The 55,608-nt window shown below is 63.5% G+C and carries 56 protein-coding genes (2 of these 56 running past the window's edge); 16 read left to right on the top strand and 40 right to left on the bottom strand.

What is annotated here, in order from left to right; all coding sequences use genetic code 11:
- Positions 1 to 759 carry the 5' portion of an efflux RND transporter periplasmic adaptor subunit gene (locus DM807_RS01660; protein ID WP_012270811.1) on the bottom strand. 342 nt of this gene lie to the left of the window's left edge, so 759 of the gene's 1,101 nt are visible here — the first part of the coding sequence; it begins with the start codon at positions 757 to 759; the stop codon falls past the left edge of the window.
- A gap of 283 nt (positions 760 to 1,042) precedes the next feature.
- Here DM807_RS01660 and DM807_RS01655 point away from each other — a divergent pair, with 283 nt between their 5' ends.
- A complete protein-coding gene (locus DM807_RS01655) occupies positions 1,043 to 2,284 on the top strand; it encodes an acyl-CoA dehydrogenase family protein (RefSeq protein ID WP_179026987.1) in 1,242 nt (413 codons plus the stop codon).
- Positions 2,285 to 2,320: 36 nt separating this feature from the next.
- Here the strand turns inward: DM807_RS01655 and DM807_RS01650 are convergent, their stop codons facing one another.
- Positions 2,321 to 3,706, bottom strand: coding sequence for an LLM class flavin-dependent oxidoreductase (locus DM807_RS01650; RefSeq protein ID WP_012270809.1), 1,386 nt, complete (start codon positions 3,704 to 3,706; stop codon positions 2,321 to 2,323).
- 238 nt (positions 3,707 to 3,944) lie between these two features.
- On the opposite strand from DM807_RS01650, the gene DM807_RS01645 reads away from it, so the two are divergent.
- Positions 3,945 to 4,586: a TetR/AcrR family transcriptional regulator gene (locus DM807_RS01645; RefSeq protein WP_060492678.1), complete on the top strand. Its 642-nt coding sequence runs from the start codon at positions 3,945 to 3,947 to the stop codon at positions 4,584 to 4,586.
- A gap of 232 nt (positions 4,587 to 4,818) precedes the next feature.
- Here DM807_RS01645 and DM807_RS01640 read toward each other — a convergent pair whose 3' ends face one another.
- Positions 4,819 to 5,595, bottom strand: coding sequence for a class I SAM-dependent methyltransferase (locus DM807_RS01640; RefSeq protein ID WP_069942191.1), 777 nt, complete (start codon positions 5,593 to 5,595; stop codon positions 4,819 to 4,821).
- A 103-nt stretch (positions 5,596 to 5,698) separates the two neighbouring features.
- Between DM807_RS01640 and DM807_RS01635 the strand changes: the two genes are divergently transcribed.
- On the top strand, positions 5,699 to 6,319 hold the full coding sequence (locus tag DM807_RS01635) for a hypothetical protein (RefSeq protein ID WP_060492679.1): 621 nt from the start codon (positions 5,699 to 5,701) through the stop codon (positions 6,317 to 6,319).
- Positions 6,320 to 6,321: 2 nt separating this feature from the next.
- On the opposite strand, the gene DM807_RS01630 is transcribed toward DM807_RS01635, so the two are convergent.
- The 7 genes from DM807_RS01630 to ppc all read right to left on the bottom strand — a co-directional run bounded on the left by DM807_RS01630 (position 6,322) and on the right by ppc (position 13,466).
- On the bottom strand, positions 6,322 to 7,011 hold the full coding sequence (locus DM807_RS01630) for an extensin-like domain-containing protein (RefSeq protein ID WP_179026986.1): 690 nt from the start codon (positions 7,009 to 7,011) through the stop codon (positions 6,322 to 6,324).
- Entirely contained in the window at positions 7,011 to 7,841 is an 831-nt protein-coding gene (locus DM807_RS01625; protein WP_179026985.1) for an isocitrate lyase/PEP mutase family protein, read from the bottom strand. The genes DM807_RS01630 and DM807_RS01625 overlap by 1 nt, the downstream gene beginning before the upstream one ends.
- Before the next feature lie 28 nt (positions 7,842 to 7,869).
- Positions 7,870 to 8,739 carry a DUF72 domain-containing protein gene (locus DM807_RS01620; protein WP_012270803.1) on the bottom strand — a complete coding sequence of 290 codons (870 nt, stop codon included), beginning with the start codon at positions 8,737 to 8,739 and terminating at the stop codon, positions 7,870 to 7,872.
- Between the two features lie 3 nt (positions 8,740 to 8,742).
- Positions 8,743 to 9,033, bottom strand: coding sequence for a hypothetical protein (locus tag DM807_RS01615; protein ID WP_012270802.1), 291 nt, complete (start codon positions 9,031 to 9,033; stop codon positions 8,743 to 8,745).
- 131 nt (positions 9,034 to 9,164) lie between these two features.
- Positions 9,165 to 9,839 (bottom strand): tRNA (adenosine(37)-N6)-threonylcarbamoyltransferase complex dimerization subunit type 1 TsaB, encoded by a 675-nt coding sequence (gene tsaB / locus DM807_RS01610; RefSeq protein ID WP_179026984.1) that lies wholly within the window; start codon positions 9,837 to 9,839, stop codon positions 9,165 to 9,167.
- A 91-nt stretch (positions 9,840 to 9,930) separates the two neighbouring features.
- Complete coding sequence (gene adk, locus DM807_RS01605; protein ID WP_179026983.1) at positions 9,931 to 10,581, bottom strand: adenylate kinase; 651 nt, start codon at positions 10,579 to 10,581, stop codon at positions 9,931 to 9,933.
- Positions 10,582 to 10,838: 257 nt separating this feature from the next.
- A complete protein-coding gene (ppc, locus tag DM807_RS01600; protein WP_179026982.1) occupies positions 10,839 to 13,466 on the bottom strand; it encodes a phosphoenolpyruvate carboxylase in 2,628 nt (875 codons plus the stop codon).
- A gap of 165 nt (positions 13,467 to 13,631) precedes the next feature.
- Here ppc and DM807_RS01595 point away from each other — a divergent pair, with 165 nt between their 5' ends.
- The 3 genes from DM807_RS01595 (at position 13,632) to lptF (ending at position 15,503) form a co-directional block, all read left to right on the top strand.
- A complete protein-coding gene (locus tag DM807_RS01595; RefSeq protein WP_012270798.1) occupies positions 13,632 to 13,976 on the top strand; it encodes a hypothetical protein in 345 nt (114 codons plus the stop codon).
- 274 nt (positions 13,977 to 14,250) lie between these two features.
- Complete coding sequence (locus tag DM807_RS01590; RefSeq protein WP_012270797.1) at positions 14,251 to 14,664, top strand: DUF4398 domain-containing protein; 414 nt, start codon at positions 14,251 to 14,253, stop codon at positions 14,662 to 14,664.
- A 50-nt stretch (positions 14,665 to 14,714) separates the two neighbouring features.
- Entirely contained in the window at positions 14,715 to 15,503 is a 789-nt protein-coding gene (gene lptF / locus DM807_RS01585) for a lipotoxin F family OmpA-related lipoprotein LptF (protein WP_069942193.1), read from the top strand.
- Between the two features lie 282 nt (positions 15,504 to 15,785).
- On the opposite strand, the gene DM807_RS01580 is transcribed toward lptF, so the two are convergent.
- The 15 genes from DM807_RS01580 to DM807_RS01510 form a co-directional block, all read right to left on the bottom strand.
- Complete coding sequence (locus DM807_RS01580; RefSeq protein ID WP_179026981.1) at positions 15,786 to 16,112, bottom strand: PA3694 family proteiin; 327 nt, start codon at positions 16,110 to 16,112, stop codon at positions 15,786 to 15,788.
- Positions 16,109 to 17,032, bottom strand: coding sequence for an alpha/beta hydrolase (locus DM807_RS01575; RefSeq protein WP_179026980.1), 924 nt, complete (start codon positions 17,030 to 17,032; stop codon positions 16,109 to 16,111). Before DM807_RS01575 ends, DM807_RS01580 begins: the two co-directional genes overlap by 4 nt.
- On the bottom strand, positions 17,004 to 18,281 hold the full coding sequence (locus DM807_RS01570; RefSeq protein ID WP_012270793.1) for a flavohemoglobin expression-modulating QEGLA motif protein: 1,278 nt from the start codon (positions 18,279 to 18,281) through the stop codon (positions 17,004 to 17,006). The genes DM807_RS01575 and DM807_RS01570 overlap by 29 nt, the downstream gene beginning before the upstream one ends.
- 51 nt (positions 18,282 to 18,332) lie before the next feature.
- Complete coding sequence (locus tag DM807_RS01565) at positions 18,333 to 18,881, bottom strand: hypothetical protein (RefSeq protein WP_056796298.1); 549 nt, start codon at positions 18,879 to 18,881, stop codon at positions 18,333 to 18,335.
- A 29-nt stretch (positions 18,882 to 18,910) separates the two neighbouring features.
- Positions 18,911 to 19,615: a TetR/AcrR family transcriptional regulator gene (locus DM807_RS01560; protein WP_012270791.1), complete on the bottom strand. Its 705-nt coding sequence runs from the start codon at positions 19,613 to 19,615 to the stop codon at positions 18,911 to 18,913.
- Between the two features lie 144 nt (positions 19,616 to 19,759).
- On the bottom strand, positions 19,760 to 21,262 hold the full coding sequence (gene lysS, locus DM807_RS01555) for a lysine--tRNA ligase (protein WP_012270790.1): 1,503 nt from the start codon (positions 21,260 to 21,262) through the stop codon (positions 19,760 to 19,762).
- A gap of 93 nt (positions 21,263 to 21,355) precedes the next feature.
- Positions 21,356 to 22,451 (bottom strand): peptide chain release factor 2 gene (prfB, locus tag DM807_RS01550; RefSeq protein WP_123109230.1). Its coding sequence is split into 2 segments (ribosomal slippage): positions 21,356 to 22,378 and positions 22,380 to 22,451, totalling 1,095 coding nucleotides; the frame shifts between segments, so codons are not numbered across the junction.
- Between the two features lie 131 nt (positions 22,452 to 22,582).
- Positions 22,583 to 23,587 (bottom strand): Wsp signal transduction system regulator diguanylate cyclase WspR, encoded by a 1,005-nt coding sequence (gene wspR, locus DM807_RS01545; protein WP_012270788.1) that lies wholly within the window; start codon positions 23,585 to 23,587, stop codon positions 22,583 to 22,585.
- Between the two features lie 51 nt (positions 23,588 to 23,638).
- On the bottom strand, positions 23,639 to 24,652 hold the full coding sequence (gene wspF, locus DM807_RS01540; protein WP_012270787.1) for a Wsp signal transduction system protein-glutamate methylesterase WspF: 1,014 nt from the start codon (positions 24,650 to 24,652) through the stop codon (positions 23,639 to 23,641).
- Positions 24,649 to 26,952, bottom strand: coding sequence for a hybrid sensor histidine kinase/response regulator (locus DM807_RS01535; RefSeq protein ID WP_012270786.1), 2,304 nt, complete (start codon positions 26,950 to 26,952; stop codon positions 24,649 to 24,651). Before DM807_RS01535 ends, wspF begins: the two co-directional genes overlap by 4 nt.
- Positions 26,949 to 27,614 carry a chemotaxis protein CheW gene (locus DM807_RS01530; protein ID WP_060492686.1) on the bottom strand — a complete coding sequence of 222 codons (666 nt, stop codon included), beginning with the start codon at positions 27,612 to 27,614 and terminating at the stop codon, positions 26,949 to 26,951. Before DM807_RS01530 ends, DM807_RS01535 begins: the two co-directional genes overlap by 4 nt.
- Positions 27,611 to 28,885, bottom strand: coding sequence for a CheR family methyltransferase (locus tag DM807_RS01525; protein WP_012270784.1), 1,275 nt, complete (start codon positions 28,883 to 28,885; stop codon positions 27,611 to 27,613). The genes DM807_RS01530 and DM807_RS01525 overlap by 4 nt, the downstream gene beginning before the upstream one ends.
- Entirely contained in the window at positions 28,882 to 29,388 is a 507-nt protein-coding gene (locus DM807_RS01520; protein ID WP_012270783.1) for a chemotaxis protein CheW, read from the bottom strand. Before DM807_RS01520 ends, DM807_RS01525 begins: the two co-directional genes overlap by 4 nt.
- Positions 29,389 to 29,393: 5 nt before the next feature.
- Positions 29,394 to 31,016 carry a methyl-accepting chemotaxis protein gene (locus DM807_RS01515; RefSeq protein WP_012270782.1) on the bottom strand — a complete coding sequence of 541 codons (1,623 nt, stop codon included), beginning with the start codon at positions 31,014 to 31,016 and terminating at the stop codon, positions 29,394 to 29,396.
- Between the two features lie 159 nt (positions 31,017 to 31,175).
- Positions 31,176 to 31,856 (bottom strand): tellurite resistance TerB family protein, encoded by a 681-nt coding sequence (locus DM807_RS01510; protein WP_012270781.1) that lies wholly within the window; start codon positions 31,854 to 31,856, stop codon positions 31,176 to 31,178.
- 217 nt (positions 31,857 to 32,073) lie between these two features.
- On the opposite strand from DM807_RS01510, the gene ydcS reads away from it, so the two are divergent.
- The 5 genes from ydcS (at position 32,074) to DM807_RS01485 (ending at position 37,496) form a co-directional block, all read left to right on the top strand.
- Positions 32,074 to 33,225: a putative ABC transporter substrate-binding protein YdcS gene (gene ydcS / locus DM807_RS01505; RefSeq protein ID WP_012270780.1), complete on the top strand. Its 1,152-nt coding sequence runs from the start codon at positions 32,074 to 32,076 to the stop codon at positions 33,223 to 33,225.
- An 88-nt stretch (positions 33,226 to 33,313) separates the two neighbouring features.
- Entirely contained in the window at positions 33,314 to 34,345 is a 1,032-nt protein-coding gene (locus DM807_RS01500) for an ABC transporter ATP-binding protein (protein ID WP_041166392.1), read from the top strand.
- Position 34,346: 1 nt separating this feature from the next.
- Positions 34,347 to 35,258: an ABC transporter permease gene (locus DM807_RS01495; protein ID WP_179026979.1), complete on the top strand. Its 912-nt coding sequence runs from the start codon at positions 34,347 to 34,349 to the stop codon at positions 35,256 to 35,258.
- Positions 35,248 to 36,054 (top strand): ABC transporter permease, encoded by an 807-nt coding sequence (locus DM807_RS01490; RefSeq protein ID WP_012270777.1) that lies wholly within the window; start codon positions 35,248 to 35,250, stop codon positions 36,052 to 36,054. The genes DM807_RS01495 and DM807_RS01490 overlap by 11 nt, the downstream gene beginning before the upstream one ends.
- A gap of 17 nt (positions 36,055 to 36,071) precedes the next feature.
- A complete protein-coding gene (locus DM807_RS01485) occupies positions 36,072 to 37,496 on the top strand; it encodes a gamma-aminobutyraldehyde dehydrogenase (RefSeq protein ID WP_060514829.1) in 1,425 nt (474 codons plus the stop codon).
- Between the two features lie 69 nt (positions 37,497 to 37,565).
- Here DM807_RS01485 and DM807_RS01480 read toward each other — a convergent pair whose 3' ends face one another.
- On the bottom strand, positions 37,566 to 38,672 hold the full coding sequence (locus DM807_RS01480; protein WP_060492690.1) for an NADH:flavin oxidoreductase/NADH oxidase: 1,107 nt from the start codon (positions 38,670 to 38,672) through the stop codon (positions 37,566 to 37,568).
- Positions 38,673 to 38,781: 109 nt separating this feature from the next.
- On the opposite strand from DM807_RS01480, the gene DM807_RS01475 reads away from it, so the two are divergent.
- Positions 38,782 to 39,027: a hypothetical protein gene (locus DM807_RS01475; RefSeq protein ID WP_179026978.1), complete on the top strand. Its 246-nt coding sequence runs from the start codon at positions 38,782 to 38,784 to the stop codon at positions 39,025 to 39,027.
- 149 nt (positions 39,028 to 39,176) lie between these two features.
- Here the strand turns inward: DM807_RS01475 and recJ are convergent, their stop codons facing one another.
- Complete coding sequence (gene recJ, locus DM807_RS01470) at positions 39,177 to 40,886, bottom strand: single-stranded-DNA-specific exonuclease RecJ (protein WP_012270771.1); 1,710 nt, start codon at positions 40,884 to 40,886, stop codon at positions 39,177 to 39,179.
- A gap of 8 nt (positions 40,887 to 40,894) precedes the next feature.
- On the bottom strand, positions 40,895 to 41,437 hold the full coding sequence (locus DM807_RS01465; RefSeq protein WP_003252169.1) for a YaeQ family protein: 543 nt from the start codon (positions 41,435 to 41,437) through the stop codon (positions 40,895 to 40,897).
- A 131-nt stretch (positions 41,438 to 41,568) separates the two neighbouring features.
- Here DM807_RS01465 and DM807_RS01460 point away from each other — a divergent pair, with 131 nt between their 5' ends.
- Complete coding sequence (locus DM807_RS01460; RefSeq protein WP_012270770.1) at positions 41,569 to 42,768, top strand: CaiB/BaiF CoA transferase family protein; 1,200 nt, start codon at positions 41,569 to 41,571, stop codon at positions 42,766 to 42,768.
- A 20-nt stretch (positions 42,769 to 42,788) separates the two neighbouring features.
- Positions 42,789 to 43,664 (top strand): TIGR02285 family protein, encoded by an 876-nt coding sequence (locus DM807_RS01455; RefSeq protein ID WP_012270769.1) that lies wholly within the window; start codon positions 42,789 to 42,791, stop codon positions 43,662 to 43,664.
- Between the two features lie 184 nt (positions 43,665 to 43,848).
- Here the strand turns inward: DM807_RS01455 and DM807_RS01450 are convergent, their stop codons facing one another.
- From DM807_RS01450 to xerD, 6 genes are all read right to left on the bottom strand, one after another.
- Positions 43,849 to 44,130: a DUF3509 domain-containing protein gene (locus tag DM807_RS01450; RefSeq protein WP_012270768.1), complete on the bottom strand. Its 282-nt coding sequence runs from the start codon at positions 44,128 to 44,130 to the stop codon at positions 43,849 to 43,851.
- 79 nt (positions 44,131 to 44,209) lie between these two features.
- Positions 44,210 to 44,629 carry an ANTAR domain-containing protein gene (locus tag DM807_RS01445; RefSeq protein ID WP_179026977.1) on the bottom strand — a complete coding sequence of 140 codons (420 nt, stop codon included), beginning with the start codon at positions 44,627 to 44,629 and terminating at the stop codon, positions 44,210 to 44,212.
- A gap of 131 nt (positions 44,630 to 44,760) precedes the next feature.
- The gene (gene thrC, locus DM807_RS01440) at positions 44,761 to 46,170 is read right to left on the bottom strand and encodes a threonine synthase (protein ID WP_179026976.1); all 1,410 of its coding nucleotides are present in this window, start codon (positions 46,168 to 46,170) and stop codon (positions 44,761 to 44,763) included.
- Between the two features lie 61 nt (positions 46,171 to 46,231).
- Positions 46,232 to 47,536: a homoserine dehydrogenase gene (locus DM807_RS01435; RefSeq protein ID WP_012270765.1), complete on the bottom strand. Its 1,305-nt coding sequence runs from the start codon at positions 47,534 to 47,536 to the stop codon at positions 46,232 to 46,234.
- An 83-nt stretch (positions 47,537 to 47,619) separates the two neighbouring features.
- Positions 47,620 to 48,363 (bottom strand): thioredoxin fold domain-containing protein, encoded by a 744-nt coding sequence (locus tag DM807_RS01430; protein WP_012270764.1) that lies wholly within the window; start codon positions 48,361 to 48,363, stop codon positions 47,620 to 47,622.
- A 153-nt stretch (positions 48,364 to 48,516) separates the two neighbouring features.
- Complete coding sequence (gene xerD / locus DM807_RS01425) at positions 48,517 to 49,413, bottom strand: site-specific tyrosine recombinase XerD (protein ID WP_012270763.1); 897 nt, start codon at positions 49,411 to 49,413, stop codon at positions 48,517 to 48,519.
- Positions 49,414 to 49,481: 68 nt separating this feature from the next.
- Here xerD and DM807_RS01420 point away from each other — a divergent pair, with 68 nt between their 5' ends.
- Positions 49,482 to 51,287, top strand: coding sequence for a cation:proton antiporter (locus DM807_RS01420; RefSeq protein ID WP_060514831.1), 1,806 nt, complete (start codon positions 49,482 to 49,484; stop codon positions 51,285 to 51,287).
- Between the two features lie 3 nt (positions 51,288 to 51,290).
- Here DM807_RS01420 and DM807_RS01415 read toward each other — a convergent pair whose 3' ends face one another.
- The 6 genes from DM807_RS01415 to ffh all read right to left on the bottom strand — a co-directional run bounded on the left by DM807_RS01415 (position 51,291) and on the right by ffh (position 55,369).
- A complete protein-coding gene (locus DM807_RS01415; protein ID WP_012270761.1) occupies positions 51,291 to 51,698 on the bottom strand; it encodes an acyl-CoA thioesterase in 408 nt (135 codons plus the stop codon).
- A 94-nt stretch (positions 51,699 to 51,792) separates the two neighbouring features.
- On the bottom strand, positions 51,793 to 52,143 hold the full coding sequence (gene rplS / locus DM807_RS01410) for a 50S ribosomal protein L19 (RefSeq protein WP_003252148.1): 351 nt from the start codon (positions 52,141 to 52,143) through the stop codon (positions 51,793 to 51,795).
- Positions 52,144 to 52,185: 42 nt separating this feature from the next.
- Positions 52,186 to 52,938, bottom strand: a complete 753-nt coding sequence (trmD, locus tag DM807_RS01405; RefSeq protein WP_003252146.1) for a tRNA (guanosine(37)-N1)-methyltransferase TrmD — start codon at positions 52,936 to 52,938, stop codon at positions 52,186 to 52,188.
- 3 nt (positions 52,939 to 52,941) lie between these two features.
- Positions 52,942 to 53,478: a ribosome maturation factor RimM gene (gene rimM, locus DM807_RS01400; RefSeq protein ID WP_012270759.1), complete on the bottom strand. Its 537-nt coding sequence runs from the start codon at positions 53,476 to 53,478 to the stop codon at positions 52,942 to 52,944.
- A gap of 5 nt (positions 53,479 to 53,483) precedes the next feature.
- Positions 53,484 to 53,735, bottom strand: a complete 252-nt coding sequence (rpsP, locus tag DM807_RS01395) for a 30S ribosomal protein S16 (RefSeq protein ID WP_003252142.1) — start codon at positions 53,733 to 53,735, stop codon at positions 53,484 to 53,486.
- A gap of 257 nt (positions 53,736 to 53,992) precedes the next feature.
- A complete protein-coding gene (gene ffh / locus DM807_RS01390; RefSeq protein ID WP_012270758.1) occupies positions 53,993 to 55,369 on the bottom strand; it encodes a signal recognition particle protein in 1,377 nt (458 codons plus the stop codon).
- Positions 55,370 to 55,599: 230 nt separating this feature from the next.
- Between ffh and DM807_RS01385 the strand changes: the two genes are divergently transcribed.
- Positions 55,600 to 55,608: the start of a cytochrome C assembly family protein gene (locus DM807_RS01385; protein WP_012270757.1), read on the top strand. It continues 801 nt past the right edge of the window; the window shows 9 of its 810 coding nt (coding positions 1-9); its start codon is at positions 55,600 to 55,602; its stop codon lies beyond the right edge, outside the window.

Raw genomic sequence — 55,608 nt, 5'->3', positions numbered from 1 at the left:
GAAGGTGCGCGAGCGCGGGTCGGCAGCCGGTGACAGCTCGCGAATGCGCCCCTGGAAACGCTCCTGCGGGTGCGACCACAGCTCCACGCTTACCGGTTGGCCCACGGCAAAGCGGGCGAACTGCTGCTCCGGCAGGCCGATGGCCACTTCCCGCTCGCCATCGGCGGCGAGGGTGAACACGGTCTGCCCGGCGGCGACCACCTGGCCCACTTCAACCTGGCGCTTGGCAATCACCCCGGCCTGTGGTGCACGCAGCACGGCGTACTCGGCCTGGTTGCCGGCCACGTCGAACTCGGCCTTGGCCTGCTTCAAGCGGGCAAGGCCTGCACGGTAGAGGTTTTCGGCATTGTCGTACTGCGAGTGGCTGACCATCTGCCGCTCCAGCAGCTTCTGGTAGCGGTCGCGCTCGGCACGCACCAGCGACAGGTTGGCCTCGGCGGCCGCCATCTGGGCGCGGTTGGCTTCCAATTGCAAGCGCACGTCTTGCGGGTCCAGTTCGGCCAGCGGCTGGTCGGCCTTGACCCGCTGGCCCTCTTCGACCAAGCGCTTGCTGACCTTGCCGCCAATGCGGAAAGCCAGCTCCGGCTCGAAGCGCGCACGCACTTCACCGGGGTAACTGTCGGCAGCGGCTGCGGCCGGCTGCGGCTGCACCACCAGCGCCGGGCGGGGCGCGGCAGGTGGGGCGGCTTCCTGGCCGCACGCCGCCAGAAACAGCACGGCGGCGGCGGGCAAGGCGATGGACAAGGCATGGCGCAACATGATGAATCCTTTCGCGGTGGGCACTTCGAATATTTGTACTGGCGGGTATATTAAGTCAGCCGAGCGATGGCGTGAAGCCAGCGTTACAAAGAAATCCTGGCGCTTTTCCAACCGCTACCCGCTGTTGTTCGGCCCACAGCCAATCAACAACTTGCCCTGTCCCGCCACAGCCCGCAAACCGCGAAACACGCCGCAAACCCCGGCCCCCGTGCGTTTCAGCGCTCGGCACGACCTGTGCAATCACCGGGTACATACCCCTCCTTCATGTACCTGGAGTATTCCGATGACTGCCCTCGAACAACACCTGCCCGTCCCCGCCAACGGCACCGACTACGCCACGCTTGCCGCACGCTTCAGGCCCATCTTCACCCGCATTGCCGATAGCAGCGTGGAGCGCGAGCGCAACCGTACCTTGCCCCATGCACCTATCCAGTGGCTGAAGGAGGCCGGCTTTGGCGCCGTGCGCGTGCCGATCGAGCATGGCGGTGGCGGGGCATCCTTGCCGCAGTTGTTCCAGTTGCTGATCGAGCTGGCCGAAGCCGACTCCAACGTGCCCCAGGCCCTGCGCGGCCATTTCGCCTTCGTCGAAGACCGCCTCAATGCCCACGCCAGCGCACCGCAGGATGTCTGGTTCCAGCGTTTTGTCGCCGGTGATCTGGTGGGTTGTGCCTGGACCGAGATCGGCGCAGTGAAGATTGGCGATGTCATCACCCGCGTTTCGCGCCTGGGTGAGCAGTGGGTAGTCAACGGCACCAAGTACTACAGCACTGGCAGCCTGTTCTCCGACTGGATCGACCTGTTCGCCCGGCGCGAGGACACCGGCGCCGATGTAATCGCTGCCATCCGCACTCAGCAGCCCGGTATCCACCAGAACGATGATTGGGACGGCTTCGGCCAGCGCACCACCGGCAGCGGTACTTCGGTGTTTGAAAATGCCGTGGTCGAGGAAGAGAACATCATCGATTTCGCCACCCGTTTCAAATACCAGACCGCGTTCTACCAACTGGTGCTGCTGGCGGTGATCACCGGCTCCGGGCGTGCAGCCGTGCGCGACTTCGGCCAGGAAACCAGCAAGCGCACACGGGTATTCAGCCATGGCAACGGTGCTGCCGTCAGCCAGGACCCACAGGTGCTGCAAGTGATCGGCAAGGCCTCGGGCCAGGTGTATGCCGCCGAAGCTGCGACCCTGCGTGCCGCCGAGGCCATCCAGCAGGCCTACCTGGCACGCTTCGCCAATGATTCGGCCGCTGAGCAGCAGGCCAATGTGGTTGCCGAGCTGGAATCGGCCCAGGCGCAAGTGGCCACCATCGATCTGGTACTGCGCGCCACCAGCGACCTGTTCAATGCCTTGGGCGCTTCCACCACCAGCACCAGCCGCCAGCTCGACCGCCACTGGCGCAACGCCCGCACGGCGGCTTCGCACAACCCGGTGATCTACAAGGAGCGGATTATCGGCGATTGGCAGGTGAACGGTACCGAACCACCGTATGTATGGCAGATTGGTGGGGGTGCCAAGCAGTCCTGAGTCATCAACTGGGGCTGCTGCGCAGCCCCGGGTATTTCAGACAGGTTCGGCTTGACGGGCAAGGTCGCGGTAGCCAGCGGCCGGGTGGCTGGCCGGCAGCCGTGGGCCGTCGCCGAACAGTTTCTCGCGCAGGGTACCGGGGCGGTACTCGGTCTTGTAGGCGCCACGTTGCTGCAGCTCGGGCACCAGCAGCTCGACCACATCGCGGAAGGTTTCGTGGGCCAGGGCATAGGTCAGGTTGAAGCCATCGACATCGGTTTCTTCGACCCAGGCCTGCAGTTCATCCGCCACAGTTTGCGCACTGCCGACGATCAGCGGGCCAAAGCCGCCAATGCCGACCCAGTCGGCCAGTTCCTGCACCGTCCACTGCTTGTTCGGGTCGGCGGTGGAAAACGCCTCCACAGCCGATTGGATGGCATTGGTGTGGATATGCTCCAGCACCTGATCGGGCTGGTACTCGCTGAAGTCGATGCCAGTCCAGCCAGAGATCAGCGCCAGGGCGCCTTCGTAGCTGGCGTAGCTTTTCAACTCCTGCCATTTGGCTTGGGCCTTGGCGTCGGTTTCGTCGACTATCACCGTCTGCATGTTGAAGATCAGCACCTTGCGCGGATCGCGCCCTGCCTCGGCGGCCCGGCGACGAATGTCGGCCACGGTCTTTTTCAGGATGACCTTGGAGGGCGCGGCGACGAACACGCACTCGGCGTGGCCCGCGGCGAAGTTTTTACCACGGCTGGACGCCCCTGCCTGATACAGCACGGGAGTGCGTTGCGGGGACGGTTCGCACAGGTGTATGCCCGGAACCTGGAAGTGCTTGCCCTGATGACGGATCTCGTGGACTTTGCGCGGGTCGGTGAACAGGCCGGTCTCGCGGTCGCGCACCACCGCACCGTCCTCCCAGCTGCCCTCGAACAGCTTGTACAGCACCTCCAGGTACTCGTCGGCGTAGTCGTAGCGAGCATCATGGTCGCTCAGCGCCTTCTGTCCCAGGTTGCGTGCACCGCTGTCGAGGTAAGACGTGACGATGTTCCAGCCGATGCGGCCCTTGGTCAGGTGATCCAGGGTCGATAACCGACGGGCGAACGGGTACGGGTGCTCGAAGGTGAGCGAGGCGGTCAGGCCGAAACCAAGGTGCTCGGTCACCAGTGCCATCGGGGTGATCAGGGCCAAGGGGTCGTTCACCGGCACCTGGGCCGCCTGACGGATGGCCGCGTCGCCATTGCCGCCCAGCACATCGTAGATGCCGATCACGTCGGCGATAAACACACCGTCGAACTTGCCGCGTTCCAGCAGCTTGGCCAGGTCGGTCCAGTAGTCCAGGTCCTTGTATTGCCAAGCGCGGTCCTTGGGGTGGCGCCACAGGCCGGGCGACTGGTGGCCGACACAGTTCATCTCGAAGGCGTTCAAACGAATTTCACGTGGCATGGGGACTCCTGTTCAATAGGCTCGGCACCCTTGTCAGGCACCCTTGATGCTCTATCAACACGATTCATGCCAACAAAATAATACTTATAAATCAGTAGGTTATTTAAAAAATACAACAACCAGGTGCCTGAACGACGACATCACTGTCGATCAACTGTCGGCTGGCGGACAGCAGGCAATGTGACCGGGTTTTAGCCGGATCGCGCTTGACCCGTTAAGATGGTGATTCTTCAACCAGATGCAGACCACAATGTCCAACGACGCACCCATCGGCCCGGGCCGGCCCAAGGACCTGGCCAAGCGCGAGGCGATTCTCGAAGCGGCCAAGACGCTGTTCCTCAGCCTTGGCTACGCCAACACCAGCATGGATGCGGTCGCTGCGGCGGCAGGTGTTTCAAAACTTACCGTGTACAGCCACTTCACCGACAAGCAGACCCTGTTCTGCTCGGCGGTCATGGCCACCTGCCAGATCCAGCTGCCAGACCTGCTGTTCGAGTACCCCGAGGGGGCACCGGTGGACGAGGTGCTGCTGACCATTGCCCGTGGCTTCCAGGCGCTGATCAGCAGTGACGAGGCGGTCAAGCTCAGCCGCCTGATCATGGCCCAGGGCAGCCTGGACCCGAGTTTTGGCGAGTACTTCTACGAAGCCGGACCCAAGCGTGTGCTGGCCGGGATGGAAGCGCTGCTGCGCGGCGCACATGAACGCGGGCTGCTGCGCGTCGACAACCCGTTGCGAGCGGCGGAGCACTTTTTCTGCCTGGTCAAGGGTGCCCCGGATTACCGCTTGCTACTGGGGTGTGCAGGGCCGCTGGAAGGGGATGAAGCCGAGGCGCATGTGCGCGAGGTGGTAGGGGTGTTCTTGCGGGCATTCAAACCCTGAGGCAGCAGGCTGACTGTACTGAGCCTATCGCTGGCAAGCCGGCCCCCACAGGTAGAACGTAAAGCTGTCAGGCGATGCAATCACTGTAGGAGCGGCCTTGTGTCGCGAAAGGGCCGCAAAGCGGCCCCGGCAATTTTCGCGTGAGCGCCAAAATCCTGGGGCTGCGTTGCAGCCCTTTCGCGACACAAGGCCGCTCCTACAACGACCGCGCTTGCCGGTCAGATTTCAGGAATCAGGCTTTCAGCGCTTTCTTCGGGTAAATGTCATACCGGCTCGACTTGCCTTCCAGGCTATGACTGGGCTTCGGCCCGTCGATGATCGGTGCCTTGCGCGGCCGCTTCACCACCACCCGGTGGCTGGCCAGCGCCAAGGCTGCTTCGAGCAGGGCCGGGGCATCCAGGTCATCACCCACCAACGGCCGGAATACGCGCATTTCTTTTTTCACCAGCGCACTCTTGTCCCGGTGCGGGAACATCGGGTCGAGGTAGATCACCTGTGGTGGCTCGCCTTCCCAGGCGCGCATGCGCTCGATGGCGTTGCCGGTCAGCAGGCGCATGCGCCCGACGATCGCCCCCACTTCTTCATCCGCGCGAGCCCGTGCCAGGCCATCCTCCAGCAGCGCGGCAATCAGCGGCTGGCGTTCGATCAGGGTCATCTGGCAGCCCAGGCTGGCCAGTACGAACGCGTCCTTGCCCAGCCCCGCCGTGGCGTCCAGCACTTGTGGCCGCACGCCTTGGGCAATGCCCACGGCCTTGGCGATCATTTGCCCATTGCCACCGCCAAACTGGCGCCGGTGCGCGGCCTGGCCTTCAACGAAGTCCACCCGCACCGGCCCAGGCGCCTGCGGCCCCAACTGTTGAATCTGCAAGCCATCAGCGCCAACCTGCACGGCGAAATCAGCGGCCTCGTCGTGCAGCGGCAGCGCGAGGCGCTCAGCCCACGCAGCGGCTTGCGCCGCAAATTCAGCCGACAACGCCTCGACCCGGATACCTGTGCCCTGCTCTTCCATCACATACACCTGAAAATTGAACCCCGCCATTAATGTATCGGCCGTCACAGCCGATACAGGCAATATCCCGCTATTCTGCCAGAGCACAACGCGCGCGACTGCCATGTCAGATACTCTTCCCATCGGCTTGACCTATTTGTCGCCAGTCGGCAACTACAGTCAGCACAACACCCAGGCACTCGGGGGCGTCAGCCACCTGTGGCAGGATTTTTTTGCCCGGGCCATGGCCGAGCAACAGGAAGAGCCGGTAGACAGCGTCAGCCAGTCGTTCGCGCAATACGACCAGGACAGCGGCGAACCCGTCGGCGGTGCGCGTGCGCTGGCCATGATCGACGCCCAGCGCGCCTGCCCGGTGCAAGACACCGTGGTGGCACCACCCGAACCGCTGTTCCTGCCCAAGGCAGAGCTTGAAGCCAAGTTGCTGCCACCGGCCCCCGAGCCGTTCAGCGCCATCGAGCTGATCGAGCAGCAACGCCAGCTGGACATCAACAACAGCTGGCTGCGCCCCGTCGTGATGAACCAGGGCCAACCGCTTGCCGAGCCCGGCCCAGGCCCTGCTCCGCGCTCGCTGTTCCTGCCCATCGCCGAGTTCGAGACCAACCTGCTGGACCCAGCACCCGAGCCGTTCGACCATGCCACCCTGGCCAAGCAGCAGAACGACCTGGAGTTCGACATGCACTGGGCGCGCCCGGTGGTGCTGAACAACGTGCGCGTTCACGCCTGAGGCTAACGGCAGATCTGCCAGCGCCCCATGTCCATGTGATAGTGATTACGGTGCGCGGCGTTGTAGTCCGGGCCAAGCACCGTGCTGAAACTCTTGCAAGCCGCCTGCTGCACCTGACGCAAGAACTCCGCCTTCTGCCCACCCGCCTGCCAGTCACGCGCCAGCACGATGCGCTGACCGTCCTGCAAGCGGAAACCGCTTATATCCAGCGCATTGGCCGTCGCGTGCTGGCTCAAGCGGCCTTGCTTGCGGTGGTAGACATTGCGGCAGGCAAAGCTGCCCAGGTGATCGACTTGCGCCACGGGTTGGCCCAGTAACCGCTGCGCCACCGGTTGCAACCCATGCTTCTCGAACAGCGCATAGGCCACCGCCAACGGGCAACTGGCCAGGAAGCTGCTGCTGAGCCGCGCCTGGCCGCCGTCAATGCGCCAGATATTTTGCAGCGGGCAGTCGGCCGAAGCCTGACTGTCAGCTTGTGCCCGGTAGCGCAGTTGGCTGATTTCAAGCGCTTGACGGCACAACGCCGGGTCATCGCGCAAGCGCGACAGCTTGTACGGCGTCAGCAGGTTGGGCGGCTGGCGCACGTCCAGCGGCGCCCACGGGTTCCATGCGCCAGGCAAGCGCCAGCCGAGGTGCCAGGCCAGGCCCGCCAATAGCAGCAGGCCGGCCAACAGCGCCAGCACTGCCCTCATCAGCGGCGAAACAGGTCGTTGAGCTGAGCGAACGGCAGGGCCTGCTCACCATAGCCGAACGTGCCCTCATCACGAATTTCCAGCGCAGCCCGGTGCAAGGTCCCGAGTGCAGCACGGGCCAGCGACGAACCAACACTGATACGGCGCACCCCTAGGTCCTGCAACTGGTTCACGCTCAGCGGCACGCCCGCCATGCCCATCAGCACATTCACCGGGCGCGGTGCGACGGCCTGCACCACCGCGCGCACTTCTTCCACCGTGCGCAGGCCGGGGGCGTACAGCACATCGGCGCCGGCCTCGGCATAGGCTTGCAGGCGCAGGATGGTGTCGTCGAGGTCCATGCGGCCGTGCAGCAGGTTTTCTGCCCTGGCGCACAAGGTGAACGGGAATGGCAGGCTACGCGCCGCCTGCACAGCGGCGCGCACACGCTCCACGGCCAACCCTAAATCGTAGATGGGCGCATCACTGCGGCCACTGGCATCTTCGATGGAGCCACCGACCAGGCCGACTTCGGCAGCACGCAGGATGGTCTGGGCACAGGTTTCAGGCAAGTCGCCAAAGCCGTTCTCCAGATCGGCGGCCACCGGCAACGCGGTGGCATCGACGATCTCGCCGGCATTGTCCAGGGTATCGTCCAGGCTCAAGGCGCCTTCGGCGTCTGGCCGACCCAGGCTGAAGGCCAGGCCCGCACTGGTGGTGGCCAGCGCTTCGAACCCCAGGCTGGCGAGCAACTTGGCAGAGCCGGCATCCCACGGGTTGGGGATGACGAACGCGCCTTCGCGCGCGTGTAGCGCCTTGAAAGCTTCGGCTCTCAGGGTTTGCACGTCCATGGTTCAACCTCCGGCAGTCAGGGAAAGGTCAGAGTAGCCCCAGTTGTTCGACCTCGGGCGCACGGGGCAATTCCGGCAAAGGTGCAAGGCCCGGTAGGCGTGCCATCAGCCGCTGGTGAAAGCGCTGAGCCAAGGCGGCTGCCAAGCGGTTGTCCGATGTGTGCAGGAAGATGTACGGGTTGCGGCCCTCCTCGATCCAGCCAGCAACCTTGTCTACCCAGGGCGTAAGGAAGGTTTCGTTGGCCTGCAGTTCGGGATGGCCAATGAAGCGCACCTGCGGATGCTGGCTGAAGGCGGCCGGCCGTGGCGGCACCTTGGGCTTCTTGGACTGCGCATGCAGCACGGCAGGGTCGCGGGAGGTGCAACTGAACAGCGCACGCGGGTCAAGGCAGATACGTTCGACGCCACGTTCGTGCAGCAGGCGGTTGAGCAGGCGCTCTTCCTCCCCCTTGGCGAAAAAGGCCTGGTTGCGCACTTCCACCGCCACTGGCACGGCAATTTCATCGAGGAAGTGGCATAGCTCGCCCAGGCGTGCAGGGCCGAACTGAGCCGGAAGCTGCAGCCAGTAGGGCGATACGCGCTGGCCCAGCGGGGCCATCAGCCGGGTGAAATCGAAGGCAGGCTCAAGCTGATCGCGCAGGTCGCCCTCGTGGCTGACGTCCCTTGGAAACTTGGCGGTAAAGCGAAAGTGCGCGGGCATCACCTGCGCCCAGCGGGCAATGGTGCCGGGGGCGGGGCGTGCGTAGAAGGTGGTGTTGCCTTCGACGGCGTTGAACACCTGGCTGTAGAAGCCAAGCATTTCATTGCTGCTGGCGTCGGCGGGGTACAGGTAGTCGCGCCAGGCGTTTTCGCTCCATGACGGGCAACCGAGAAAGTAAGGCAGTGGGGATGGACTCATCCACTAAATGTACAGGTCGAGCCCCAGTACTTCCATGTCCCAGTCGTTAAAACCGGCGGTGCTCAGGTAGCTGGCCAGCGCGGTGGCAGTGCGGCGGTCACGGGCGCGGGGGAAGACCATGTCCTGCTGGCGGGCTGGCAGGCCACCGCTGCGGCGGCGGGCGGTGGCTTCCTGCGGGGCGGTTTCGGCCTCCTCGACCACCTCGGCATCGTCGATGGCCTCGTCACGCACCGCTGCCTTGCGCGGGGCGCGCTTGACCGGATAGGACTGCGAGGAGAAACCGTCGATACGCATGGCATGAGCACTCAGGACCAATGATGGCAATTTAGCAGCATCAGAGTTCCGTCGCTAATGCTTGAGTGATAACTGGACCACAGATCGCACAAAAGGTTTTAGCGTGATCGGCGATAACCGACGAACAGCACTCAGTGCTTCTTGGGCGTAGCTACATTATCGCGCAGATACACCGGTTGCGCCTGCTCGGCGACGATTGCCTCGCCACGTTCCCAGGCAAAGGTGGCCAGGCTGAGCACGTCCAGGGCATTGGGCAACGCGCCAGGGTTGCTGGCCGCCACCTGCACCGCCAGCCGCTCTGCGTAGCCCCACCCGGTGCCGGCACCGAACCACTCGCCATTGCTGCCCGCCGGCAGGGCCACCTGCTCAGGCGGCAATACCGCCTCACGGCCGACCAGGCGCATTTCGCCCGCCGTAGCCTGGTAGCAGCCCCAGTACACTTCATCCATGCGCGCATCAATGGCAGCCGCCACCTGCTGCACGCCCTGCTCGCGCAACGCACCCTGGGCCAGTGCGGCCAGGTTGGACACCGGCAGCACCGGGCGCTCGAGGGCAAAGGCCAGGCCCTGGACCACGCCGATGGCGATGCGCACACCGGTGAACGCACCCGGGCCACGGCCGAAGGCAATGGCATCCAACGCATTCAGTGCCACGCCAGATTCGGCCAGCAGTTGCTTGATCATCGGCAGCAGCTTCTGGGCATGCATGCGCGGGATCACCTCGTAATGGCTGGTTACCTTGCCGTCATGCAGCAGCGCGACGGAACAGGCTTCGGTGGCGGTATCCAGGGCCAGCAGGGTGGTCATCGAACGGGTATCCAGGTGCGAATGAAAAGAGCGGCAGTATAAACGACAACGGCCCGCAAGCGGGCCGTTGTCGATGTGCGTCAATCCAGGATCAGCTCAGGGCTGCCAGGACCTTGGCAGTGATGGCGTCGACCGAACCGACACCTTCGATGTGGCTGTACTTCGGCTTGCCAGCATTGGCGGCCGACAGCTTCTGGTAGAAGTCCACCAGCGGCTTGGTCTGGCTGTGGTAGACCGACAGGCGATGGCGAACGGTTTCTTCCTTGTCGTCGTCGCGCTGGATCAGGTCTTCACCCGTCTCGTCGTCCTTGCCTTCCACCTTCGGCGGGTTGTACTGAATGTGGTAGGTGCGGCCCGAGGCCAGGTGCACGCGGCGGCCAGCCATGCGGCCAACGATTTCTTCGTCGTCCACGGCGATTTCGACCACGGCGTCGATGTCGACACCAGCAGCGACCATGGCTTCGGCTTGCGGGATGGTGCGTGGGAAGCCGTCGAACAGGCAGCCGTTGGCGCAATCAGGCTGGGCGATGCGCTCCTTGACCAGGCTGATGATCAACTCGTCGGAAACCAGCTGGCCAGCATCCATGACTTTCTTCAGCTCCAGGCCCAGCGGGGTGCCGGCCTTGACGGCGGCACGCAGCATGTCACCGGTGGAGATCTGAGGGATACCGAACTTTTCGGTGATGAACTTTGCCTGAGTACCTTTACCGGCCCCGGGAGCTCCCAGCAGAATTACGCGCATCTCGTGCTCCTCAAATTTTTTTATGAAATTCAATGGATTCGGCAACCAGGGCCAAGTCCGGAAAATCGGGTATGACCATAAATCGGTCAGAAGGCTGCTCAAGATACACAGCGCTCGGCAGCCAGACAAGCGTCCCAAAGTTGCAGGAATGCGCCACTTGCGGCTCAGCAGACTGGCGGTTGCGCCCGGCGCAACCACCCTCCCCGTCCTTGTGCCGGGCCTGCTCGGCACTCGCCAGGCATGGCCCGGGCATGCCCTCAGCCGGTGTTGCGCAACCCGGCGGCAATACCCGCCACGGTCACCAGCAAGGCCTGCTCCAACGGGCTGTCCAGAGCGGCTTCGCGGCTGCGCGAGCGAGCCAGCAACTCGGCCTGCAGGCGGTGCAGTGGGTCCAGGTAGGTATTGCGCAGGCTGATGAATTCCAGCGTCTCGGGGCTGTGCGCCAGTAGCACCGGCTGCCCGGTCAGGCCCAGCACCACCTGGCACGACTGCGACAATAGGTCGCGCAGGTGCGCACCTAAAGGAAGCAAGTGCGGTTGCACTAGACGTTCGTCGTAGGCCTCGGCAATTTGCGCATCGGCCTTGGCCAGCACCATTTCCAACATATCGATGCGGGTGCGGAAGAACGGCCACTGCTCGCGCATCTGCGCCAGCAACTCACCCTGGCCACGGGCCAAGGCGTTGCTCAGTGCGGTCTCCCAGCCCAGCCAGGCCGGCAACATCAGCCGGGTCTGGGTCCAGCCGAAGATCCATGGGATGGCCCGCAGGCTTTCGATGCCCCCGGCGCGGCGCTTGGCCGGGCGGCTGCCCAGCGGCAGGCGCCCCAGCTCCTGTTCTGGCGTCGACTGGCGGAAGTACTCGACGAAATCGGGGTTCTCCCGCACCACGCTGCGGTAAGCCTTCACACCATCGGCGGCCAACTGGTCCATCAACTCGCGCCAAGCCGGCTGCGGTGGCGGAGGTGGCAGTAGTGTGGCTTCGAGTACGGCCGCCAGGTACAGGTTGAGGTTTTGTTCGGCGATACCCGGCAAGCCGAACTTGAAACGGATCATTTCGCCCTGCTCGGTAGTGCGAAAACGCCCCGCCACCGAACCCGGTGGCTGCGACAGAATCGCCGCATGCGCCGGGCCACCGCCGCGCCCAACGGTGCCGCCACGGCCGTGGAACAGCAGCAGCTCGACCTGATGCTCGGCGCAGATTCGCACCAGGTTTTCCTGGGCACGGTACTGCGCCCAGGCAGCGGCGGTGGTGCCAGCGTCCTTGGCCGAGTCCGAGTAACCGATCATCACTTCCTGCGGGCCACGCAGGCCGGCGCGATAGCCCGGCAGGCCGAGCAGGCGCTGCATCACCGGGCCGGCGTTGTCGAGGTCGGCCAGGGTTTCGAACAGCGGCACCACGCGCATGGGGCGAGTCAGGCCAGCTTCCTTGAGCAGCAGTTGCACGGCCAGCACATCCGAGGCGGCACCCGCCATGGAGATGACATACGAGCCCAGCGAGGCAGCCGGCGCGGCGGCGACTTCTCTGCAAGTGGCCAGCACTTCGGCGGTATCCGCCTGCGGTTTGAAATGCGCAGGTAACAGCGGCCGGCGGTTTTTCAGCTCGGCCTGGAGGAACCCGATGCGCTGCTCTTCGTCCCAATCGGCATAACGCCCCAGGCCCAGGTAATCGGTGATCTCGGTCAGCGCATCACGGTGGCGGGCAGCGTCCTGGCGCACGTCCAGGCGGCCCAGGAACAGGCCGAAGGTAACGGCGCGGCGCAGGCAGTCGAGCAGCGGCCCCTCGGCGATCACACCCATGCCGCAATCATGCAGCGACTGGTAGCACAGCTCCAGCGGCGCGATCAGGTCGCGGTTATCCACCAGCACCTCGGCACCGGCCGGCTGGTTGCTGGCCAGGGCCGAGTGCGCCCAGGCTCGTGTCGCCCGCAAGCGGTCGCGCAGTTGCTTGAGCACGGCGCGGTAAGGCTCGGCACTGTCGCCGACCCGTTCGCGCAGGGCGTCGTTGGCCTGCTGCATCGACAGCTCCGCAGCCAATGCATCGATGTCGCGCAAGAACAGGTCGGCGGCCATCCAGCGCGCCAACAGCAGCACTTCGCGGGTGACGGCAGCGGTCACGTTGGGGTTGCCATCACGGTCACCGCCCATCCACGAGGCAAAGCGGATTGGCGCGGCCTCCAGCGGCAGGCGCAGGCCAGTGGCCTCCAGCAGGGCCTTGTCGACCTTGCGCAGATGGCTGGGGATGGCGTGCCACAGCGAATGCTCGATCACTGCGAAGCCCCACTTGGCTTCGTCTACCGGCGTGGGGCGGGTGCGGCGGATTTCTTCGGTGTGCCAGGCTTCGGCGATCAGCCGGCGCAGGCGTTCGCGAACCTGCTGGCGCTCGGCCGGGCTCAGGTCGCGGTGGTCCTGCGCGGCCAGTTGACCTGCAATGGCGTCGTATTTCTGGATCAGCGTGCGGCGGGCTACCTCGGTGGGGTGAGCGGTGAGCACCAATTGGATGTCGAGCTTGGCCAGTTGTCGGGCCAAGGCATCGTTGCTGTGGCCAGCCTGCTTCAGACGCGCCAGCAACTCAGGCAACACCCGCGCTTCGAAAGGCTCGGGCTGATCGGCGTCGCGGCGGCGGATCAACTGGTACTGTTCGGCCATGTTGGCCAGGTTGAGGAACTGGTTGAAGGCCCTGGCCACGGGCAGCAGGTCTTCTTCGGCCAGGTCCGCCAAGGTCGAGCTCAGTTGCTCGCCGGGGCCGCGGCGGTCGGCCTTGGCACTGTGGCGAATGTCCTCGATCTTCTGCAGGAACGCATCACCGTGCTGCTGGCGAATGGTTTCGCCAAGCAGTTCACCCAACACATGGACATCTTCACGCAAACGCACATCGATATCGGTCATTGGCCCTCTCTTTGGCGCGGCTCTGGCGCACTCCTGTACACAGCTCTGTCAAAGAGTGCCCCTTGCCGCGCAGCCATGGCAAGCCGTGATCGGTCAAAGCAAACTAAAGTGAAAGCACAGCACTCCCATGCCATGCAGCCTTAGCAGGCGTAACCAGAGGTCATCATGAAAATCCGTGAACTCGCCCAGCACTGGGAACAGAATGCCGCTGGCACGCTCAGTCGCACAGGGCATGTCTTGCATCTGGACCTGGAGTCCGAGGCGCGCCTGGCCGCGCTGATCGACATGTACCCCAAGCGCACCGCCGAAGAACTGCTCGGCGAACTGGTCGCCGCCGCCCTCGAAGAACTTGAAGCCAGCTTCCCCTATGTGCAGGGCCGGCAGGTCATCGCCACCGATGAAGAAGGCGACCCGCTGTACGAGGATGTCGGCCCTACTCCACGCTTTCTCACCCTGTCGCGCCAGCACCTGCACAGCTTGAGCAACACTGCCGTCGATAACGAAAAATAGCCTGCCCTCCATGTTCCGGGCCCCTGAAAGGCCCGGAATACCGCCCTCGGCCGAGAAAGTTCCAGCAAATCCTCGCTGACCAATCAGTCAGAAAAAAATCCGCTCGCAGCGCATTTTTTTCTGAACCATTCGAAAAACGGTCGAGTCGGAGCCAATAGCCATCACGCTAAAACCCTGCACACTGCCCTCGTGCACCGTTGAGCTGAAGCGCGCGGTTTTGTCAGGGATTGAGCGATGGACTGCTACGGACATCGTCGTTATCAGGAGTGATCCAATGGAGCTGACCATCATGAAGACCCGCACCCGCAAACTGTCATCCACTCATGTGCGCGGGTTCAAGCTGGCCGCGCTGGCCCTCGGCAGTAGCCTGGTCCTGGCCGGCTGTGCGGGCAACCCACCCACCGAGCAGTATGCCGTTACCCAGTCTGCTGTGAACTCCGCCGTCAGTGCTGGCGGTACCGAGTTTGCCGCCGTGGAAATGAAAGCGGCCCAGGACAAGTTCAAGCAGGCCGAGATCGCCATGCATGACAAGAAGTACGACGAGGCCAAGCGCCTGGCCCAACAGGCCGAGTGGGACGCACGCCTCGCCGAACGCAAGGCCCAGGCGGCCAAGGCCCAGAAGGCCGTGCAGGATGCCCGCCAGGGCATTCAGGACGTACGTGAGGAAGGCCTGCGCAGCGCTCAGTGAGCCCTGCCCCGCCAACCTTAGCCTTCGCACACGATCAAAGGATGAACACTATGCGCAAACACGTCATGATTCCCGCCCTGCTGGCCCTGAGCGTCGGTCTCGCTGCCTGCTCGCACGACCCGAATGCCAACCTGGAAGCGGCCCGCACCAATTTCTCCTCGCTGCAGAGCGACCCGCAATCGAGCAAGGTCGCGGCCCTGGAGACCAAGGACGCCCAGGACTGGCTGAACAAGGCCGACAAGGCCTACATGGACCGTGAAGACCAGAAGCAGGTCGACCAGCTCGCCTACCTGACCAACCAACGTATTGAAGTGGCGAAACAGACCATTGCCCTGCGCACCGCCGAAGGCGAGCTGAAAAATGCCTCGGCCCAGCGTGCCCAGGCCAAGCTGGATGCCCGCGACGCGCAGATCGCCAAGCTGCAGGACAGCCTCAATGCCAAGCAGACCGACCGCGGTACGCTGGTGACCTTCGGCGACGTGCTGTTCGACTTCAACAAAGCCGAACTCAAGAGCAACGCCTACCCGAACATCACCAAGCTGGCCCAGTTCCTCCAGGAAAACCCGGAGCGCAAGGTGATTGTCGAGGGCTACACCGACAGTGTCGGCTCGGCCAACTACAACCAGAGCCTGTCCGAACGCCGCGCAGGCTCCGTGCGCATGGCACTGGTGCGCGCCGGCGTGGACCCTGCACGCATCGTGTCCCAGGGTTATGGCAAGGAGTACCCGGTAGCGGACAACGGCAGCAACTCGGGGCGGGCGCAAAACCGTCGGGTGGAGGTGACCATCTCCAACGACAACCAGCCGGTGGCACCGCGTACGGTGAGTCAGGTGAACTAGTCCGCCGATAGCGCTATGGGGCCTGCGAGATCGAGCGCCGCCCGCGCGGCGCATCGCGAGCTACGCTCGCTCCTACGTTTGTTTCGGGCCAATTATGCCTGGGGGATTTGCGCGCGAACGCCTTGGCGCATGACTTGGTATTGCGTCGTACAAACAAGGCGGTCGCGCGCGCCTGTTACAGGCGTCACTGGCCCGAAACAAACGTAGGAGCGAGCGTAGCTCGCGATGCGCCGCGCGGGCGGCGCTCGATCTCGCAGGCGCTGAAAAAACTACGTCGAACATTCACTGCACCTGCTGCGGGGTTTCCTCGCCCATGCAGCGCACCGCACGCTTGCGGTTGTCCACCAGCACGCCGGTCAGGCCTTTCTGCTGGGTGTCGAACAACACCAGCACGCCATCGACACACTGGGCCACTTGCGGCGCCGGGTCCAGCGACACCTTGTAGTCCTCGCCAGGAATGGTCTTGAGCATGGTGAAGTCTTGCAACAACAAGGCATCCTCGGGCTTGGCGAAATGCAGGTAACCGTAGTACCACAAAGCCCCCACCGTCACGATGATGCTACCGATGCCGGTCAGGATCAGCGGGATGACGTTGCGTTCTTCACTCATTGCTTGTTCTTCTCGTCAGGGAAATTGGGCACTTCGGCAAGCCGCCTCAGGCCGTTGAAATGGCTGGGATCATCAAGGAAACGCAGCATCACCTGGCGCCAGGTCGGGTCAGCGAAGGTCTGTACATGGCCGCCTCGGGTCAGTTGCAGCACCCTTGGTGCTGGTGCGTGCTGGTACAGGCGAATGCCGTTGTCCATCGGCACCAGGTTGTCGTCGATGCTGTGGAAGAACAGTTTGGGCGGGCTGCTCAGCTGCTCGATCGAACGGATCGCGCTGTCGCCGTCCGGCACCAGCCACGACAGCGGCACCTGCAGCGGCCAAGTCATCCACGAGGTGCTGAGGGCATAGCGCCCCACCTCGCGGTAACTGGCCGGCACGCCATCGAACACCAGCGCGCTGAAGCGCTGGCGCTGCTCAGGGTGGGCCGCCAGATAATGAATGGCCATGGCGCCACCCAGGCTCTGCCCCAGCAGCACCAGTGGCTTGCCCTTGACCTCGGGCGCCTGGTCCAGCCAAACCATGGCGGCGGCAATGTCCTGGTACACGTCCGGCAGGCTCGGCTGGCCCTGGGACAAGCCGTAGCCGCGATAATCGATCATCAACACCTGGTAACCCTGCTCCGGCAGCCAGTAGCTCCCCCCCAGGTGTCCAGGCAGGTTGCCGCCGTTTCCATGCAGGTGCAGCACCGTGCCTTTGACATCGACCCCGGCCTTGGCCGGCAGCCACCAGCCGTGCAGGCGCAGGCCATCAGCAGTGTTCAGGGTGACATCGCGATACGCCAGCTTGGCCCGCTCAGGGGTGAAGGCCTGGCCACGCTCGGGGTAGAACAGCAGGCTGCTGCAGCCGCCAAGCCCCAGCAGAACCAAGCCCAGGGCCAGCAGGCGGCAGCACTCAGAGAATGTTCGCGTAGTCGGCTTCAATACGATCCAGGCTCAGGTGGTTGAGGAAGTTGGAGAAGCACATCCAGGCCGACAGCGCGTTAAGGTCGCGGAACTGTTCGGGCAGGTACTTGGGTGGCTCGACCAAACCCTCCTCGACCAGCTGACGCAGGGTGCGCATGTCTTCCAGGGTGGTCTTGCCACAGAACAGCAACGGGATCTGTTCGAGCTTGCCCTTCTTCACGGCCAACTGAATGTAGTTGTAAACCATGATGAAGCCCTTGAGATAGGACAAGTCCTTGGTGAATGGCAGGCCATTGGGCACCGAGCCGCGGAACACCCGGCTGGCGTTGCTGTAGCTCTGCGCCATCTCGAAGCCCTGCTCGCGGAAGAAGTTGAACACCTGGAGGAAATCGGCGCCCTCCTCGACCATGTGGATCGCGCGGGTGCGGTTGGTGAGCTTGCGCAAGCGGCTGGGGTAGGACGCAAAGGCGATCACTTCCATGAGGATGGCCAGGCCTTCCTGGGTCACCGTCGACGAGGGCGGGCCCTTGGCCAGAAAGGTACAGATAGGCTGGTTCTGGCCATTCAGTGTGGTGCCCACGTGCACCAGCCCTTCGTGCACCTCCAGGGCGCGCACGTCGCGGACGTTGAACATGGCGTCGGCGCGCACCTTGATGTAGTCGGCACCGGCCGCAGCATCGGCGACGATGCCGTCAGACTCGAATACGCGAATGGTTTCCTCGGCCTCGCCGAACACCTTGTTCAGCCGGCGCTGGAGAATGTCCACGGCCTCCTTGGCCGTCAGATTCTTGGGTTCGTCCTTGAGGTCGCCACGGCCGTCAATGTTGTTCAGGTAGTCTGAGAACATCATGCCGAGGTCGGCCAGGGTCGGGTCACCGGCGTGGAAGGCATCCGAGGCCGCGCCGTACAGCTCCTGGGAGATCAACCCGAAGTCCTCGGTGCCGCGCGCTTCGAGCATGCGCACGACCATGCGGTACTCGCGGCACATGCGCTTCATGATCTGGCCAACCGGGTTGAACTGGCCGAGCTGGCGAATGATGTCGCGCTCGATGCCCTGAAACTCGGCCTTGACCGCGCTGGAGTCGAACGACAGCGGGCGCGACTGGTAGTAGGCGCGGTCAACCGCCGGCGGCTCCTTGCCCTTGGCCTTGAGGAAGCCCTGGCGAATGTTGTCGTCCCACTTCACCGCGTCCAGGACCCGGATCGGGGTCTGCGCCGCGACGATGCGGTCGGACAGGGCGCGGATGGTTTGCTGGTATTCGTCCACCGGGGACTCCTTTCTAGTACAAGAAACCTGCCCGCGAGGAAGCCAACACGGTCATTTGCCGGAGCGCTGGAACCGCGCCACCTCGACGAACAGGTCGGAGTTGGCCGGGTCGTCCAGATACGCCAGCACCCGCGCCGACGGGCTGTCGATCAACACGCCATCGCCGTTGTCTTCTGGCACCTCGGTGCTACGCCCGGTCAGTTCTTTCTTGTCCACCGCCTGCTGCACCTGCTCGACATCCAGGTTGTAGACCACCAGTTCCTTGCCATCGACGATGTCGAAACCGCCAATCAGGAAGTTGCCACCCAGGCGCTTGGGCACACCAGCCGACAGGTACCAGCGGTTGCCGTGGCGCGACACAGTGAACACGTATTCTTCAGGGGCCTTGCCCTTGGCCGTGGCCACTGCCTTGTAGGCATCGCCACCGCTGCGGCTGATGGTCAGCTTCAGCGGCTCGCCCCAGGCGTCCTTGCTGCTCCACTTGCCGAGCAGGGCCTTGGGCGCCGCCTGGTTGCTGGGCAATGGCTCATGGAAGGTCACCAGACAACCGCCCAGCAGCAGGAATGACAGAGTCAACAACACCACACGCCAGGCTTTCATCAGGTTCTCCTTGAAAAGTCGATCTCGGCTCAGGCCGATGCCAGCACAAGCTGCAGGTATCGGGTAAGCATAGCGAGCATCTGCCCATCGGCTTGCGCATTCGCATCCTTGAGCAGGCCCTGATATTCCATCTGCTCGATAATCGCCGTCAACATCTGGGCGTCCTGTTCCGGTTGCCGCGAACCCACTACCTGCAGCAATTGCCGGGTGCCGTGCAACAGGATCTGCTCATGGGCGCACACCAGCTCGGCCAGGCGCGGGCAAAGCAGCGCCTCCTGGCGGAAGGCCTGCTCGGCCATCAGGAAGTCACGGCGGTTCAGCAGTTGCCGCTGCACATAGTCAGCGGTCATGCGCGCCACTTCGTCGGCCAACCGCGCCCGTGCCTGCTGGCTGCCATCGCCCTGGGCCAGCAACTGGCGCAACACCACCTCGGTGTTGGCCCACAGCTTGGCCATGTAGGCCGCGCTCCGCTCGACGTACTGGGCGAAGGTATCGGTGAGCAGGTCCTCGATGTCCTTGAAGTAGTAGGTGGTGGCCGACAATGGCACACCAGCCTCGGCGGCCACTGCGCGGTGGCGCACGCCGCGTACACCATCGCGCACGACGATGCGCATGGCGGCGTCGAGGATCAGCTGGCGACGCTGTTCGCTGCCTTGGCGGGCAGTCTTGCGCCCTTGGTATTGCACGCTTTCGGCGACGGCGGTGGCAATGCCGGCGGCGCCCTGGTCAGGCATGGCGGGTGTCACGGGTATACCTCATTGGACAACGTTTCATCAGTGCCGGCCTCTTTGCGGGCGTGCCCGCAAAGAGGCCAGTACAAACAACATAAAGCTTCAGGCAAGAAAAAGCCGCCTCGAAAGGCGGCTCGTTCAAATCACTCAGGCCTGCGGACGCATGTGCGGGAACAGGATCACGTCGCGGATCGACGGCGAGTTGGTCAGCAGCATCACCAGGCGGTCGATGCCGATACCCTCACCGGCGGTCGGCGGCATGCCGTACTCCAGTGCACGCACGAAGTCGGCGTCGTAGTGCATGGCTTCGTCGTCACCGGCGTCCTTCTCGGCCACCTGGGCCAGGAAGCGCTCGGCCTGGTCTTCGGCATCGTTGAGCTCGGAGTAGGCGTTGGCGATTTCACGGCCACCGATGAACAGCTCGAAGCGGTCGGTAACGGCTGGGTTGTCGTCGTTGCGACGGGCCAGCGGCGACACTTCGAACGGGTACTCGGTAATGAAGTGCGGCTGCTCCAGCTTGTGCTCGACCAGTTCTTCGAAAATCATCACCTGCAGCTTGCCCAGGCCTTCGTGGCCCAGCACCTTGGCACCGGCCTTCTTGGCGATGTCGCGGGCGCGGTCGACGTCCTGCAGGTCGGCAGCGGTCAGCTCGGGGTTGTACTTGAGGATCGAGTCGAACACCGACAGGCGCACGAACGGCTCGCCAAAGTGGAACACCTTGTCACCGTACGGCACGTCGGTGCTGCCCAGTACCAGCTGCGCCAGCTCACGGAACAGTTCCTCGGTGAGGTCCATGTTGTCGCGGTAGTCAGCGTAGGCCTGGTAGAACTCGAGCATGGTGAATTCAGGGTTGTGACGAGTCGAAACGCCTTCGTTACGGAAGTTGCGGTTGATCTCGAACACCTTTTCAAAGCCACCCACCACCAGGCGCTTGAGGTACAGCTCCGGCGCGATGCGCAGGAACATGGCCATGTCCAGGGCGTTGTGGTGAGTTTCGAACGGCTTGGCCGCCGCGCCGCCTGGAATGGTCTGCAGCATCGGCGTTTCGACTTCGAGGAAGTCACGCTCGATGAGGAACTTGCGGATGTGCGAGATCACCTGCGAACGCACACGGAAGGTGTGGCGGGTTTCTTCGTTGACCATCAGGTCGACGTAACGCTGACGGTAGCGCTGCTCGGTGTCGGTCAGGCCGTGGTGCTTGTCGGGCAGCGGGCGCAGCGACTTGGTCAACAGGCGCACATTGGTCATTTCGACGTACAGGTCGCCCTTGCCGGAACGGGCCAGGGTGCCTTCGGCACTGATGATGTCGCCCAGGTCCCAAGTCTTGACCGCAGCCAGGGTTTCTTCGGGCAGGGTTTTGCGGTTGACGTAGACCTGGATACGGCCAGTCATGTCCTGGATAACCATGAACGAGCCACGGTTGAGCATGATACGGCCGGCAACCTTGACCGGGATCGCGGCTGCTTCCAGCTCTTCCTTGGTCTTGTCCGCGTACTGTTTCTGCAGGTCGTTGCAGTAGCTGTCGCGACGGAAGTCGTTGGGGAAGGCGTTGCCCTTGGCGCGCTCGGCGGCAAGTTTTTCCTTGCGCAGGGCGATCAGGGCATTTTCTTCCTGTTGCAGGTCTTGCGATTCGGTCTTGAGGTCGCTCATGTCGTCATTCTTTCCATCAGGTATTCGTTGCCCTTTTCGGGCAGGGCACGCGATACCGGCGGGCAGCCAGGTATCGCGGCAGTGGAGTGCGGCTTACAGCCCTTGCTTGAGGCTTGCTTCCAGGTACTGGTCGAGGTCGCCGTCCAGCACTTTCTGGCAGTCGCTGCGCTCTACGCCTGTGCGCAGGTCTTTGATGCGCGAGTCATCCAGTACGTAGGAACGGATCTGGTGGCCCCAGCCGATGTCCGACTTGCTGTCTTCCAGCGCCTGCGATGCGGCGTTGCGCTTCTGCATTTCCAGCTCGTACAACTTGGCCCGCAGCATTTTCATGGCGGTGTCTTTGTTGGCGTGCTGGGAGCGTTCGTTCTGGCACGCCACCACGGTGTTGGTCGGTACGTGGGTGATACGTACGGCCGAGTCGGTGGTGTTCACGTGCTGACCACCGGCACCGGAGGAGCGGTAGGTGTCAATGCGCAGGTCGGACGGGTTGATCTCGATCTCGACCTTGTCGTCGATTTCGGGCGACACGAACACTGCCGAGAACGAGGTGTGGCGACGGGCACCGGAGTCGAACGGGCTTTTGCGCACCAGGCGGTGCACACCGATTTCGGTACGCAGCCAGCCGAAGGCGTACTCGCCCTTGATGTGCACGGTGGCGCCCTTGATGCCGGCGACTTCACCTTCGGAAAGCTCGATGATGGTGGCGTCGAAACCGCGCTTGTCAGCCCAGCGCAGGTACATGCGCAGCAGGATGTTGGCCCAGTCCTGCGCTTCGGTACCACCAGAGCCGGCCTGGATGTCCAGGTAGGCGTTGTTCATGTCCATCTCGCCGCTGAACATGCGACGGAACTCAAGCTTGGCCAGGTTTTCTTCCAGCTCTTCCAGCTCGGCCACGACGTCGCCGACGGCGTTTTCGTCATTTTCCTCGACGGCCATGTCGAGCAGGTCCTGGCAGTCACCCAGGCCGTTGGACAATTTGTCCAGGGTCTCGACCACCTGCGCCAGCATGGCACGCTCGCGGCCCAGGGCCTGGGCGTACTCGGGCTTGTTCCAGACGTTGGGGTCTTCCAGCTCGCGGTTGACTTCGATCAGGCGGTCATGCTTGTGATCGTAGTCAAAGATACCCCCGAATGGACTGGGAACGCTCGGTGAGGTCCTTGATGGTGTTCAGGATCGGTTGGATTTCCATGGGCTGGCTACTCGCACGAATTCGGTGAAAAGCCTGCGAGTATAACCGAGTCCGCAGCATGGCGGCAGACCCGCCGGGCGGTAGTCTGTTCAGAAAGCTGCACCGCGCCTACACGGTCCGCGCAATCCTGCTCAGGCGATGCCAACCTGGTTACGCCCGCTGTTCTTGGCTTGGTACAGGCCTTTGTCCGCTGCCGAGATCAGCTGCCGGCAATGGCTGCCGACGGCCGGGGTCTGGGTAGCCAGGCCAATGCTCACGGTCAGGAACGATTCGGCCACCGGCGCAGTATGCGGGATGCCCAGGCCAAGCACGGTCTGGCGCAGCTTTTCGGCCACCAGGCGTGCCCCGCCTGGTGAGGTGTTGGGCAGCACCAGGGCGAACTCTTCACCGCCATAGCGTGCCGGCAGGTCGGTCGGCCGCGAGCACGAGCCACGAATGGCTTCGGCCACCTGGCGCAAGGCCTCGTCGCCGGCCAGGTGGCCGAAGCTGTCGTTATAGGCCTTGAAGTAGTCCACGTCGATCATCAGCAACGACAGCTGCTGCTGTTCACGCATCGCCCGGCGCCATTCCAGCTCCAGGTACTCGTCGAAATGGCGGCGGTTGGACAGCCCGGTCAGGCCATCGGAGTTCATCAGCCGCTGCAGCATCAGGTTGGAATCGAGCAGTTGCTGCTGGCTGACGCGCAAGGCGCGGTAGGCCTCGTCGCGCTGCAGCAGCGTCAGGTAGGAGCGCGAGTGGTAGCGGATACGCGCCACCAGTTCGATGGTGTCCGGCAGCTTGACCAGGTAATCGTTGGCCCCGGCGGCAAACGCCGCGCTCTTGACCAGTGGGTCTTCCTTGGTCGACAGGACGATGATCGGAATGTCCTGGGTCGCCGGGTTGTTGCGGTACTCGCGCACCAGGGTCAAACCGTCCAGGCCAGGCATGATCAGGTCCTGGAGAATGACCGTAGGCTTGATGCGCATGGCCTGGAGCACCGCCTGGTGCGGGTCGGCACAGAAGTGGAAGTCGATGTTGTCCTCATTGGCCAGACCACGCCGCACCGCTTCGCCGATCATTGCCTGATCGTCGACCAACAGCACCATCGCCGAGTTCTCGTTGGTGGTCGCGAAACCTTCGATCGGTAAGTCATTCATACCTGTTCACCCGATCACTACCGGCCTTGCGGCGTGATTCAATACGTTTCGTCATTTTGCGAAAAAGTCCGTCAAGCGCCCGGCTATGCGTTCCAGCGGGCGAATTTCCACTGCGGCATCAATGGCCGCAGCAGCTTTGGGCATGCCGTACACCGCGCTGCTGGCCTGGTCCTGGGCAATGGTCAAAAAGCCCTGCTGACGCATCAGCTTCAGGCCTTGGGCACCGTCACGGCCCATGCCGGTGAGCAGCACGCCCACGGCATCACCATTCCAGTAACGTGCCACACTCTCGAAGAAGACATCGATCGAGGGCCGGTAGATTTCATTGACAGGCTCGGCAGTGTAGGCCAGTTGGCCGTTCTGTAGCAGGCGAATGTGGTGGTTGGTCCCCGCCAGCAACACCTGCCCTGGCTGCGGCGGTTCACCTTCACGGGCCAGGCGCACCGGCAGGCCGGCTGCGCTGCTGAGCCATTCGGCCATGCCTGCGGCAAACACCTGGTCCACATGCTGGACCAGCACGACGGCCGCCGGAAACGCTGCCGGCAAGCTCTTGAGCAACACTTCGAGCGCCGCCGGGCCGCCCGCCGACGAGCCGATCGCCACCAGCCCGCGACGCTGCGAAGCCTCGCGCAGCGGAGCGGCTACCGGCCTTGCGGCTGGGGCACGCTGCTGACCGACCAGCCAGCCGATATTGAGGATTTTGCGCAGCAGGGGGGCCGCCGCTTCGCGGGCATCGCCAGCACCCAACGCCGGGGTGTCGACCACATCGAGAGCGCCATGGCCCATGGCCTCGAACACCCGGTGCACGTTTTGCTTGCGGTCGACCGTGACGATGACGATGGCGCACGGGGTTTCGGCCATGATCCGCCGGGTCGCCTCGACACCGTCCATCACCGGCATGATCAGGTCCATGAGAATCAGGTCGGGCAGTTGTTCGCAGCAGCGCTGCACCGCCTCGGCACCATTGCTGGCCACCCACACCACCTGGTGCGCGGGCTCGAAGGCCACTGCCCGGCGTAACGCCTCCACGGCCATGGGCATGTCATTGACGATGGCGATCTTCATCCCTGAGCACCTCCGATCAGCTCGACTACAGCATCCAGCAACGCATCGTCGTGGAAACTGGCTTTCGCCAAATAGTAGTCCGCGCCAGCATCCAGACCACGCCGTCGGTCTTCCTCACGGTCTTTGTAGGACACCACCATCACCGGCAACGACTGCAGCCGCTGGTCGCGACGCACCAGGGTGACCAGCTCGATGCCGTCCATGCGCGGCATGTCGATGTCGGTGATCAGCAAATCGAAGTCCTCACCGCGCAGGGCGTTCCAGCCGTCCATGCCATCGACTGCCACTGCCACGTCGTAGCCACGGTTACCCAACAGCTTGCGCTGCAGTTCGCGCACGGTCAGCGAATCGTCGACCACCAGGATGCGCTTGCGGGCCACCCCACGGGCACCGCTGCTGCCGCGCTCGATGCGCTCCAGGCTACCGGTGCTGAGCAGTTTTTCCACCGACCGCAGCAAGTCTTCGACATCGACGATCAGCACCACCGAGCCATCATCGAGCAAGGCACCGGAGGAAATGTCCTGTACCTTGCCCAGCCGTGGGTCGAGGGGCATCACCACCAGCACCCGCTCGCCCACCAGCCGCTCCACGGCCACGCCGTACAGCTGCTCGCGCTCACGGATCACCACCACCCGAAGGCTGGCTTCGTCGCTTTGCCCGGCCGGGCGGTTGAGCAACTGGCTGGCGGCCACCAGGCCAATATGCCGGCCTTCGTGCCAGAAGTGCTGACGCCCTTCGATCTGCACGATCTGTTCGGCGGTCACTTCCAGCGTGCGTTCGATATGGGCCAGCGGGAAAGCGTAAGCCTCACCGCCCACCTCGACCACCAGGCTGCGCACCACCGACAGGGTCAGTGGCACCTGCAGATGGAAGCGACACCCCTGCCCCGCCACCTGAGTCAGCTCGATCGAGCCGCGCAGCTCGCGGATCATGTGCTGCACCGCATCCAGCCCCACGCCGCGCCCGGACACTTCGGTAACCTTGTCGCGCAGGCTGAAACCGGGCAGGAACAGGAACGTCAGCAGCTCCGCTTCACTCATCCGCGCCACCGTGTCGGCCGGCGACAGGGCACGCTCGACGATGCTGCTGCGCAAGCGCTCCAAGTCGATGCCAGCGCCATCGTCGATCAGCTCCAGGCTGAGCATGCCGGCCTGGTGCGACGCCCTCAGGCGGATCTCCCCCTCGTCCGGCTTGGCCGCCAGCAGGCGCCGCTCGGGCAGTTCGATGCCGTGGTCGACGGCATTGCGCAACAAGTGGGTCAGCGGTGCTTCGAGTTTTTCCAGCACATCGCGGTCGACCTGGGTTTTCTCCCCTTCCACCACCAAGCGCACCGGTTTGCCCAGCGAGCGGCCCAGGTCACGGACCATGCGGCTCTGCCCAGTCAGCACGTCGGCAAACGGCCGCATTCGGCAAGCCAGAGCCGTGTCATACAGTAATTGTGCACGCTGGCTGGCCTGCCAGCCGAATTCGTCCAGGTCCGCAGCCTGTTGCTGCAGGATCTGCTGGGTTTCCGCCAGCAGGCGCTGGGTTTGCGCCAGGGCTTCGAGCACCTCGCTGCGCTGGCCACTGTCTTCCAGCTGCATACGCAAGCCATCGAGCGCCTGCATGCCTTGGCCGTGCATGCGTTTGAGGCGCTGCAGGGTGGCCAGGTAAGGCTTGAGCCGCTGGGTTTCCACCAGCGACTTGCTGGACAGGTCGAGCAGGCTATTGAGGCGGTCGGCGGTAACACGCAGTACCCGCTCGGCACCTTCCCCGGCGCGCTTGCCGGCCTTGCGCCGCAGGGCCGGCTGGGGCTCGGGCTCTGGTTCCGGCGGTTCGGCTGGCACCACCAACGGTGCCGACGTCGGAATTGCCGGGGGGGGCTCCGGCAGCACGGGTGCCACCAACGGCGCCGCAGGAATGGCAGCAGCGCCTGGGTCAAGCAGGTTGGCCATTTGCGCAAGAAACACCGGCAAGGTCGCCTGCGCGCCGGCATCGCCTGGCGTGGCGATGCGCATCAGCAGGTCGGTGCCTTGCAAGAGTGCATCGATATGCTCGGCGGTCAGCCGCAGACGGCCTTCCTGGGCCGCTACCAGGCAATCCTCCATGACATGGGCGACACTGACGCCCGCATCCACCCCGACGATGCGCGCGGCCCCCTTGAGCGAGTGGGCGGCGCGCATGCAGGCCTCGAGCTGGTCGGCCTGGGTGGGATTGCGCTCCAATGCCATCAGGCCGGCACTGAGCACCTGGGTCTGCGCCTCAGCCTCCAGGCTGAACAGTTCGAGCAACGATGCGTCGCGCATTTGCTCTGGGGTCATGACAAGCTCCGCTGCACGGCAGACAGTAAGTGTTGATCGTCCAGCACCCGCACACTGCGGCCGCGCCACTGCAGGACTGCGGCGGTGAAGCGTGTGGCGTCCTGGCCGCTGCCAAGCAACAGTGGGTCGAGCCGGTGAATACCGTCGATTTCCTCGACGGCCATCACCACCGGCCCACCTTCGGCGGCCAGAATCAGCATGCGTGGCATCGCCCGGCCGCCACGTTGCTCGGCAGTACCGGCTTGCACACCCAGCAAGTCAGCCAGTGACAGGCACGGCACCAACGCACCGCGCACATTGGCAACCCCCTGCAGCAGCCGCGAGCGCTGATGCGGCAGCGAATGCACCGCCTGCAACGGGGCGATCTCGGCCAGGCAGGCGGTAGCCAGCGCCAGCCACTCTTCGCCCAGGCGGAACAGCAGCATGGAGCGGCCGGTGTTTTCTTCGACCGGCTGCGCTACTGCAGCCTGGTGGTCCTGCATCAGCGCATAGCGGTCGAGCAAACGCGTGGCCGCGGCGGCATACACCTCGCAATTGCGGCAATGAACATGCTGTTCCAGCAGCGGGCACTGCTTGTCGCCATGCACGCCAATGCGGTTCCAGCAGTCGTCGATGTGCGCGTCATCCTCGGCCAGCAACTGCATCGCGGATTCACTGTTCATCGTTCAGACTCCCGGCCAGCCCGCGCCGCCCGTTCCTGCAGGCGCCGGGCACCGGCCAGGTCACCCTGGGCCGCCAGCAAGGCCGCCAGGTGCACCAGCGCCTCGGGGTGCTGTGGTTCCAGGTACAGGGCCTTGCGGTAGTGGGTCAGCGCCTGCTGCGCATCGCCTTCGGTATCACTGAGCAGCCCCAACCAGTAGTACACCTGCGCCGACGGCGGGTACTGGCCCAGGTAGCGCTGGCACTCGCCCCGGGCCTGCTCGCTGGCACCGGCATTGGCCAGGCGGGCAATGCTGGCCAGCAACTCACTGGCCCCCTCGTGCTTGTGCTCGCGGGCCGGCGCCGGCCTGGCCGCCACAGGCAACACTCGCAGCGGCGGTGGCAACGGCGCGCTGGGCGGTGGATACCCCGCTGTGGGCAACGTCGCCAACGTTCGCTTCACCGGTTGGGCGGGTACCACGTCCATCGGGGCGCTGTCGCCTTCCTGACGCACATAGGCAAACGACTGGGGGATCCCCAGCGGACGCATGCCCAGGCGTGCCAGCAAGCTGCCCTCGGCCGGGCCAATGAACAGCACACCCTGCGGATGCAGCAGGCGTTTGAGCACCTCGAACACACGCTGCTGGGTCGGCACGTCGAAATAAATCAACAGGTTGCGACAGAACACGAAGTCATACAGGCCATCGCGGCTGGCCAACGCCGGGTCAAGCACGTTGCCCACCTGCAGGCTGACTTGCTGGCGTACCCGTTCATGCAGGCGATGGCCTTCGTCGAGGGCATCGAAGTAGCGCTCACGAAAGCCCAGTTCGCTGCCACGAAAGGCATTGCGCCCATACACGGCCAGCCTTGCCTTGGCTACCGAACTGGGGCTGATGTCCATAGCATCAATCAGCAATGCCCCCGGCGCGATGCCAGCGTCGAGCAAGGCCATGGCCAGCGAATACGGCTCCTCGCCGGTCGAGCACGGCAGGCTGAGCAGGCGCAATGGGCGTGCACCCGCCAGCTGGGCCAGGCGTTTATGGGCCAGGCTGGCCAGCGCAGTGAAGGATTCGGGGTAACGGAAAAACCAGGTTTCCGGGACGATCACCGCTTCGATCAGCGCCTGTTGCTCATCCGCCGACTGCTGCAGGCGCAGCCAGTAATCGTCCAGGTCCATCGCGCCTGCAGCCACGCAGCGCTGGCGCAGTGCGCGCTCGACCATGGGCGCGCCCACCGACTCCACGTCCAGGCCAATGCGCTCGCGCAAGAAGCGGAAGAAACGCTGTTCGTTCATGTAGGCATCCCTGTCGGGTCTTGCGTGTACAGCAATTCGTGCACAGCGTCGGGCAGTAGGTCATTGACTTCGATGCGCTGCAGCATGCCCTGGGCATCCTGGCGCACCGGGCCCAGATAAGGCGCATCGCCGGTGTCCACCCCATAGGGCTGAAACTCGTCGGGTTGGCAACGCAGGGTTTCGGTGGCCTGCTCCAGAATCAAACCAAGCTGCAGGCTGCCACGGTAGTGCACCAACACCAGGCGGGTGCTGGTGCGCTGCGCCGCTGGCTGGCCAAAGCTCAGCGCGGCAAGGTCGATCACCGGCACCAGCTGGCCACGATGAGCGAGGATACCGGCGACCCAGGCAGGTGCCTGGGCAATCGGCTTGAGCGGCTGACGCGGCAACACCTCGATCACCTCGTGCACGCTCAGGGCAAAACGCTGCGCCCTGATGCGAAACTGCAGGTACAACGCCCCCTTGGCGTTTTTCGCCCGCGCGGGGCGCGGTTGCAAGTCGTTCATCGCGGTCAGACTTTGAAGCGCGACACGCCGCCACGCAGGCCCGCGGCCACCTGGCTTAGCTCATCGATGGCAAAACTGGCCTGGCGCAGCGACTCGACGGTCTGGGTGCTGGCATCGCTGAGCTGGGCCAGCGCCTGGTTGATCTGCTCGGCACCGGTGGCCTGGGCCTGCATGCCTTCGTTGACCATCAGCACGCGCGGTGCCAGGGCCTGCACCTGGTGGATGATCTGGCTGAGCTGCTCGCCCACCTGTTGTACTTCGAACATGCCGCGGCGCACTTCTTCGGAGAACTTGTCCATGCCCATGACCCCAGCCGACACGGCCGACTGGATCTCGCGCACCATCTGCTCGATGTCGTAGGTGGCGACGGCGGTCTGGTCGGCCAGGCGGCGCACTTCGGTGGCGACCACGGCAAAGCCGCGACCATATTCGCCGGCCTTTTCTGCCTCGATGGCGGCGTTGAGCGACAGCAGGTTGGTCTGGTCGGCAACCTTGACGATGGTGACCACCATCTGGGTGATGTTGCTGGCTTTCTCGTTGAGGATGCCAAGCTTGGCGTTGACCAGATCGGCTGCGCCCATCACCTGGTGCATGGTCTCTTCCATGCGCGCCAGGCCCTGCTGCCCGGAGCCTGCCAGGCTGGAGGCCTGGTCAGCGGCGGTCGTCACTTCGGTCATGGTGCGCACCAGGTCGCGCGAAGTGGCGGCGATTTCTCGCGAGGTGGCGCCGATTTCGGTGGTGGTGGCGGCCGTTTCGGTGGCGGTGGCCTGCTGTTGCTTGGACGTGGCGGCAATTTCGGTAACCGAGGTGGTCACCTGCACCGACGAGCGTTGCGCCTGGGCTACCAGGTTGGCCAGTGCTTCGGCCATCTCGTTGAAACCGCTTTCGATGGCACCGAACTCGTCCTTGCGGTCCAGGCTCAGGCGCATGCTCAGGTCGCCCGAGCGCAGCTTGTCGAGGGCATGCACGATACGTTGCATGGGCGCGGTGATGGCGCGCATCAGCAGCAAGCCGCAGATGCCAGCGGCAACGATTGCCAGCAGCAGCGAAACGACCATGCTGCCCTTGGCCGTGCTCACGGCGCTGACGATCTCGTTGGTGGCGGCGTCGGCTGATGCCCGGTTGTTCTCGATCACTTCATTCAAGTGCTTGCGCCCATCTACCCAGGCCGGGGTCAGCACTTCGATGATCAGCCGTTCGGCTTCGGCGTAGTTGTGCTGGCGGTAAGTATCCAGCACCTGGTTGACGATCTTCAGGTAGCCCTCTTCCAACTGCACGAAGTTGTCGAAGCGGGTTTGATCATCCTTGTCCTGGATGGTGGCCTGGTAGCTGGCCATGTGTTGCTTGAGCCGGTCTTCGAAGCTTTTGAACAGCTCCATGTCGGCCGAAGTGATTTCACGGTGGTTGGACAGGCCCACCAGTTGCTGGCTGGTGACGTAGCTATCGACCCAGGCGCTGCGGATCATCGAGCTGTAGTAGACCCCGGGAATGCTGTCGGTCCCTACCGCCTCTTCGGCGGTTTCGATGGTCACCAACCGCGAATAGGCGGCCACGATCATCAGCAGCATGATGGCGATGATCACGGCGAAACTTGCCAGGATCCGTTGGCGCAAGGTCCAGTTTTTCACATTCAGCCCTCAGGAATTCACAACGAGCGGGAAAAATCGCCGAAGTATAGCCTAGAGGCCTTACGGTTTTGCGGGTGAAGTGAAGGGTAAACAGGCAGCAGTGCTGATGGACACGCCATTTGGGCAAAGGCAATTGGGGCCGCTGCGCGGCCCCGATCACTAACCTGCGGCAAGCCGCGCCTGGCTATCCAGCGCCTGGCGCAAGCCTGGGTCCAGGCGCAACTGGCGGGCCAGCTCGTCCAGGTAGGCCCGCTCCATGAAGTTTTCCTCGTCGACCATCATCACGCTGGCCAGGTACATCTCGGCAGCCATCTCCGGCGTTTGCGCGGCGCGGGCCACTTCAGCCGGGTCCAGCGGCTTGTTCAACTCGGCGTGCAGCCAGTGCTGCAATTCGCGGTCGCTGTCCAGGCGGGTGAACTCGCCCTCGATCAACGCCCGCTCGCGCTCGTCGATATGGCCATCGGACTTGGCCGCTGCCACCAGCGCCCTCAGCACCGCCTGGCTGTGCTGCTCGACCTGGGCCGGCGGCAGGCGGTCGACGGTTTGCGGCTCGCTTGCAGCTACCCGCTGATTGGCCTGCCAGTTGCCGTAAGCTTTGTAGGCCAACACGCCCAGCGCGGCCAAGCCACCGTAAGTCAGAGCCTTGCCGCCGTACTTGCGCGCCTTCTTGTTCCCCAGCAACAAGCCCAGCGCCCCCCCACCCAACAGGCCGCCGCCTGCTCCAGACAACAGCCCGCCAAGCCCGCCTGACGCGCCGCCAGGCTTGTTGGCGCCGCCTTGTTTTTCAAGCAATTGCTGGCCGGACTTGAGGAGCTGATCAAGCAAACCCCGAGTATTCATGCGCGTGTCTCCACGTAAGAAGATTCAAGCGCCAGAGTAAGGCTTGGCGCAGCACACGCCATGCAGGGATTTGCTTCCGGATGTTGCGTTAGCTGGCAAAAAGCCAACTAGACTCGATATCGCCAATACCTCGCACCCGCGCACTACGCTTATAACGATTGCTTCACCGCTTGCTTGATGACTGCCCCGAACAAGATCGCCAAGAAGAGGGAACACCATGTCAGTGCACAAGACCGCATTGCTCGGCGCCATGACTGGCGCCGTGCTGGCCAGCGCCAGCCTGCAGGCCGCCGAACCGCCCAAGGCCCTGGGGGCCGGCGAGGGGCGCCTGGACATCGTCGCCTGGCCCGGCTACATCGAGCGCGGTGAAAGCGACAAGGCCTACGACTGGGTGACCGGTTTCGAGAAGGAAACCGGCTGCAAGGTCAGCGTGAAAACCGCCGCCACCTCGGACGAAATGGTCAGCCTGATGACCAAGGGCGGCTATGACCTGGTGACCGCCTCGGGCGACGCCTCGCTGCGGCTGATCGTCGGCAAGCGCGTACAGCCGATCAACACCGCCTTGATCCCCAACTGGAAAAACATCGACCCACGCCTGCAGAACGGCGGCTGGTACGTGGTCGACAAGCAAGTGTATGGCACCCCGTATCAATGGGGGCCGAACGTGCTGCTGTACAACACCAATACCTTCAAGCAGGCGCCAACCAGCTGGAGCGTTGTGTTCCAGCCGCAGGACCTGCCTGACGGCAAACCGAACAAGGGGCGCGTGCAAGCCTATGACGGGCCGATCTACATCGCCGACGCCGCCCTGTACTTGAAGTCGGCCAAGCCCGAACTGGGTATCAAGGACCCGTACGAACTGAACGAGGAGCAATACAAGGCCGTGCTGGAACTGCTGCGCCAGCAGCAACCGCTGATCCACCGCTACTGGCATGACGCCACGGTGCAGATGAGCGACGTGAAGAACGAAGGCGTGGTCGCCTCCAGTTCATGGGGCTACATGGTCAATGGCCTGAAGGCCGAGAACCAGCCAGTGGCCTCGACCATTCCCAAGGAGGGTGCGACCGGCTGGGCCGACACCACCATGCTGCACGCCGAGGCCAAGCACCCCAACTGCGCCTACAAGTGGATGGACTGGTCGCTGCAGCCGAAGGTGCAGGGCGACGTGGCGGCCTGGTTCGGCTCGTTGCCGGCGGTGCCGGCTGCCTGTACAGGCAGCCAATTGCTGGGCGCCGAGGGCTGCAAGACCAATGGCTTCGACAATTTCGACAAGATTGCCTTCTGGAAAACCCCGCAGGCCCAGGGCGGCAAGTTCGTGCCGTATAGCCGCTGGACCCAGGACTACATTGCAATCATGGGTGGGCGCTGAGGTTGCCTGAATGCCTGATCCTGCCTTTTCGCGGGTTTACCCGCGCAAAGGCAGGATCAGGAGCAAGCCCATTGCCCGGAGCCCACGCATGCCCCTAGCCGTCCAGTTCACCCAGGTTTCCCGCACCTTCGGCGAGGTCAAGGCCGTCGACCAGGTCAGCATCGATATCATCGATGGCGAGTTCTTCTCCATGCTTGGCCCTTCCGGCTCGGGCAAGACCACTTGCCTGCGCCTGATCGCCGGCTTCGAACAACCCTCCAGCGGTTCGATCCGCATCCACGGGGTGGAGGCCGCTGGCATGCCGCCCTACCAACGTGACGTCAACACCGTGTTCCAGGACTACGCACTGTTCCCGCACATGAACGTGTTGGACAACATCGCCTATGGCCTGAAGGTAAAGGGCGTGGCCAAGGCCGAACGCCATAGTCGCGCCGAAGAAGCCCTGGCCATGGTGGCCCTGGCCGGCTACGGCACGCGCAAACCAGCGCAACTGTCTGGCGGCCAGCGCCAGCGTGTGGCCCTGGCCCGTGCACTGGTCAACCGGCCGCGCGTGCTGCTGCTGGACGAGCCGCTGGGCGCACTGGACCTGAAGTTGCGCGAACAGATGCAAGGGGAGCTGAAAAAGCTGCAACGCCAGCTGGGCATCACCTTCATCTTCGTCACCCACGACCAGACCGAAGCGCTGTCGATGTCCGACCGGGTCGCGGTGTTCAACCGTGGCCGCATCGAACAGGTCGACACCCCGCGCAATCTGTACATGAAGCCCGCCACCACCTTCGTCGCCGAATTCGTCGGCACCTCCAACGTGGTACGTGGCGAGCTGGCCATGCAGCTCAACGGCAGCCCGGCCCCCTTCTCCATCCGTCCCGAGCACATCCGCCTGGGCGACCTTGTGGTCACCAGCCACGAAGTGCAGGTAAGCGGCCTGTTGCGCGATATCCAGTACCAGGGCAGCGCCACCCGCTACGAGCTGCAATTGGACAACGGCCAACTGCTGGCGGTAAGCCAGGCCAACGACCGCTGGCAGGCACAGGCACAGGCCTGGCAGACCGGGCAGCGGCTGCAGGCGCACTGGCCACGCGAGGCAATGACGGTGCTGCAGGAAACCGAGGGCCGCTGACATGAGCACACTGCGCGACCTATCCAACCTGCTGTACCGGCGCCCCAACCTGTACCTGGCACTGCTATTGATACCGCCGCTGACCTGGTTCGGCGCAATCTACCTGGGCTCGCTGCTGAACCTGCTGTGGCAGGGTTTCTATACCTTCGACGATTTCACCATGGCGGTGACCCCGGACCTGACCCTGGGCAACTTCGCCGCGCTGTTCAACCCGTCGAACTTCGACATCATCCTGCGCACCCTGGGCATGGCAGTGGCGGTGTCGCTGGCCAGTGCGGTGCTGGCCTTCCCCATCGCCTACTACATGGCGCGCTATACCAGCGGCAAGACCAAGGCATTTTTCTACATCGCGGTGATGATGCCGATGTGGGCCAGCTATATCGTCAAAACCTATGCCTGGACCCTGCTGTTGGCCAAGGGCGGCGTGGCCCAGTGGTTCGTCCAGTTGTTGCACCTGGATGCCCTGCTGCAGGCGCTGTTGGCGGTGCCTGGCGTGGGCGGCAGCACGCTGTCGACCTCGCACCTGGGGCGCTTTCTGGTGTTCGTGTACATCTGGCTGCCGTTCATGATCCTGCCCATCCAGGCCTCGCTGGAGCGCTTGCCACCGTCGCTGCTGCAAGCTTCGGCCGACCTCGGCGCACGGCCGGGGCAAACGTTCGTGCAGGTGATCCTGCCGTTGTCTATCCCCGGCATCGCCGCCGGCTCGATCTTCACCTTCTCGCTCACCCTGGGCGACTTCATCGTGCCGCAACTGGTCGGCCCGCCCGGCTACTTCATCGGCAGCATGGTCTATGCCCAGCAGGGGGCGATTGGCAACATGCCGATGGCTGCCGCGTTCACCTTGGTGCCCATCGTGCTAATCGCGGTGTACCTGTCCATCGTCAAGCGCCTGGGGGCCTTCGATGCACTCTGAAAAAGCATCACCGGGGCTGCGCCTGGCGGCCTGGGGCGGGTTGCTGTTCCTGCACTTCCCGATCCTGATCATCTTTCTGTACGCCTTCAACACCGAAGACGCGGCGTTCAGCTTCCCGCCCAAGGGCTTCACCCTGAAGTGGATTGGCGTGGCCTTCGCCCGGCCCGATGTGCTGGAGGCAATCAAGCTGTCACTGCAGGTGGCCTGCCTCGCCACGCTGATCGCGCTGGTCCTGGGCACACTAGCCTCGGCTGCGCTGTACCGGCGCAGCTTTTTCGGCAAGGAGAGCATTTCGCTGATGCTGATCCTGCCCATCGCCCTGCCCGGCATCATCACCGGCATCGCCCTGCTCTCGGCGTTCAAGACCTTGGGGATCGAGCCTGGTGTGTTCACCATCGTGGTCGGCCACGCCACGTTCTGCGTGGTGATCGTCTACAACAACGTGATCGCCCGCCTGCGGCGCACCTCGCAGAGCCTGATCGAAGCGTCGATGGACCTGGGCGCCGATGGCTGGCAGACCTTCCGCTACATCATCCTGCCCAACCTCGGTTCGGCGCTGCTGGCCGGCGGCATGCTGGCCTTTGCCCTGTCGTTCGATGAAATCATCGTCACCACCTTCACCGCCGGCCACGAACGCACGCTGCCGATCTGGCTGCTCAACCAACTCAGCCGCCCGCGTGACGTACCGGTGACCAACGTGGTCGCCATGCTGGTGATGCTGGTGACCATGCTGCCAATCCTTGGCGCCTATTACCTGACCCGTGGCGGCGAAAGCGTCGCGGGCAGTGGCAAATGACCCTGGAGGAGTCCCCGATGCAAACGCAGATGCTGATCAATGGCCAACTGGTCGCGGGCCAAGGCCCCGCCTGGACCGTGCTCGACCCCGCGCAGGGCACCGCCCTGGCGCAGATCAACGAAGCCACCGAGGCCCAGGTGGACAGCGCCGTGCGCGCCGCCGACCTGGCCTTCGACAGCTGGTCGCAAACCAGCCCCAAAGAGCGCTCGCAGGCCTTGCTGGCGCTGGCGGACGCCATCGAAGCCCACGGCGATGAACTGGCCCGGCTGGAATCGCAGAACTGCGGCAAGCCGCTGAGCGCCGCGCTGAATGACGAGATACCGGCGATTGCCGACGTGTTTCGTTACTTTGCCGGTGCGGCGCGCTGCCTGGGCGGCTCGGCGGCGGGCGAGTACCTACCAGGCCACACCTCGATGATCCGCCGCGACCCGCTGGGCGTGGTGGCCTCGATTGCCCCGTGGAACTACCCATTGATGATGCTGGCCTGGAAGATCGCCCCGGCCCTGGCAGCCGGCAATACGGTGGTGATCAAACCGTCGGAGCTGACGCCGCTGACGGCCCTGCGCCTGGGCGAGTTGGCCAAGGATCTGCTGCCACCGGGTGTACTGAACATTCTCTTTGGCCGCGGCCAGACCGTCGGCAACCCGCTGGTCAACCATCCCAAGGTGCGCATGGTGTCGCTGACCGGCTCGATCCCCACAGGTGCACACATCATCAGCGCCACCGCCGACAGTGTGAAGCGCATGCACATGGAGCTGGGTGGCAAGGCCCCTGTGCTGGTGTTCGACGACGCCGACATCGACGCCGCCATCGATGGCATCCGCACCTTCGGCTTCTACAACGCCGGCCAGGACTGCACCGCAGCCTGCCGCCTGTATGTGCAGGACGGTATCTACGAGCGCTTTGTCGAACGCCTGGGTGAAGCCGTAGCGAGCCTGAAACCGGGCTTGCAGGAGGCCGAGGACACCGAGCTGGGGCCGCTGATCAGTGCCCAGCACCGCGACAAGGTTGCCGGGCTGGTGCAGCGGGCCATCGCCCAGCCGCACATTCGCCTGGTAACCGGTGGCAAGGCGATTGACGGCGACGGCTTCTTCTTCGAGCCGACCGTGCTGGCGGATGCCCAGCAGGACGACGAGATCGTGCGCAACGAAGTGTTCGGCCCAGTGGTATCGGTCACCCGCTTTACCGATGAAGCGCAGGCGCTGGAATGGGCCAACGACTCCAACTACGGCCTGGCCTCATCGGTATGGACCCGCGACACAGGCCGTGCCCACCGCCTGGCGGCGCGCTTGCAGTACGGCTGCACTTGGGTGAATACCCACTTCATGCTGGTCAGTGAAATGCCCCATGGCGGGCAGAAGCACTCAGGGTATGGGAAGGACATGTCGATGTATGGGCTTGAGGATTACACCTGCGTGCGGCATGTGATGATCAAGCACTAGCCCGCTGAACATACGCGGTTGTTGTAGGTGCGCGCATGCGTTCCTACAACAACCGCGTAAAGGCCTGGATCAGTCCCGCAGATCCGACTCGTGAATCGGGTTGGCCCGGCTGGTCGCGCGCTGGTATTGCGCAGGCCAGGTCGCCTTGTTGCCGCCCAGGTCATCGTCGGCATGCAGCGGCCAGTACGGGTCGCGCAGCAGTTCACGGGCGAGGAAGATGATATCGGCCTGGCCGGTGCGCAAAATATGCTCGGCCTGGGCCGGTTCGGTGATCATGCCCACGGTGCCGGTGGCGATTTCCGATTCCTTGCGCACGCGCTCGGCGAAGCGGGTCTGATAGCCAGGGCCGGTGGGGATTTCGGCGTTTACCGAGGTCCCGCCAGAGGACACATCGATCAGGTCTACGCCCAACCCTCGCAGACGTCGGGCCAGTTCAACGGTTTCATCGGGGTTCCAGCCATCTTCGACCCAATCGGTTGCCGATACCCGCACGAACAATGGCAACTCGGCCGGCCAGACCTTGCGCACGGCCTCCACCACTTGCAAGGTCAGGCGGATGCGGTTTTCGAAGCAGCTGCCGTACTCGTCGCGGCGTTGGTTACTCAGCGGCGAGAGGAACTGGTGCAACAGGTAGCCATGGGCAGCATGAATTTCCACCACCTTGAAACCGGCCTTCAAGGCGCGCTCAGTCGAGGCAACGAAGGCGTCGATAACACCCTGGATCTCGTTCTCGGTCAGCTCGCGTGGCGCTGTGTGCTGCGGGTCGAAGGCGATCTTCGAAGGGCCCACCGGCTGCCACCCGCCGTCTTCGAGCTTCACACTACCCTGCTTGCCCAGCCATGGGCGATAGGTGCTGGCCTTGCGCCCGGCGTGTGCCAGCTGGATACCGGGCACGGCGCCTTGGGCGGTGATGAAGCGAGTGATGCGTTGCAACGGGGCGATCTGCGTGTCGTCCCACAGGCCGAGGTCTTCGGCGGTGATGCGGCCATCGGCGGTGACCGCCACGGCTTCGGTGATCACCAGGCCCGCACCACCAACGGCGCGGCTGCCTAAATGGACAAGGTGCCAATCGTTGGCCAGGCCATCGATAGCGGAATACTGGCACATCGGCGAGACGGCGATGCGGTTGGGCAGGGTCAGCTGACGCAGGGTGTAAGGCTCAAGCAGCAGGCTCATGAGGGCACCTCCCAAGGACTCCAATGGTGATCCGGCCCGGACACTCAATTGCACGTCCCTGGCCCAGGTCCGGTCATAACTTCAGACTAGACCAGAATGGGTGGGGGGGATGTTCCGTGGGATTTTGGGGTGGCTGGCGGTCGGTCAAAGGCAGATTTTAGCGGGCCCATACCTGATAGGAATTTCAGATGTTCCCTACGACTCAGATCTGGTGTATGTGATCGAGACGTACAACCGGGAAGCAGTGGAAGGCATTGTGTTCTTCTCACTGCTTGGTTTGGCCTCGTTTGTCGCAGCAGGCGTAATGCACTGGCAAAACCGGCAGCGGAAAAAACAATCCGAGATCAGTCAATAGCCGTTGCACCTGACACCGGGGGCGGGTTTACCCGTGAAGAATGTGACGCGGTGAATGGCACCCGCTTTGCCGGTGTTCGCGGGTAAACCCGCTCCCACAGGTACTGCGCAAGCCCTGAACCAGCCGCCGGCCCTCTGGGAGCGTTGGGCTCAGCGTGGCTCCATGTGGGCAATCATCAACTGCACACTTTCATTGCCACGAAACTCGTTCACATCCAGCTTGTACGCCAGTTCGACCCAGCGCACGGTCGGGTTCGGCCACACTTCGCGGTCAACGCCGAAGGCGATGCCATCCAGTCGCACCGAACCACACTCGCTCTTGAGCACCACCTTCAGGTGCCGCTCGCCCACCACGCGCTGCTCCACCAGTTGGAACACGCCGTGGAACAGCGGCTCGGGGAAATGCTGGCCCCACGGCCCGGCATGGCGCAAGGCCTTGGCCAGGTCGAGGTGGAATTCCTCCACGGCCAGGCTGCCATCAGACAACAGCCGGCCTGTCAGGTCTTCCTCGCGCAGCTGGCGCCGCACTTCTTCGTCGAACGCCTCGGCAAACGCCTGGAAATTGCCTTCAGGCAACGACAACCCCGCCGCCATGGCGTGGCCGCCGAATTTGCTGATCAGTTGCGGGTGGCGGGCCGCTACGGCATCCAGCGCGTCGCGGATATGGAACCCTGGTACCGAACGCGCCGAGCCTTTCAGCATGCCTTCGCCGGCATCGGCAAAGGCAATGGTTGGACGGTGATAACGCTCTTTAAGGCGCGACGCCAAAATACCGATTACACCCTGGTGCCAGTCGGCATCGAACAAACACAGACCATACGGCATCGACTCGACCGGCAGGTCCTTGAGCTGGGCCAGGGCTTCGCGCTGCATCCCCTGCTCGATGGACTTGCGGTCCTGGTTCAGGTCGTCTAGCTGCTGGGCCATGTCCTGGGCCAGTGCCGCGTCTTCGCACAGCAGGCATTCAATGCCCAGGCTCATGTCGTCCAGGCGACCGGCGGCGTTCAGCCGTGGGCCGAGGATGAAACCCAGGTCAGTCGAGGTGATACGCCGGTGATCGCGGCGGGCCACTTCGAGAATCGCCTTCAGCCCTGGCCGGGCACGACCGGCGCGGATGCGCTCGAGGCCCTGGTGCACCAGGATGCGGTTGTTGGCATCCAGCGGCACCACGTCGGCAACGCTGCCCAACGCGACCAGGTCGAGCAGTTCGCCTATGTTCGGCTGTGCTTGCGTCTCGTAACGGCCCAGGCTGCGCAGTCGCGCGCGCAGGGCCATCAGCACGTAGAAGATCACCCCTACCCCGGCCAACGACTTGCTGGGGAACGTACAGCCCGGCTGATTGGGGTTGATGATGGCGTCTGCGTCGGGCAACTGCTGGCCTGGCAGGTGATGGTCGGTGACCAGCACCTTGAGCCCAGCGGCCTTGGCCGCCGCCACACCCTCGACGCTGGAAATGCCATTGTCCACGGTAATCAGCAGTTGCGGCTGGCGTTGCAGCGCCACTTCGACGATTTCCGGGGTCAGGCCATAGCCATACTCGAAGCGGTTGGGTACCAGGTAATCGACATGGGCCGCACCCAGTAGGCGCAGGCCCAGCACCCCTACGGTGCTTGCGGTGGCACCGTCGGCATCGAAATCGCCAACAATGAGGATACGCTGGCGCTGGTCGAGCGCCTCGACCAGCAGGTCGACACCGGCCTCGATGCCCTTTAGCTGCTGGTACGGCAGCAGGCGCGCCAGGCTTTTGTCCAGCTCGGCCTCGCTCTGCACGCCGCGCGCGGCGTACAGACGGGTGAGCAAAGGTGGCAGATTACCCAGAAATGGCAGGGTCGGCGGCAGAGGGCGAGGTTCGATGCGCATGGGTTGCTTCAGCCACGCTCACCAAGCAGCCACTGCAGTTGTACCTCATGCTGGCCACGGTCGTCGGTGACGAATACCGTGCCTTCGCTGATCATCACGTCCCACTTGATGCTGCGCGGCATGTCGGTCGCCAAGGTTTCCAGCACCTCTTGCGGTACAGCGGCAATGCTCAGGTTCTTCAGGTTCTTGACCGCGCTCACCACTTTGCCCTCCCACACCCGCAGGCTGCCGTAGGCCAGCAGGCTGGTGCGTTCGGTACGGCGCGAGCACCAGGTCAGGCGGTCGGCGTCTGGCTGGCCCACTTCGATCCAATGCAACACGCGATCGTCCAGGCTCTTTTCCCAAAGCGCCGGCTCATCGACATCCGACAGGCCACGGCCAAACGACAAGTTCTCGTTGTACCAGAGCGCATACGCCAACAGACGAACCGCCATACGCTCTTCGGTTTCCGAAGGGTGGCGAGCGATGGTCTGCTTGACGCTTTCGTAGACGTTGCGGTCAAGGTCGGTGAGATTCAATTCGAACTTGTAGGTGGTGGACGGCTGGGCCATGGTCGACGGGCTTCGTGCAAAAGAAAAGTGGCACAGTCTACCCCATCCGCACCTTCCATGCGCCGCAGCAGTACCCGGCGAAACCGACGTGTGATAAAACCACGGCACTGCCCAACTGCCACGGATGCCCCATGTCGACGCCCAGCAAACCCCTCGCCGGCCTTAAAGTTGTCGAACTCGGCACCTTGATCGCCGGGCCGTTCGCCTCGCGTATCTGTGCCGAATTCGGCGCCGAGGTGGTCAAGGTCGAATCGCCCGATGGCGGCGACCCGTTGCGCAAGTGGCGCAAGCTGTACGAGGGCACGTCGCTATGGTGGTTCGTGCAGGCCCGCAACAAACAGTCGCTCACCCTCAACCTCAAGCACCCCGAGGGGCGCGAGATTCTCAAGCGCCTGCTGGCCGAGGCCGACATCCTGATCGAAAACTTTCGCCCAGGCGTGCTGGAAAAGCTTGGCCTGGGCTGGGATGTACTGCATGCGCTGAACCCGCGCCTGGTAATGGTGCGCCTGTCAGGCTTTGGCCAAACCGGGCCGATGAAAGACCAGCCGGGCTTCGGCGCGGTGGGCGAGTCGATGGGCGGCCTGCGCTACATCACCGGTTTCGACGACCGCCCGCCGGTGCGCACGGGCATTTCCATCGGTGATTCGATTGCCGCCCTGTGGGGGGTCATCGGCGCACTAATGGCGTTGCGCCACCGGGAAGTCAATGGCGGCCAGGGCCAGGTGGTGGACGTGGCGCTGTACGAAGCGATCTTTGCCATGATGGAAAGCATGGTCCCGGAATTCGATGTGTTCGGTTTTATCCGCGAACGCACCGGCAACATCATGCCAGGCATTACGCCCTCCTCCATCCACACCAGCGCCGACGGCAAGCATGTGCAGATCGGCGCCAACGGCGATGCGATCTTCAAGCGCTTCATGCAAGCGATCGGCCGCGACGACCTGGCCGACGACCCGACCCTGGCCAGCAACGACGGCCGCGACCTGCGTCGTGACGAGTTGTACGGGGTGATCGATCGCTGGGCCAACAGCCTGCCGCTGGAGCAATTGATGCAGGTGCTTACCACCGCCGAAGTACCGGCCAGCCGTATCTATTCAGCCGAAGACATGTTCAACGACCCGCAGTACCTGGCACGCGAGATGTTCCTGCAGGCCAAGCTGCCGGATGGCAAGCCATTTCGCATGCCCGGCATTGTGCCCAAGTTGTCGGAGACCCCCGGTTCCAGCGAATGGGTCGGCCCGGCCCTTGGCGAGCACACCGAGGCACTGCTCGCCAGCCTGGGCTATGACGCGGCGGCCATCGCCAGCCTGCGCGTAGCAGGCACGGTCTGACTCTGGCGCTGCCCGGTTTCATGCGCGCGGCCCGCTGCCTACGTCACCTGGTCCTGCTGTGCGGGCTATTGCCCGCACTGCTGCTACAGCCTGTCAGTGCCAAGGAACACATCTTCTGGCTGGTGCGCGACCTGCCGCCGTTCACCATTTTCGAAGGCCCGGAAAAGGGCCAGGGGGTGATCGACCAGTTGTTGCCACTGCTGATCGGGCAGATGCCCGAGTACGACCACACCATTTTGCGGGTCAACCGCGCCCGCGGCCTTCAGATGCTGCAAGACCGCAACAGCTTCACCTGCGACCCGACCCTGCTATGGACCCCGGAACGGGCCGAATACGTGCGTTTTTCCATGCCGTCGCTGGGTGTGGTCAGCGGCGGGCTGGTGCTGCGCAAGGAAAACCAGGCGCTGATGGCGCCCTACCTCGACGGCCAGCAGGTAGACCTGCATGGTTTGCTGAGCAACAACGCGCTGAAGCTGGGGATTGTTGCAGAACGCAGTTACGGCACGCAGATCGACGCCATTCTGCGTCAGTTGCCCGACACCGCGCTCAGCCGCCATTATGGCAACGACGCCACTGCCAACCTGCTGCAGATGCAACAACTGGGGCGTTTGCGCCTGGTGCTCGGCTACTGGCCTGAGGTGCGCTATCTCATCCAGCAACAAGGTGGTTCACTGGCTGATTACCAGTTTCATCCTGTGCAGGGGGTAGAACGCTATCAGTTTCTGCATGTGGGTTGCTCGGACAACCCTCTGGGGCGCGAAGCGATTGCGCATATCGATCAGCTGTTACCCAGGCTGCGCCAGGATGTATTGCCGGCGCTGTATGCGCGCTGGCTGGACCCTGCGCTGCAGGAAGACTACCTGGAAGAGAGCAAGCGTTTCTTCGAAGCGCAGTAGTTGCAGCCCATCGCGCCAAAAAAAGCCGCGCCTACAGGCGACTGCGCAGAACCCAAAAAGAAACCCCGGACGCTGGGGAAGACGCCCGGGGCCAAGCGAAAGTCCTTGGAGACTTCCCGTGACAGCCCTGCCAGCGCCGGAGCAAAGCGCTGGCCGGCTGCCCCTACTGTGTCTGATAAGCCACTCAGGCAAAGGTTCCCTGGGGTTGCTGACGCTGCTGCAATGCGGCAATCACACACGGCTGCAAACGCCCTTCTGCTATTTGCAAGTCACGGTGCAAGCCATCCACCAAATCGATCAGCAGGCGTTGCTCCTGCAACTGTCGCTCGCTGACCATGCGCCGCAAGGTAATACCGGCAAGGCGGTCATGAACGGTCAATTGGCGATTGCCACTGGCATCGGCGCTGCCGAGGTGTGCCTGATAGGGGGCTAGGGCGTCGTTGAGCAGGCTGCAGATTCTTTCCATCCGGATCACTCGCTGCGTGGTGGGATCTAAAGGAACTGACCAACAGGCACAGCAGAAAGTTCGTCACACTGCGGCTGTCTCAGTGAGCATGCGGGGCCGACATGACAGCTTTACTACACCGCCCTGGGCGCACCTGCAGTGTTTGCAGGGCGTGCTGCAGGCCCGGCATCGACAGCGGCCAGGGCAGCTCGGCGAGCACCCACAGGCCGCGTTTTCTGGCCTCTTGGGCAAGGTTTTGACGATTGGGCGCGGGCTGGCCGACGAACAGCAATGCGCGCGCATTGTGTTGCTGGGCGAGCAAGGCAAGACCGGCCCGCGTTGGCATGGCGTGGTCGAGGATCAACAAATCGGGGCGATGCTCAGCGCTGAGGCAGGCATCCAGGTCACCGGTGCTCGTGCTGATGCGCACGTTGAAGACACCCTGGCTATTGAGCGCCTGGTGCAGCAGGATCTGGTGGGATGGGCGTGCCTGGTGGATCAACACGTAGGTCTGGTGCATGAGCCGCTCCGGATGGGAGGACCGGCTAATCTAGGCGTTGCGCCCAGCAGGCTGAATAGGGCTTTTCAGAGGCGATCGTGGGAAAAGTCCGAGAAGCTGGGGCCGCGTAGCGGCCCCGCAAACCCACTCGGTTACAGCGGCTTGCCGCGGTTGCCGTGCTGGCTGACAAAGCCCTGTACAGCTTTCAGGTCATTGGCCAGCACCGTGCAACGCTCTTCACGGCTGAACAGGTCGCTGAGGTGCGCCGGCAATTCCAGCGCCTTGCCCACACCGGCCTTCTCCACCGCTTCCGGGAACTTGACCGGGTGCGCGGTGCCCAGCACCACCATCGGCGTATCCAGGCTACGGCGGCACTCGCGGGCAGCCTTGACGCCGATCGCGGTATGCGGGTCGAGCACTTCACCGGTGGCGGCGAATACTTCGGTAATGGTCTCGCAGGTTTGCTCGTCGCTCACAGCCAGCGAGTCGAACAGCTTGCGCGCTTCGGTCCAGCGGTCTTGCTCGACGCTGAAGCCGCCACCTTGCTTGAAGTTGGCCATCAGCTCGGCAATCGCCCCCCCGTTGCGGCCGTGCAGGTCGAACAGCAGGCGCTCGAAGTTGGACGAGACCATGATGTCCATCGACGGCGACAAGGTCGCGTGCAGGGTGTCCTTGACGTACTGGTTGCCGCTCATGAAGCGGTGCAGGATGTCGTTGCGGTTGGTGGCGACGATCAGCTGGCTGACCGGCAGGCCCATGTTGCGCGCCAGGTAGCCGGCGAAAATGTCGCCGAAGTTGCCAGTCGGTACCGAGAACGCCACCGAGCGCGCCGGGCCGCCCAACTGCAGCGCTGCGTGGAAGTAGTAGACGATCTGGGCCATGATCCGCGCCCAGTTGATCGAGTTGACGGCTACCAGGCGGGTGCCCTTGAGGAACGACTGGTCGGCGAAGCTGGCCTTGACCATTTCCTGGCAGTCGTCGAAGTTACCTTCGATGGCGATGTTGTGGATGTTGTCGCCGAAGATGGTGGTCATCTGCCGACGCTGCACTTCCGACACGCGCTGGTGCGGGTGCAGGATGAAAATGTCGACGTTGTCGCAACGGCGGCAGCCTTCGATGGCGGCGGAACCGGTGTCACCACTGGTGGCGCCGACGATCACCACGCGCTCGTTGCGCTTGGCCAGCACGTGGTCGAGCAGACGGCCGAGCAACTGCAGGGCAAAGTCCTTGAACGCCAAGGTCGGGCCGTGGAACAGCTCCAGCACCCATTCGTTGCTGTTCAGCTGGCGCAGCGGTGCGACCGCCGCGTGGGCGAACTCGCCGTAGGTTTCTTCGAGGATCTTCTTGAAGTCGGCGTCGGCGATGCTGCCTTCGACGAACGGGCGCATCACTCGGAAAGCCAGCTCGTGGTACGGCAGACCGGCCCACGAGGCGATTTCTTCCTGGGTGAAGCGTGGCAGGTTTTCCGGCACGTACAAGCCGCCGTCACTGGCCAGGCCAGCCAGCAGCACGTCTTCGAAATTCAGGGCCGGTGCCTGGCCGCGGGTACTGATATAGCGCATGGGTGCAAACCTTCGATGCTGGGGCCGGGGCCGCGCTGGCGGCCCGACGGCACTAATTTTGTTAGTTGAGCTGTTCGACGCGAATGCGCACAACCTTGCCGACCACGTCCTGCAGGGCTTCCAGGGCGATGATGGCATCGTTGATACGCTGCTCGACCACACCATGGGTCAGCAGGATCATCGGCACCAGGCCGTCCTGCTCCTCGGCTTCCTTCTGCATGATCGACTCGATGTTGATGCCACGCTCCGAGAGAATGCTGGCCACCTGGGCCAGTACGCCCGGGTGATCCTTGGCCTGAATGCGCAGGTAGTAGGCGCTTTCGCAGGCTTCAATCGGCAGGATCGGGTGGGCCGACAACGAGTCTGGCTGGAAGGCCAGGTGCGGCACGCGGTTTTCCGGGTCGGAGGTCATGGCACGGACCACGTCGACCAGGTCGCCGACCACCGACGAAGCGGTGGGCTCCATACCAGCGCCCGCGCCGTAGTACAGGGTAGACCCGGCCGCGTCACCGTTGACCATGACGGCGTTCATCACGCCGTTGACGTTGGCGATCAGGCGGTCGGCTGGGATCAGCGTCGGGTGCACGCGCAGCTCGATACCTTCGGCGGTGCGACGGGCAACACCCAGGTGCTTGATGCGGTAGCCCAGGGCCTCGGCGTAGTTCACGTCCGCCGTGGTCAGCTGGGTGATGCCTTCGGTGTAGGCCTTGTCGAATTGCAGCGGAATGCCGAACGCGATGGACGCCAGGATGGTCAGCTTGTGCGCGGCGTCGATGCCTTCGACGTCGAACGTCGGGTCGGCTTCGGCGTAACCCAGCGCCTGCGCTTCGGCGAGCACGTCCGGGAAGGCGCGGCCCTTCTCACGCATTTCGGTGAGGATGAAGTTGCCGGTGCCGTTGATGATGCCGGCCAGCCAGTTGATGCGGTTGGCCGACAGGCCTTCGCGGATAGCCTTGATGACCGGGATGCCACCGGCCACAGCCGCTTCGAAGGCGACAATGACGCCCTTCTCGCGGGCTTTAGCGAAAATTTCGTTGCCGTGCACGGCAATCAGCGCCTTGTTGGCGGTGACCACGTGCTTGCCGTTTTCGATGGCCTTGAGCACCAGGTCGCGGGCGATGGTATAGCCACCGATCAGCTCGATGACAATGTCGATCTCCGGGTTGCTCGCAACTTCGAACACGTCAGCGGTAATGGGGGTACCGGTAATCTGGCAGTTCGGGTTCTGCGAGCGCATGGCGATCTGTGCCACTTCAATACCGCGCCCGGCACGGCGGGCAATCTCCTCGGCGTTGCGCTGAAGTACATTGAAGGTTCCGCCACCGACGGTCCCCAACCCACAGATGCCTACTTTGACCGGTTTCACTGTGAACTCCCCATTGAACGGTCGACACGCTTGCCGACCGTGAAACATGCCGTCACCCCATGACGACGGCGTACTTGATTGAATTACTTGGCAAGTGCCAGCTTGGCAACTTGCGGTGCCGGCTGGTAGCCCGGAATGACCTGGCCGCTTTCAAGGACGATGGCCGGCGTGCCATTGACACCGATCGACTGGCCCAGCTGGAACTGCTTGCTGACAGGATTGGTGCACTTGGCGGCCTTGATTTCTTCACCTTCGACCATTTTGTCCATCGCCCCACGGCGGTCGCTGGAGCACCACACCGCCTGCAACTGCTGGTCACCCGGCGAGCCGAGGCCCTGACGCGGGAACGCGACATAGCGCACTTCGATACCGCGACGGTTCAGCTCGGGCACTTCGGCATGCAGCTTGTGGCAGTACGGGCAGGTGGTGTCGGTGAACACGGTGATATGCGACTTGGTCTCGCCCTTGGCAGGATAAACCACCATCTCGGCGGCTGGAATGCCGTTGATGAGCTTGGCGATGCCTTGACGTTCGGTCTTCTCGGTGAGGTTGACCGGCTTGCCGTCCTGGATCTGGAACAGGTAACCCTGCATCACGAACTGGCCGTCGGCGCTGGCGTAGAGCACGCGACCGCCCTGCAGCTTGACTTCATACAGGCCGTTGAGGGGGCTGCTGGCCACGCTTTCCACGGGCACTTCCAGCTCTAGGTTCTGCAACGATTTACGGATGGCCTGCTCGGCCCCGGCGTTGCTATCGGTTGCCGCAGCAACGGCAAAGGTACTGGCCAGCGCCAAAGCGGCGGCGGCGAAAAACTGGGTCACGCGCATGGGAACTCCTGAAGGCGGACAGGGGCCGGAGGGCGCCACCTGCGGAAAATACGCGGTGACCGTGCGGCCCTTGGTGCAAACCGCCCAAGCCTACCACATCACGCTGCCGGTGAAGGGGCTGGCAAGGACCGGCCGGCGGAACATGAAAAACATTCATCCACGCGGGTGGTGCTGGGCGTGCAACTGCTGCAGGCGGGCCTTGGCGACGTGGGTATAGATCTGCGTGGTCGACAGGTCGCTGTGGCCCAGCAGCATCTGCACCACACGCAAGTCGGCACCGTGGTTGAGCAGGTGGGTGGCGAAGGCATGCCGCAAGGTGTGCGGCGACAGCGGCTTGTCGATGCCAGCAACCCGGGCATGATGCTTGATGCGGTGCCAGAAGGTCTGGCGAGTCATCTGCTCGCCTCTCAGGCTGGGGAACAGCACGTCGCTGGGGCGGCCGTTGAGCAGTTCGGCGCGGCCATCGCGCTGGTAGCGTTCCAGCCACACCACCGCCTCTTCACCCATGGGCACCAGGCGCTCCTTGCTGCCCTTGCCCATTACCCGCAGCACACCCTGGCGCAGGTTGACCTGGTCGAGGGTCAGGCTGACCAGCTCGGTGACGCGCAGGCCGCAGGCATAGAGCACTTCGAGCATGGCACGGTCGCGCTGGCCGATGGCTTCGCCCAGGTCCGGTGCCTGCAGCAGGGCTTCGACATCGGCTTCGGAGAGTGACTTGGGCAGTGGTTTGCCCAGTTGTGGCATGTCGACCTGCAAGGTCGGGTCGATGGCCACCAGCCTTTCCCGCAGCAGGTAGCGGAAAAAACCACGCAGGCCGGACAGGAAGCGCGCCGTGGAGCGCGGCTTGTAGCCTTGGTCGAGGCGCCAGGCCAGGTGATCGAGGATCAGCTCGCGGCCGGCATCCGGCAGCGACACTGCCTGCTCCTGCAGCCAGCCATTGAACAAGGCCAGGTCACTGCGGTAGGACACTCGGGTGTTGTCGGACAGGCCTTTTTCAAGCCACAGGGCGTCGAGAAACTGGTCTATCAGGGGGTGATCGAGGGCGGGCATGAAGACTCGGTGGCAAACGGCGAATTGACGCTTAGTCTTTCATAACACTGCAGGCATAGGGAGCCCGTATGAGCGAACAGCAGATTCTTCTCAGCGTCGGCGGTATCGGTGCCGCCGCGCTTGCCTGCCAATGGCTGGCCTGGCGCCTGAAACTGCCGGCGATTCTGTTTCTGCTGCTGGCCGGGATCATCGCCGGCCCGGCACTGGGCTGGCTCGATCCCGAAGCACTGTTCGGCCCGTTGCTGATGCCGCTGGTGTCGCTGGCAGTGGCACTGATCCTGTTCGAAGGCAGCCTGACCCTGCACCTGTCGCAGTGGCGCGAGATCGGCAGCGTGGTGCATCGCCTGGTCACCGTGGGTGCCCTGCTCACCTGGCTGGTGATCGCCCTGGCGACCCACTGGCTACTCGGGTTCGACTGGCCGCTGTCGATTCTGTTCGGCACCCTGACCCTAGTGACCGGGCCCACGGTGATCGTACCCATGCTTCGCGTGGTGCGGCCAAAGTCGACGATCGCCAACATCCTGCGCTGGGAGGGGATCATGATCGACCCCATCGGCGCGCTACTCGCCGTGGTGGTGTACAGCTTCATCATCGCCAGCGCCGATGGCAACGGGCTGAGCCAGAGCCTGACCACTTTTGCCGGGGTGATTTTTTGCGGCACAGCCTTGGGCGCGGCCGGCGGGTGGCTGCTGGGGCAGATCATGCGCGAGCAGTGGCTACCGGAGTACCTGCACAACCTCGCATCGCTGGCGGCGGTACTGGGCATTTTCATCGCCGCCAACCAGATCATGCATGAATCCGGGCTGCTGGCGGTGACTGTGATGGGCATGTGGCTGGCCAACATGCGCGGGGTCGATGTGCGACAAATCCTGCACTTCAAGGAAAACCTCAGCGTACTGCTGATTTCCGGCCTGTTCATCCTGCTCGCCGCGCGCCTTGACCTGCATGCCCTGCTAGGCCTCGGCCCTGCGGTGCTGGCCTTGTTGCTGGTGATCCAGCTGGTGGCACGCCCGCTCAACGTGTGGCTGTCCACGCTGGGCTCGACACTCAGCTGGCGCGAGCGCGCACTGCTGGCCTGGATTGCGCCCCGCGGCATCGTCGCAGCCGCTGTTTCCGCTATCTTTGCCATCCGCCTGCACCAGGCCGGCCACCAGGACGCCCTGCTGCTGGTGCCGCTGACCTTCGCGGTGATCATCGGCACGGTGGTACTGCAAAGCGCCACGGCCAGGCCGCTGGCACGCCTGCTCAAGGTCGCCGAACCAGCACCCAGCGGGTTTCTCATCGTCGGTGCCAACGAACCAGCCCGCGCCATCGCCAAAGCCCTGCAGCAGCTGGGCTGCCGGGTGTTGCTGACGGACTCCAGCTGGGAAAACATCCGCGCTGCGCGCATGGACGGTCTTCCGACCTATTTTGGCAACCCCGCCTCGCAACATGCCGATGCCCACCTGGACCTGGTCGGCCTCGGGCACTTGCTGGGCCTTTCTCCCGCTGGCGAAATCAATGCCCTGGCCTGCGCAAGGTTTCGCCATGATTTCGGGCACGGGCGGCTGTTCGTGCTGGCCAGCGGCCTGGAGAAACAACGTAGCGACAAGCACCGGGCGGCCGAGGAGCATCGTGGCCATCTGCTGGGGGCCAACCCGATGACCTACCTGCAACTGGCCAACCGCCTGCATCAAGGCGCCGAGTTGTACAGCACCAACCTCACCGAAGGCTTTGGCTGGGATGCCTACCAGGCACTGCATGGCGAACGTGCACACCTGCTGTTCGCCCGCGATGGCCATGGCTGGGTGCATGTAGCCAGCCCCGACAACCCGCTGCAGCCGCAACCGGGCTGGACCCTGGTGGCGTTGATCGAGCCAGCGCCAGAACCCTGATCTTCAGGCGCTTGGCAGCACGGGCACCGGGCGCTTGTCCTCGTCGATGGCGACGAAGCTGAACACCCCATGGATCGCCCGCTCACGGCCGTCCAGGTACATGTTCTCGACAAACACATCCACCTGCACCTGCAAGCTGGTATTGCCGACCTTGATCACCGTCCCCACCAGCTCGACGATCGAGCCCGCCGGGATCGGGTGCTTGAAGTCGATGCGGTCGGTAGAAACGGTCACCAGCGGCAGGCGGCAGAAGCGCGTGGCGGCGATGAACGACACTTCGTCCATCCAGGCCAGTGCGGTGCCGCCGAACAGGGTGTTGTGGTGGTTGGTGGTGTTGGGGAACACCGCCTTGGTCACGCGGGTCACCGACAGCTCGGTGCGGCGCTGGATTTCCTGGTCTCGGGTAGTCATGGCAATCACATCTTCGGGGTTTCAAAACGCAAAAAAGCAGCCCGAAGGCTGCTTTTTTCTCGCTAGGCGGCCTCGGCCACCGGGCAAACTGTACTCAGGACAGTTTTTCCTTGATGCGAGCGGCTTTGCCGGACAGGTCGCGCAGGTAGTACAGCTTGGCTTTACGCACGTCACCACGACGTTTCACGGCCAGGCTGTCGATTTGCGGGCTGTAGGTCTGGAAGGTACGCTCTACGCCAACGCCGCTGGAGATCTTGCGCACGGTGAAGGCGCTGTTCAGACCGCGGTTACGCTTGGCGATAACGACGCCTTCGAACGCCTGCAGACGGGAACGCTCACCTTCCTTCACTTTAACCTGAACGACAACGGTGTCGCCTGGTGCGAAGGTCGGGATTTCCTTGCTCATCTGCTCGGCTTCGAGCTGCTGGATGATCTTGTTGGTCATGCTGTGCTCCTAAGATGGATACGTGATCCACCATCGATACGTTTAACTATCGTCCCGCTCGCGGAGATATTCCTCGAGCAGCTTCTTCTCTTCTCCAGAAAGCGAGCGACTTTCCAGAAGATCGGCGCGTCGTTCGAAGGTCCTACCAAGGGACTGCTTCATCCTCCAACGCCGGATATGTGCATGGTTGCCACTTAGCAACACGTCGGGAACACGCTGATCCGCATACACCTCAGGTCGGGTGTAGTGCGGGCAATCGAGCAGACCGTCGGTGAAGGAATCTTCTTCCGCCGAGTCCACATGCCCTAAAGCTCCGGGCAGCAGCCGCGTAACCGCATCGATCAGTACCATGGCCGGCAGCTCGCCACCGGAAAGCACATAGTCGCCAATCGACCACTCCTCATCGACATGAGCCTCGATAAAGCGCTCGTCGATGCCTTCATAACGACCGGCGATCAGGATCAACGATTCCTGTTCGGCCAGGCCTTTGACCGCCTGCTGAGTCAGCTTGCGGCCTTGTGGCGAAAGGTAGATCACCTTTGCCGCAGCTCCGGTCGCTTGCCTGGCGCTAACCAGGGCATCTTCCAGAGGCTTGATTTTCATCACCATGCCCGGACCACCGCCAAACGGCCGATCATCTACCGTGTGGTGACGATCTGTGGTGTAGTCCCGCGGGTTCCAGCAAGTTACCTGAAGCAACCCCTGTTTCACCGCGCGGCTGGTAATGCCGTACTCCGTGATGGCCGAGAACATCTCGGGGAACAACGTGATGACGTCTACGCGAAGGTTACCCATCGTTTAGAAGTCCGCGTCCCACTCAACCCGCATCACGCCTGCTTCCAGGTCGATTGCCAGCACGCATTGCGCCGTATAGGGCAACAGACGCTCGCGATCATCCAGGCTGCCTGCGCAGGGTTTGACCACCATTACATCGTTCGCACCGGTCTCCAACAGGTGATCGACCTTGCCGAACAGGTGTTCGTCCTGGTTGATGACCTTCAGACCGACCAACTGGTACCAGTAGTACTCGTCGGCAGCCAGGTTGGGCAAAAGGCTCCGCGCAATGCAGATTTCGTAACCGCTCAGAAGACGGGCTTCATCGCGATCTTCGAGGCCTTTGAGCTTCACGACCAGGCCCTTTTGGGAGCCACGACCGCTGACCAGCTCGACCTGCTTTACCTTGCCTTCGTGCCGAAGCGTCCAGCGCGGATAATCCAACAGGTTTTCAATCGGATCGGTAAAGGAATACACCTTCACCTCGCCGCGAACGCCGTGAACCGAAAAAATCTTGCCAACGACGATCAGGTCGTCAGCCTTTTCTGGCGTCGCGTTCATACTGTTCAGGCAGCGGCCTTGGCAGCTTCCTTCAGCAGCTGAGCAACACGCTCAGACGGCTGTGCACCCTGGCTCAGCCAGTAGGTGACGCGCTCTTGGTTGACCGACAGTTTAACTTCGGCGCCAGCAGCGATCGGGTTGAAGAAACCTACGCGCTCAACGAAACGGCCATCACGGGCGTTACGCGAGTTGGTCACGGTCAGGTGGTAGAATGGGCGCTTTTTCGAGCCGCCACGGGCCAGACGGATGGTTACCATGTGAACATCGTTCCTATAGTCGGTGCTGCAGTTGATACAGCAGCTGGTACTGCAAATCTGAATGCCAAATAGGCACACGGGTGCCCAAAAGGCCGCATATTCTCGGGGAATACACGGACATTTGCAAATGACTTTTTCGGCAAGGCCATGCCCTACCGTCCAGATTTGCCGGTTGTGCCGCGAAATCCGCGGCCGTTACCCCACTACAGCGGGGGTTCTGGGCGCCAGCCCGACGAAAGGCAGGCACCCGGAATAAGTTACAGCTTCGGCATACCGCCGCCTGGCAGCATCCCGCCCAGGCCGCGCATCATCTTGGCCATGCCGCCTTTGGCAGAGAATTTTTTCATCATCTTCTGCATCTGCTTGTGCTGCTTGATCAAGCGGCCGATGTCCTGCACCTGGGTACCGGAACCCAGGGCGATACGGCGCTTGCGCGAACCGCTGATCAGGTCAGGATCACGGCGCTCGGCCGGGGTCATGGAGTTGATGATCGCTTCCATCTGTTTGAACTGCTTCTCGGCGGCGCCCTGGGCGTTGCCCATCTGCGACAGGTTGACCCCGCCGATGCTCGGCAGCTTGTCCATCAGGCCACCGAGGCCGCCCATGTTCTTCATTTGTTGCAGCTGGTCGCGGAAGTCTTCGAGGTCGAAGCCCTTGCCCTTCTTCAGCTTCTTGGCCAGCTTGTCGGCCTTGGCCTTGTCGATGGTCTGCTCGGCCTGCTCGATCAGGCTGAGCACGTCACCCATGCCGAGAATGCGCGAAGCGACGCGATCGGGGTGGAACGGCTCGAGAGCCTCGGTCTTCTCACCCATACCGATGAACTTGATCGGCTTGCCGGTGATGGCACGCACCGACAGCGCAGCACCACCACGGGCGTCACCGTCGACCTTGGTCAGTACCACACCGGTCAGCGGCAGCGCCTCGCCAAAGGCCTTGGCGGTGTTGGCGGCGTCCTGGCCGGTCATGGCGTCGACCACGAACAGCGTCTCGATTGGCTTGACCGCGGCGTGCAGCGCCTTGATCTCGTCCATCATGTCGGCGTCGATGTGCAAACGGCCGGCGGTGTCGACGATGACCACGTCGATGAACTTCAGCTTGGCTTCACGGATGGCCGCTTCGGCAATGGCCACCGGCTTCTGGCTGATATCGGACGGGAAGAAGGTGACACCGATGTCGTTGGCCAGGGTTTCCAGCTGCTTGATCGCCGCCGGGCGATAAACGTCGGCGGACACCACCATCACGCTCTTTTTCTTGCGCTCTTTAAGGAAGCGCGCCAGCTTGCCGGCGGTGGTGGTCTTACCGGCGCCTTGCAGGCCGGCCATCAGCACCACGGCAGGCGGGGCGGCGTTCAGTGCGAGGTCTTCGTTGGCCGCGCCCATCAGGCTTTCCAGCTCGGCCTGGACGATCTTCACGAATGCCTGGCCCGGGGTCAGGCTACGCGAGACTTCGGTGCCGACCGCACGTTCCTTGACGCTGTTGACGAAATCCTTGACCACCGGCAGGGCAACGTCGGCCTCGAGCAGGGCCATGCGCACTTCGCGCAGCGTGTCCTTGATGTTGTCTTCGGTCAGCTTGGCCTTGCCGGTGACATGGCGCAGCGTCTGTGACAGGCGGTCGGTCAGGTTTTCGAACATGGTGATCCTTTCAGGCCCAGTAAAAGCCGAGGTTTGTCAGGCGCCCAGGGGAAATACACACCCGCCGGGCACAGCAAGGCGGCGATTATAGCGAAGTGCGGCGGCGGCGCACACCTTGGGAGATATTCGGTGGCTTTACCCGCGAATGCCGCGACGCGGCCTACCAGTCTTCCTAGAGCAGCGGAATATATGCCAAACTCCGTCTCTTTAAGGCTCGCCAACCAGGACTTATGGTCTCC

The sequence above is a fragment of the Pseudomonas hunanensis genome, assembly GCF_013393325.1.
GTDB lineage: Bacteria > Pseudomonadota > Gammaproteobacteria > Pseudomonadales > Pseudomonadaceae > Aquipseudomonas > Aquipseudomonas putida_P.
Note: the sequence above shows the minus strand (reverse complement) of the source record. Positions and strands in the feature narration are given on the sequence as shown.

Excerpts from the sequence above, each read along its gene's own strand:
- DM807_RS01655 (WP_179026987.1), top strand. The coding sequence starts at position 1,043 with ATGACTGCCCTCGAACAACACCTGCCCGTCCCCGCCAACGGCACCGAC.
- DM807_RS01650 (WP_012270809.1), bottom strand. The coding sequence starts at position 3,706 with ATGCCACGTGAAATTCGTTTGAACGCCTTCGAGATGAACTGTGTCGGC.
- DM807_RS01645 (WP_060492678.1), top strand. The coding sequence starts at position 3,945 with ATGCAGACCACAATGTCCAACGACGCACCCATCGGCCCGGGCCGGCCC.
- DM807_RS01640 (WP_069942191.1), bottom strand. The coding sequence starts at position 5,595 with ATGGAAGAGCAGGGCACAGGTATCCGGGTCGAGGCGTTGTCGGCTGAA.
- DM807_RS01635 (WP_060492679.1), top strand. The coding sequence starts at position 5,699 with ATGTCAGATACTCTTCCCATCGGCTTGACCTATTTGTCGCCAGTCGGC.
- DM807_RS01630 (WP_179026986.1), bottom strand. The coding sequence starts at position 7,011 with ATGAGGGCAGTGCTGGCGCTGTTGGCCGGCCTGCTGCTATTGGCGGGC.
- DM807_RS01625 (WP_179026985.1), bottom strand. The coding sequence starts at position 7,841 with ATGGACGTGCAAACCCTGAGAGCCGAAGCTTTCAAGGCGCTACACGCG.
- DM807_RS01620 (WP_012270803.1), bottom strand. The coding sequence starts at position 8,739 with ATGAGTCCATCCCCACTGCCTTACTTTCTCGGTTGCCCGTCATGGAGC.
- DM807_RS01615 (WP_012270802.1), bottom strand. The coding sequence starts at position 9,033 with ATGCGTATCGACGGTTTCTCCTCGCAGTCCTATCCGGTCAAGCGCGCC.
- tsaB (WP_179026984.1), bottom strand. The coding sequence starts at position 9,839 with ATGACCACCCTGCTGGCCCTGGATACCGCCACCGAAGCCTGTTCCGTC.
- adk (WP_179026983.1), bottom strand. The coding sequence starts at position 10,581 with ATGCGCGTAATTCTGCTGGGAGCTCCCGGGGCCGGTAAAGGTACTCAG.
- ppc (WP_179026982.1), bottom strand. The coding sequence starts at position 13,466 with ATGACCGATATCGATGTGCGTTTGCGTGAAGATGTCCATGTGTTGGGT.
- DM807_RS01595 (WP_012270798.1), top strand. The coding sequence starts at position 13,632 with ATGAAAATCCGTGAACTCGCCCAGCACTGGGAACAGAATGCCGCTGGC.
- DM807_RS01590 (WP_012270797.1), top strand. The coding sequence starts at position 14,251 with ATGGAGCTGACCATCATGAAGACCCGCACCCGCAAACTGTCATCCACT.
- lptF (WP_069942193.1), top strand. The coding sequence starts at position 14,715 with ATGCGCAAACACGTCATGATTCCCGCCCTGCTGGCCCTGAGCGTCGGT.
- DM807_RS01580 (WP_179026981.1), bottom strand. The coding sequence starts at position 16,112 with ATGAGTGAAGAACGCAACGTCATCCCGCTGATCCTGACCGGCATCGGT.
- DM807_RS01565 (WP_056796298.1), bottom strand. The coding sequence starts at position 18,881 with ATGAAAGCCTGGCGTGTGGTGTTGTTGACTCTGTCATTCCTGCTGCTG.
- DM807_RS01560 (WP_012270791.1), bottom strand. The coding sequence starts at position 19,615 with ATGCCTGACCAGGGCGCCGCCGGCATTGCCACCGCCGTCGCCGAAAGC.
- lysS (WP_012270790.1), bottom strand. The coding sequence starts at position 21,262 with ATGAGCGACCTCAAGACCGAATCGCAAGACCTGCAACAGGAAGAAAAT.
- wspR (WP_012270788.1), bottom strand. The coding sequence starts at position 23,587 with ATGAATGACTTACCGATCGAAGGTTTCGCGACCACCAACGAGAACTCG.
- wspF (WP_012270787.1), bottom strand. The coding sequence starts at position 24,652 with ATGAAGATCGCCATCGTCAATGACATGCCCATGGCCGTGGAGGCGTTA.
- DM807_RS01535 (WP_012270786.1), bottom strand. The coding sequence starts at position 26,952 with ATGACCCCAGAGCAAATGCGCGACGCATCGTTGCTCGAACTGTTCAGC.
- DM807_RS01530 (WP_060492686.1), bottom strand. The coding sequence starts at position 27,614 with ATGAACAGTGAATCCGCGATGCAGTTGCTGGCCGAGGATGACGCGCAC.
- DM807_RS01525 (WP_012270784.1), bottom strand. The coding sequence starts at position 28,885 with ATGAACGAACAGCGTTTCTTCCGCTTCTTGCGCGAGCGCATTGGCCTG.
- DM807_RS01520 (WP_012270783.1), bottom strand. The coding sequence starts at position 29,388 with ATGAACGACTTGCAACCGCGCCCCGCGCGGGCGAAAAACGCCAAGGGG.
- DM807_RS01510 (WP_012270781.1), bottom strand. The coding sequence starts at position 31,856 with ATGAATACTCGGGGTTTGCTTGATCAGCTCCTCAAGTCCGGCCAGCAA.
- ydcS (WP_012270780.1), top strand. The coding sequence starts at position 32,074 with ATGTCAGTGCACAAGACCGCATTGCTCGGCGCCATGACTGGCGCCGTG.
- DM807_RS01500 (WP_041166392.1), top strand. The coding sequence starts at position 33,314 with ATGCCCCTAGCCGTCCAGTTCACCCAGGTTTCCCGCACCTTCGGCGAG.
- DM807_RS01495 (WP_179026979.1), top strand. The coding sequence starts at position 34,347 with ATGAGCACACTGCGCGACCTATCCAACCTGCTGTACCGGCGCCCCAAC.
- DM807_RS01490 (WP_012270777.1), top strand. The coding sequence starts at position 35,248 with ATGCACTCTGAAAAAGCATCACCGGGGCTGCGCCTGGCGGCCTGGGGC.
- DM807_RS01485 (WP_060514829.1), top strand. The coding sequence starts at position 36,072 with ATGCAAACGCAGATGCTGATCAATGGCCAACTGGTCGCGGGCCAAGGC.
- DM807_RS01480 (WP_060492690.1), bottom strand. The coding sequence starts at position 38,672 with ATGAGCCTGCTGCTTGAGCCTTACACCCTGCGTCAGCTGACCCTGCCC.
- DM807_RS01475 (WP_179026978.1), top strand. The coding sequence starts at position 38,782 with ATGTTCCGTGGGATTTTGGGGTGGCTGGCGGTCGGTCAAAGGCAGATT.
- recJ (WP_012270771.1), bottom strand. The coding sequence starts at position 40,886 with ATGCGCATCGAACCTCGCCCTCTGCCGCCGACCCTGCCATTTCTGGGT.
- DM807_RS01465 (WP_003252169.1), bottom strand. The coding sequence starts at position 41,437 with ATGGCCCAGCCGTCCACCACCTACAAGTTCGAATTGAATCTCACCGAC.
- DM807_RS01460 (WP_012270770.1), top strand. The coding sequence starts at position 41,569 with ATGTCGACGCCCAGCAAACCCCTCGCCGGCCTTAAAGTTGTCGAACTC.
- DM807_RS01455 (WP_012270769.1), top strand. The coding sequence starts at position 42,789 with ATGCGCGCGGCCCGCTGCCTACGTCACCTGGTCCTGCTGTGCGGGCTA.
- DM807_RS01450 (WP_012270768.1), bottom strand. The coding sequence starts at position 44,130 with ATGGAAAGAATCTGCAGCCTGCTCAACGACGCCCTAGCCCCCTATCAG.
- DM807_RS01445 (WP_179026977.1), bottom strand. The coding sequence starts at position 44,629 with ATGCACCAGACCTACGTGTTGATCCACCAGGCACGCCCATCCCACCAG.
- thrC (WP_179026976.1), bottom strand. The coding sequence starts at position 46,170 with ATGCGCTATATCAGTACCCGCGGCCAGGCACCGGCCCTGAATTTCGAA.
- DM807_RS01430 (WP_012270764.1), bottom strand. The coding sequence starts at position 48,363 with ATGCGCGTGACCCAGTTTTTCGCCGCCGCCGCTTTGGCGCTGGCCAGT.
- xerD (WP_012270763.1), bottom strand. The coding sequence starts at position 49,413 with ATGCCCGCCCTCGATCACCCCCTGATAGACCAGTTTCTCGACGCCCTG.
- DM807_RS01420 (WP_060514831.1), top strand. The coding sequence starts at position 49,482 with ATGAGCGAACAGCAGATTCTTCTCAGCGTCGGCGGTATCGGTGCCGCC.
- DM807_RS01415 (WP_012270761.1), bottom strand. The coding sequence starts at position 51,698 with ATGACTACCCGAGACCAGGAAATCCAGCGCCGCACCGAGCTGTCGGTG.
- rplS (WP_003252148.1), bottom strand. The coding sequence starts at position 52,143 with ATGACCAACAAGATCATCCAGCAGCTCGAAGCCGAGCAGATGAGCAAG.
- trmD (WP_003252146.1), bottom strand. The coding sequence starts at position 52,938 with ATGGGTAACCTTCGCGTAGACGTCATCACGTTGTTCCCCGAGATGTTC.
- rimM (WP_012270759.1), bottom strand. The coding sequence starts at position 53,478 with ATGAACGCGACGCCAGAAAAGGCTGACGACCTGATCGTCGTTGGCAAG.
- rpsP (WP_003252142.1), bottom strand. The coding sequence starts at position 53,735 with ATGGTAACCATCCGTCTGGCCCGTGGCGGCTCGAAAAAGCGCCCATTC.
- ffh (WP_012270758.1), bottom strand. The coding sequence starts at position 55,369 with ATGTTCGAAAACCTGACCGACCGCCTGTCACAGACGCTGCGCCATGTC.